Source organism: Pseudoduganella sp. R-31, from assembly GCF_049913235.1.
Classification (GTDB): Bacteria; Pseudomonadota; Gammaproteobacteria; order Burkholderiales; family Burkholderiaceae_D; genus Rugamonas.
On record NZ_CP183986.1, the window covers coordinates 4260881 to 4318551 of the forward strand.

Consider the following 57671-nt stretch of genomic DNA (forward strand, 5'->3'; position numbering starts at 1 on the left):
TCTGCGGCGTTTCAGCCCGGAAGTACGCTGCCGCTTCCACCAGGCGTTCGCGCACCCGGTTGGACAGTTCGCGGGTGGCCGCGCGGGTGAACGTCATGACCAGGATTTCGTTCGGCATCAGCGGCCGGCGATAGCCGTTCGCGCCGCCATGCCCCAGCACCAGGCGCACGTACAGGGCGGCGATGGTCCAGGTCTTGCCGGTGCCGGCGCTGGCTTCGATCAGGCGCGACCCATGCAGCGGGAAGTCGAGCGGATTCAGGGCGATGCTCATGCCTCGCCCTCCCCGTCGCCCTCGATCGGCTGCACCGCAACCGATTGCGCCAGCCAGTCCGCCAGCGGCTGGTATAGCGCTCGGCTGGTGTCCGCAAAGCCGGGGTCTCCCGCCAGGGCGGCAAAGTCCGGCCACAGGCGGGCCAGGCACGGGTCCTCGTTCTCGCCTGACAGCTCGAAGCCGCCGTCGTAGACGCTGCGCGGATCGCCCTCCATCACCAGCGCGAGCCCGGTCTTGCAGGCTGCGGGCAATGGCTGGTCCATTCCCTCCCGCCACAATTCGGCAATGCGCGCCAGGACCGCAAGCGCAGCCTGCGGCTCAAGCGGCGCCATGATCACGATCGCATCACGCGCAACCAGGAAGCCGGTCACCGGATGGCCCTGCGCGGCTGCGGCCAGCTGGCGCAGCCACATCGGGATCAGCTTTTCACCGCGCGGCGCGCCGGATTTATCGCACACGCGCGACGACATCTGCATCAGCCATACCGTGGCGCCCTCGGCCCGGTGCAACTGGTCGATCCAGTCTTCCAGCTCCAGGCCAGCGACTTTAAGGTGGACGGCCAGTTTGGGCGCATCTTCGCTGTATGTGCCGCGCAGCGACAGCCAGGCCGTCCGCACAGGCACCAGTTCTTCGACCAGCTCGTCCAGCACCCGGTCGCCGATCAAGCCGATCGGCAGCACGCCCTGGCGCCGCAGGCGCTGGCCGCGTTCGCGCAAGGTGGCGCGCACCTCTTCAATCGGCTCCATTTCGCCGCCGTCCGCCAGCATCGCATCTTCCAGGTTGTAGCGTTCAAGGCCGTCCAGCTGGAACGGTTCCTCATCCTCGCCAATCATCGCCGATTCGGCAAAGTAGACGCCCAGGCGCTGGCGGAAGAAATGCCGCACCGGCTGGCGCAGGAAGGCTGCCAGCGTGGAAAGCCGCAGCCGGAACCCCTCTTCCACCTCGTAGGGCGGCAACGCCACGGGCGCCGCAGGCGCATCGCCGGCGTCATGCGCCGCGCGCCATTCACCGGCAAAGGTCAGCAAGCCGCCGCGCTCGAAGTAGGCGCGGCTGAAAGGCTGCAGCGCATGCAAGGTGGTGCGCGCGGCGAGATCCAGGCCCCAGCCGGCATGCAGGTAATCGCGCAACTGCGCCACCAGCACCGAAGGCGGCTGTTCGCTGTTGTCGCGCACATTGCGTCCGACCCAGCTCACGTACAGCTTGTCGCGCGCGGCCAGCACGGCTTCCAGCATCAGGTAGCGGTCGTCGTCGCGGCGCGAACGGTCGCCGGGACGCGCCATGCCGGGCAAGGCCAGCAGGTCGAAGTCGGCGCGGCTGGCGCGGCGCGGGAAGTCGCCGTCGTTCATGCCCAGCAGGCAGACCACGCGAAACGGCACGGCGCGCATCGGCATCAGGGTGCAGAAGGTGACGCCGCCCGACACGAACTGGTGTTCCAGCGACGGTTCGTCAAGGCCGCCCATCCACGCTTCGCGCAGGGTTGCCAGCGGCACTTCCTCGTCGAAACCGGCGTCCTCGCAAGTCTCCAGCCACTTATCCAGCGCATCGTCCAGGCGCGCCAGCGTCAGGCGGTCGCTTTCGTCGCGGTCGCTGAAGAAGCCTGCCAGCAGCAGGCGCGCCTGCTCGGCCCAATCGGCAGGCCGGCGCGCCACGTCCAGCCGTTCGCGCCAGGCCAGCAAGGCCTCGATCAATTGCGCCAGCGAACCGGCCAGGGCGGCGTCCAGCCCGCCAACTTCCGAATACGGTTCGACGCCGGCATAGGCCGAGCCCTTGCCTGCCGCATAGCCCAGCAGCATGCGGCGCACGCCGAACATCCAGGCATTCTGCTCGCCTGCCGGCGCCAGGCCCAAGCCCGCACGATGGCCTGCATCCAGGCCCCAACGCACGCCGGCGCCTTCGATCCACTGGCCCAGGGTCGGCAAGTCGTCTTCGGACAGGCCGAAACGGCGCGCCAGGGCCGGCACATCCAGCAGGTCGCGCACCTCGCTCTGGCGGCAGCGCTGCTGCGGCAGCCGCAGCAGCCACTCCAGCGCCACCAGCAGCGGATTGACGCTGCGGTCGTTGACGTCGCCGATTTCGTGCGGGATATAGCGCGGGTCATGGCGGCGGTGCTGGCCGAACACGGCGCGGATCGAGGCGGTAAAGACATCGATATCCGGCACCATCACCACCACGTCGCGCGGCCGCAGCGAGGGATCGGCGGCAAACATGGCCAGCAACTGGTCATGCAGGATTTCGACTTCGCGCTGCACGCTGTGCGCCACGTGGAATTCGATGGAGCGGTCGCTGTCCTCGGGCGCAACGCGCGGATGCTCGGCCAGCGGCAGCATGTCGCGCACCGCCGCCTGTACCTGCGCCAGCAGCGTCCCGCCTGCTTCATCCCCGAACAGGTCCACGCGCAGCTTGTCGTCGCGCCCTTCCAGGTCGCTGGCGGTGTCGAATTCGTCCAGCATGCGGATATAGTCGCGCCCCTGCCGCCCCCAGCTCGCCAGCAGCGGATGGCTGTGCGCGTGCAGCGCTTCCAGCGGCACAGCCGACAAGTCGATGTCCTTGCGCGCAGCGTGGCGGTGGCGCGCGGCGCGCAGCAAGTCGCGGCCTTCGATGATGTCGCCCCAGTAGTAGCGGCAGGGATTGGGGACCGCGATCACCACCTGGGTGAAGCGCGCCAGCGAAGCCATGGCCTGCAAAGTCTGGTACGGCAACGCCGATACGCCGAACAGCACGATGCGGCGCGGCAGCCGGCCCAGCGGCGTATCGCCGCGCTGCACAGCATCGACGAAGGCTGCATGGACGCTGGCGCGTCCGAGGCCGCGCCCTTCTTCCGGCACGCTGGCTGCGACGGCACGCCATAACTCGGCCTGCCAGCGCTGGTCGGCCGCCAGCGGCACAGCCTCGCCGCGCGCGTTGCGCAGCTGGTCGCGGCCCGCAGCCCAGTCCTCCAGCCAGTCAGCCCGGTACACCTGGTACTGGTCGAACAGGTCGGCTAGGCGTTCGGCCAGCTGCAGGCGGCGCTCCGGGTCGCCGTCGCGCAGGAAATGGCGCAACGGCACAAAGGCATCCCGCACCAGCAACTGCGGCAGCAGGCGCATCAGGCGCCAGGTCAAGGGACCTTTATCGAAAGCGGAAATCGGCGGCACGCGCGCATGTCCCAGCATGCCCCGATAGATTTCCCACAGCAGCCGCGCCGGCAGCGCAACGCGGGTGGCGCCGCACAGGCCCGTTTCCTCAGCCAGGGCAATCTTCAGCCATTCGGCCACGCCGTTCGACTGCACCAGGAAAATCTCCTGCTCCAGCGGCGCCAGCGGATGGTCGCGCAACCACTGGAACACGGCGCTGCGCAGCTCTTCCAGCTGGTTGCCGTGCAAAATCAGGAGTCCGGGTTGGATGCTTTGGGCCATGTAAAAGCAGCGAAATAGCGTGGAACGCCATTATCGCCGCAAAGTCGGCTATCCGGGAATATTGGCGTTCATTTCCTGGGCAATATGCTCGCGCAGGCGATCCAGCAAAGGCTGCATCTGGCTGACGATGGCGCGGGCACGGTCGATGCCGTCGGCCGGCACCATTTTTTCCAGCGCCAGGCACAGGTCCGCAAAACTCATGGCGCCCACCGCCCGCGCGGAAGACTTGATGCGGTGGCCCAGCTCCGACAAGCGCACGATATCGCCCGCCTCCAGCGCAACCTGCACTTCGCGCAAGCCTTCCTGCGCCGAGTCGATGAACATATTGGCGTACTTGCGCATCTTTTCAGGCTTGTTGCCGAAAGTCTGGGCCAGGGCGCGCAGGTCGAACAGCTCCGATTCGCCGCCATTGCCAGGCTCCTGCTCGGCGGCAGGTTCAGGCACCGGCGCAGGCGCAGGCGCCGGCTGCGGCTGCGGCTGGCCAGGCGTCGTGGTGCTGCGCACCTGCGCCATGCGCCCTTCGGCTGCGCGCTGGCTCATCCACTTGGACAGCACCGAGAACAGCAGGGTCGGCGCAATCGGCTTGGTGACGAATTCGTCCATGCCGGCAGCCAGGCAGCGCGCCTGGTCCTCGCGGCCCGCGTTGGCCGTCATGGCGATGATCAGGGTGCCGGACAGCTTGGGATGGGCGCGGATGATGCGGGTGGCCTCGTAACCGTCCATCACCGGCATCTGCACGTCCATCAGCACGCAGTCGAAGTGCTCTTTCAACAGCAGGTCGATGGCTTCCTTGCCGTTGTTGGCCACCACCACCGTGGCGCCGGCGTCCTCCAGCAGCTCCTGCCCGACCTGCTGGCTGAAGATGTTGTCTTCGACCAGCAGGATCGAGGCGCCGTGGATGGGCGCCAGCATGTCCGGCTGCAGCGCGTTGGAGTCGGTGGCCTGCAGCAGGTGCGTCCCCTTCTGCAGCTTGGCCGTGAACCAGAAGGTCGAACCCTTGCCTGGCTCGCTTTCCACGCCCACCGTGCCGTCCATCAGCTCCGCCAGCTGCTTGCTGATCACCAGGCCCAGGCCGGTGCCGCCGTACTTGCGGGTAGTCGACGTGTCGCCCTGGTGGAAGGACTGGAACAGGCTCGAGACCTGGGCCGGCGTCATGCCGATGCCGTTGTCCTGCACTTCGAAGCGCACTACGGTGTAGTTGTCGCGGTCCTCGACCGGCCGCGCGCGGATGTAGATCTTGCTGTTTTCAGAGAACTTGATGGCATTGCTGGTGAAGTTCAACAGCACCTGCTCCAGGCGCAGCGGGTCGCCGCGCAACTGGTGCGACAGTCCCGGCCAGATCTCGAACACCAGCTCCAGGCCTTTGCGGCTGGCCGCCTCGCCCAGCTGGCCCGAGATATTGGTCAGCAGGGACTCCAGCGCAAAGTCCAGCACTTCCAGGTCCAGTTTGCCGGCTTCGATCTTGGAGAAGTCGAGGATGTCGTTGATGATGCCCAGCAGGTGCTGGCCGGAGTGGTAAATCTTTTGCAGGTAATCCTTCTGCTTCGGATTGGTGGCGCCCTTCAAGGCCAGGTGCGCCATGCCGATCACGGAATTCATCGGCGTGCGGATCTCGTGGCTCATATTGGACAGGAAATCGCTCTTGGCCTGGTTGGCCGCGCGCGCCTGTTCTTTCAGCATATGCAATTCGGTGACGTCGGTGGACAGCGCAATCACCACCGTCACATCCTTCTCCAGCCGCACCGGAGCCTTCACCGTCCACAGGTGGTGCACCACGCCGTGGCGGTCGGTGTAGCTCGCCTCGCCCGAGCGTTTCTGGCGATCGGTCAGGACCACGTGGTCCTCCTGCCAGGCGTCGTCGGCCTCGCGCTTGCGCATGACTTCGATATCCAGGCGGCCGATGATGTCCTCGACCGGCAAGCCGATCACCTCCGCCATCTTGGCGTTGACGTAGACATAGCGGCGGTCCTGGTCCTTCATGTAGACGTGCGCCTCGACGTTATCGAGCACGCTATCCAGCAGGCGGCGCTGCTCCAGCGCATTGCGGCGCTGCGAATACATGGTGAACAGGTAGCCGTAGACCAGCAGCGTTCCGGAAAAACCCGTGACCAGGGCCAGGTAGGGTATCCAGCGGTCGAAGCCGACGATCATCGCGTCCTTGCGCGCGTAGAACTGGGCTTTCCACAGGCTGCCGTTGAAATCGATCGGCAACACGGAAATGAAATAGTCGCCGGGATCGCCCGGCAATGCAGCAGGCTTGTCGATCGAACCGTTATCGTTGAACAGCAGCCGGTCATCAGGTTCGATGGTGAGGTTGCGTTTTTCGGGATCGGTGGACGCGTCCGAGTACAGGATCATGTGCACCTGGCGGTCCGCCATCTCGTCGATCGCCCCCTGGATCAGCTTGGAAACCGAAAAGCCGATGCCGACCGTGCCGATGAAATTGGCGCGGCGGCTGCTCACATCATCCACCGGCATGCCGCGCTTGTAGACGGGCAGGCGCATGCCCAGCCCGATATGGGGTACCGGCTGCTTGAGCAGCACCGGCTGGCCCGACGCGCTGATCTCGCCCGTGTCGCGCGACAGCTGCATGGCACGGTCGATGGCTGGATTGGCAATGATGTCGACGCCAAACTTTTCCATCATCAGGCCCATCGGCTCCAGGTAAGTCAGCGGCGCATACTGTTCCCGCTTGCCCGGCGGCTTGATGTCGAATTTCGGATAACCGCCGGGCGTCAGGCTGGTATCGGCCCGCACCGCAGCGACGAAGGCCTCGCGCTCCGCATGTGGCACGTTCGGCGCATAGTTGATGGCCTCGAGTGCCGGGTAGTGCTTGCCGATGTTCAGGGTCGTCACGTACTGCCGGAATTGCAGCCGGGTGACATGGTCGGTGGTCTGGAACAGCGCCACCAGGCCGCGCACCACGTCCGAATAGGCCTTCACGCGCGCCGAAATACTGTACTGGGTGGCGCGGTTCAGATTGTCAAAGCGCAGCTGCGCCTCATCCTCCACCGTATGGGAAGTGATGGCATACAAGGTCGCGCCAACGGCGGATGCCAGCGACAGGCCGAGCAACCATAGGAGGGCCCGCCCGCCGCCCAGGCCACGCCACCTCCGCCTCATCCATTGAGAAAAGTCTTGCATTTGAGCAGCATACTATTAAAGCAGCCCTGAACGGAACCAATTCAACTCCCCCTGGTCCAAAGCTCGACAGGAGGGCTCATCATGAAAAATGGATTCCACATCTTACCGGCATCCCGGGCTTGCCGGAATTTCCTAGCCTGCATGCATTTTGCCGGCCTTGGCCTTGGCGCCCCCGCCAGCGCCGCTCCGCCCCGTGCGCAGGCTCAGCCACCCGCGCCAGTATTGGAACACCGCGAATTCGATGCCATGCTGGAGGCCGCCTTCCGGCCCGCCGCACCGGGCGCGAGCCGGACTTTCATAGTGCACTTTACACTTCCCGGTGCAAATGCGGCGCGCAACGTGAACTGGACGTTGGCGCTGTACCGGCCCGGCGGCGGCCTGGTCCGGCAGTGGCGCGGACGCCACGTCTTGCGTGGAGATAGTGGCCGGGCCACGGTGAACTGGCGCGCGCCGGCCGCCCTCCCCGCCGGCATTTACACGCTGCGACTGCAGGCCGGCCCGATCCGCCAGCAGCGCCCGATCGCAATTGGCCGGCCGGCGCCGTTGCAGGCCGCCACGGCGGCGGCAATGGACAGCGCCGGGCCGCCGCATTTCGACGGCCTGGCCTTCGACATCGTCTATGGAAACCTGCACAGCCAGACCAACCATAGCGACGGCGGCGGCGATCCCGCCAGCTGCCGCGGCGCCCAGGCGCCCCGCACAGGCGCGTTCGGCCCCGAAGACGCCTACCACTTCGCCCGGCAGCACGGCCTGCAATTCCTGCTCACGTCGGAACACAATCATATGTACGATGGCAGCGAAGGCAGCGATCCCGATGCCGACCCGCTGGCCGCCCGCCAGCTGTACCGTATCGGCATCGCCAGCGCCGAACAGTACAGCGCCCGGCACCCGGGATTTGTCGCGATGTACGGCATGGAATGGGGCGTCATCAGCGGCGGCGGCCACCTCAATATCCTGAACAGTCCTGCACTGCTGGGCTGGGAGCGCAGCGCCAGCGGCCAACCCTTTGCCGACGTGGTCACGCCAAAGAACGATTACGCCGCCTTGTACACGCTGATGAAGCAGCAAGGCTGGCTCGGCCAGTTCAACCACCCGGGTGCCGGCCAGTTCCCGATCAAGGGCAAAGCGCTGGCCTTCAGCGAAGATGGCGGCGCCGTCATGGCCCTGTGCGAAGTCATGAACAGCAACGCTTTCTCGAAACGCCTCGACGAAGGAGAACCACGCCACAGCTTCTACGAAGAAGCCTGCGGCAAGTTGCTGGAAGCCGGCTACCGCCTTGCGTTCAGCAGCGACCAGGACAACCATTGCGCCAACTGGGGCGCCTCGTACAGCAATCGCACCGGCATCCTGCTTCCCGCCGGTACGATGCCGAGCGTCGACGCGCTGCTCGAGGCCATCCGCGCCCGCCGTGTGTTCGCGACGATGGACAAGCAGGCCGCCATCGCCCTGACTGCCAACGACAACATGATGGGCAGCCAGATGGACAACAGTGGCCCGCTCGCACTGCAAGTGCGTTACGCCAGCACGGCCGGACGCAGCGTCGCGGCGCTCGAGATCCTGGAGGGCGTGCCGGGCCGTCGTGGCGCGGTCCAGCCCCTGCCCGGCGTGAGCGCCATGCTGCACAACTTTACGCCGCTACCCGGCCCACACTTCTACTACGCCCGCATCACGCAGGACGACGGCAAGCAGCTGTGGTCAGCTCCGGTCTGGGTCAATCAACGCTGATACGGACCGGATTGATCTCGCGCGCCAGCATCTGCCGCACCATCTCCGCCTCCTTGCGGGCGGCGGCCGGCACCTGCTGGCGGCGCTCGCACTCAGCCAGCAGGTGCTGCGCCCCCTGCGAATCCAGTGCTGCCCCATCGGGCGACAGGCGCAGCAAACCATAGCGCACCGCTACCTTGCACAAGCCAGCGCCGTCCTGCACCGCCAGCAATTGCGCCGGCTCGATGGCGCGCGCAGCCCCCACATCCGCCGGCGCGCACGCTCCACCGAGACGGAAGTTCAATGCTTCCAGCATCGGCGCCGCCGGCAGCAAAGCCTGCGCCTCCTCGACCGAGTACGGCCCCGCCGCACCGCATGCAGACAGCACCCGCCCGATTGCACGCGGCTCGCCCAGTTTCGCCGCCGCCCGCGTCCAGCGGATTGCTTCAGCCGGCTGGCGCTTGTCGAAATATTCCACCAGGGCCGCCATCGCGGCCCGGTCGCCCTGATCGGCTGCCGCCTGCGACTGCGCCAGGCAATAGTGGCTGAATTGGGACGGCGGCTGCTGCGCACACGGCACGCTGCCGCGCTCCTTTAACCGCAGGTAGTACCAGCCGCCGCCCGCCACAGTTGCCAAGACCATCACAGCGGCCAGCGCCAGGGCCATCGTTTTGCGTTCAATCTTCATTCCCGGCATTCTACGTGCGCCTGCCCCGCGCACCAATGCGTTACACTTAGCGAAAATAAACAAGGAGTTAAAAAATGCGTTGGGAAGGTAACCGGGAAAGCGATAACGTCGAAGATCACCGTGGCGATGGCGGCGGAGGCGGCGGCTTCGGTTTCGGCGGCCGATCGATCGGTATCGGCACAATCGTCGTTGCGCTGATAGGCGGCTGGGTGTTGGGCGTCAACCCCATGACCATCCTTGGCCTGTTGAGCGGCGGCGGTGGCCCGGCCCAGGTAAGCCAGCAGCAGCAACATCGCCCGCGTACCGAAGCCAACGACCGCGAATACAAATTGATGAAGGTCGTGCTGGCCGACACGGAAGACGTCTGGACGGACCTGTTCCGCCGCAACGGCGGCACCTACCAGATGCCCAAGATGAAGGTCTTCACCGGCGCGATCCAGACCGCCTGCGGCACCGGACGCTCGGCCACCGGGCCCTTCTACTGCCCGGGCGACCAGGACATCTACATCGACCTCGACTTCTTCCGCCTGCTGGAGCAGCGCTTCCGCGCCCCTGGCGAATTCGCGCAGGCCTACGTCGTGGCACACGAAGTCGGCCACCACGTACAGAACCTGATGGGCCTGAGCGACAAGGTGCATAACGCCCAGCGCAATGCCTCCGAACGCCAGGCCAATGCCCTGTCGGTGCGGCTGGAACTGCAGGCCGACTGCTTCGCCGGCGTCTGGGCCTACCACGCCAACCGCGCGCGCAGCATCATCGAAAAAGGCGACGTGGAAGCAGCGCTGAACGCCGCCACCGCCATCGGCGACGACGCGCTGCAAAAGCAGGCAGGCGGCGAAGTGATGCCTGACTCCTTCACCCACGGCAGCTCGGCACAGCGCGTGCGCTGGTTCAACCGCGGCATCGAATCGGGCGAAATCGCCCAGTGCAATACCTTTGAAGCCCGCCAGCTCTGATTATTGCGCCAGGTTGCCGACCAGGGGCGTCCGGTAATCCAGGTCTTTTTCTTCGAACCGCAGGACGCCCCTCGGCAAGTCGGCATGGATGAAGACTTCGCTGTACTGGGCTTCCGAACCATCGCCCTGGAAGAAGAACTTCATCCTGGTCGGGGCAGTGTGCATCAGCGCCGGGTCGCTGCCCAGGCCCACCACTTCAGCCTCGACGCTCGCTTTTGCCTGCCGGCCGGCTGCATCCAGTCCATACAGCCGCGCCAGCGCAGCAACAAACCGGTCGGTATCGCCGCCCGTGCTTACAAAGCGACCGCTCCCCCAATACACCCACTGCTCCGAGCCATCGAGCTGCCTGGCCTCCCAGTTCGGGTGGAACTCGACGGCAAAGCCGAGCGGCTGCCCATCCAGGCTGCCCAGCACCACTACGCAACGCGTTCCATCCTTGAGCTGTTCAACTTTTTGTACCGGAAACTCAAAGTCGACAAACCCTTCCTCCTGCACGACCTTGACCTCTGGCGCGGCGGCGTGTGACGCAACCGCGGGCACTCCCTGGGCAGCAGTGACAATGGACTTCTTCAATTCGGTCTCCAGAAAAAAACGATTAGTGTAGAGTAATCGGATTCCAAGAAACAGGAGCAGCAATGCCTTCGTATCGAAAAATGGCGTCTGGAGTAGTACTGGGGCTGGCGGCTGCCGGCGGCGCGCACGCGCAGAAAGCAGATCCCTACCTTTGGCTGGAAGACGTCGGCGGCGACAAGGCGCTGGCCTGGGTCAAGGAGCAAAATGCCGTCGCCCTGAACGAACTGCAGGCGCAGCCCGATTATCCCGGCATCCACGAACGCCTGAAGACCATCCTCAATTCCAAAGAGCGCATCCCCTACGTCACCAGACACGGCGACTACTTCTACAACTTCTGGCGCGACGCACAGCACACGCGCGGCATCTGGCGCCGCACCACGCTGGAGCAATATCAGAAGGCCGAGCCGCAATGGGAGACCGTGCTCGACATCGACAAGCTGGCCGCCGATGAAAACGAAAACTGGGTATGGCACGGCGTCTCCTGCCTGTACCCGAAAGGCGAACAATGCCTGGTACAGCTATCGCGCGGCGGCGGCGATGCGCACGTGGTGCGCGAATTCGACGTTGCCACGCGCCGCTTCGTGAGTGAAGGTTTCAACCTGCCCGAAGCGAAAAGCGATATCGGCTGGATCGACGCCGACACCATCTTCGTCTCGACCGACTTCGGCGAAGGCAGCATGACCACTTCCGGCTACCCGCGCATCGTCAAGGAATGGAAGCGCGGCACCCCGCTGGAAGCCGCGCTCACGCTGTATGAAGCCAAGACCGAAGACCTTGGCGTTGGCGCCTACAAGGACTTCACCCCCGGCCATAGCTACCAGTTCATCAACCGCCAGATCGGCTTTTACGCCAGCGAGCTGTATGTGCGCGAGGGCGGCAAACTGGTCAAGATCGACAAGCCGGAAGACGCCAACGCCTACACTGTGCGCGACCAGTTGATCATCGACTTGCGCTCCGACTGGACTGTCAACGGCGCCACCTACAAGCAAGGCTCGCTGCTGGCGGCCGACTTCAAGCGCTTCATGGCCGGCGAACGGCGGTTCGAAGTCCTGTTCACGCCCACGCCAAGCAGCTCGCTCGACGGCGTTTCCGCCACCCGTTCGGCCATGCTGCTCAACGTGCTCGATAACGTAAAAAACCGCCTGATCGAAATGCGCCACGTGGACGGCAAATGGCAACGGCGCGAGGTCGACGCACCAGCTTTTGGCACGCTGGCGGTGCAGGCGCTCGACCCGATCGAATCGGACCAATACTTCCTGACGGTGACGGACTTCCTGACCCCGACCACGATGTACCTGGCCCACGCCGGCAACGACGAACGGACTTCGCTGAAGTCCCTGCCCGCCTACTTCGACGCCAAGCCCTACACAGTGCAGCAGCACATGGCCATATCGAAGGACGGCACCAAGGTGCCGTATTTCGTCCTGATGAACAAGAAGGCCAGGCTGAACGGAAAGAATCCCACGGTCATGTACGGCTACGGCGGCTTTGAAGTATCGATGAAGCCCTTCTACAGCGGCACCACCGGCGAAGCATGGCTCAAGCAAGGCGGTGCTTACGTGCTGGCCAACATCCGCGGCGGCGGTGAATTCGGCCCGCGCTGGCACCAGGCCGCGCTGAAGGAACACCGCCAGCGCGCCTTCGACGACTTCATCGCCGTCGCACAAGACGTCATCAAGCGCAAGATCAGCAGCCCGCGCCACCTCGGCATCATGGGCGGCAGCAATGGCGGCCTGCTGGTCGGCGCCGCGCTGACCCAGCGCCCCGACCTGTTCAACGCCGTCGTCTGCCAGGTGCCGCTGCTGGACATGCAGCGTTACAGCAAGCTGCTGGCCGGCGCCTCCTGGATGGGTGAATATGGCGACCCCGACGACCCGGCGCAGTGGGCCTATATCAGCCAATACTCCCCGTACCAGAACGTATTCAAGGACAAGCACTATCCGCGCGTCCTGTTCACCACCTCCACCCGCGACGACCGTGTCCATCCCGGCCACGCGCGCAAGATGGTGGCCAAGATGAAAGACCAGGGTCACGACGTGCTGTACTGGGAAAACACCGAAGGCGGCCACGCCGGCGCCGCCAACAACGACCAGCAAGCCCAGATGTGGGCATTGACCTATGCCTTCCTCCTCAAGCAGTTGAAATAAATTCGGGGTCAGGTCTGTCATTTGGACAGTCGCTACACACCTTTGATCAATATCAAAACACCCGCCTCGAAATGTCCGCTGGCGGGTGTTCTTCACTCTATTGCGCCATCGCAATTATGGGTAATGGAAAGCGGCATATGCTCTTTCCATGAACCGGCCACTCAGAATCGAACTCAGCGACGCGCTGTACCACGTCACGGCACGCGGAGACCGCAAAGACCGCATTTTTCGGTCTGATAGTGATCGGCTGACCTGGCTTACGCTATTAGGCGAGACCTGTGACCGCTTCAATTTTGGCGTGCTGGCTTACTGCCAAATGGGCAATCACTTTCATCTCCTGCTTGAGACCGTTGACGGGCATCTCTCGCGCGGCATGCGACACCTGAACGGAAGCTACTCGCAGTACTTCAACCGCGCTCACGGGCTTGTCGGGCACGTGTTTCAGGGACGCTTCAAGGCGATCCTCTGCCAACGCGAGCTGTACATGAAGGAAGTGGCGCGGTACATCGAACTCAACCCGGTGCGCGCGAACATGGTGCAATGCCCATCTTATTGGCTTTGGAGCAGCTATAACGCAACTATGGGTGTGGTTGACGGACCGGTTTGGCTGCGCTCCGAAGCTCTGCTCGCACATTTCAATAGCAATAAGCATGATGCGCGGCAAGCCTACAAGGAATTCGTTGCCGCTGGCATTGGGGGACCCAGTCCCCTTGCTACTGTCTCCAATCAGCTCATGCTTGGAGACGAAGAATTCTGCGCCCGCGTTGTGGGTAGTCGCGCGGAAGGCAACTTGATGGAGCTAAAGCGGACCCAACGGCGCGCACTTGCAGGGCCCTTGCAACAATACTTCGCTACATACCGGGATTCCAAGGAAGCGATGGCCCGCGCCTACCGCTCCCTCGCCTATTCAATGCCAGAGATTGCCCGGTATGCACGAGTTTCTGTCAAAACGGTCAGTCGCGCAATCAACGCGTTCGAACGGACGTATTGAGAAAAATCAAAGGTGCGTGCTGGCTGTCCAAATGACAGACCTGCCCCCGAATTTTGCCCCCGAATTTCGCCGCCCAATCGTGCGCGTTGGAAAATTGCACGTGGTTATGCTTAGTAAAATGTTTCCCGGCGCGTTGCATAGTTGACAAAGTGAAGCTTTTTGTCACGTTTGTACTTGACTGTCGCCCCCTGCCGGAGTGACATTAAGCCTTCCCCCCGCATTCCACCTTCATACCTGAGGTAGCGTCGAATGAACGACATGACCGAACTGCCGGAAGAGTTGGACCTCAAGCTCATCCTGTCCACCCTGATGGCCCTGAAAAAAGGCGATTTTTCCGCGCGCTTACCCTCCGATTGGACCGGCGTCTCGGGCAAGATCGCCGATACCCTCAACGACATCATCGAAACCAATGAACGAATGGTGAAGTCGGTGACCGAGGTTAGCCGCGTGGTGGGCCGCGAAGGCCGCCTGACGCAGCGGGCAACCGTCCATGTCTCGGGCGGCTGGGCGACCATCATCAGCGCGGTCAATACGCTGATTGATGACCTGGTCCGCCCGACCACTGAAATGGCGCGCGTGATCGGCGCTGTGGCGAAGGGCGACCTGTCGCAAACCATGGCGCTGGAGGTGGACGGCCATCCGCTGAAGGGCCAGTACCTGCGCGCGGCCATGACCGCGAATACCATGGTGGAGCAGTTGACGTCCTTCTCTTCCGAGGTGACCCGCGTGGCGCGGGAGGTCGGTACCGAGGGCAAACTGGGCGGCCAGGCGCAGGTGAAAGGCGTGGCCGGCACCTGGAAGGACTTGACCGACTCCGTGAACTCGATGGCGGGCAACCTGACCTCCCAGGTGCGCAATATCGCGGAGGTGACGACCGCCGTGGCGAACGGCGACCTGTCCAAGAAGATTACGGTGGACGTGCGCGGCGAGATCCTGCAGCTGAAGGACACCATCAACGTGATGGTGGACCAGCTGCGTTCCTTCGCGTCCGAAGTGACCCGCGTGGCGCGTGAGGTGGGTACCGAGGGCAAGCTGGGCGGCCAGGCTTACGTGCCGGGCGTGGGCGGCACCTGGAAGGATTTGACAGATAACGTGAACTTCATGGCGTCCAACCTGACGGGCCAGGTGCGCAACATCGCGGCGGTGACGACCGCGGTGGCGAACGGCGACCTGTCCAAGAAGATTACCGTGGACGTGAAGGGCGAGATCCTGGAACTGAAAAACACCATCAACGTGATGGTGGACCAGCTTTCCTCCTTCGCTTCCGAGGTGACCCGCGTGGCGCGCGAAGTGGGTACCGAGGGCAAGCTGGGCGGGCAGGCGCAGGTGAAAGGCGTGGCCGGCACCTGGAAAGACTTGACCGACTCGGTGAACTCGATGGCGGGCAACCTGACTTCCCAGGTGCGTAATATCGCGGAGGTGACGACCGCCGTGGCGAACGGCGACTTGTCCAAGAAGATTACCGTGGACGTGAAGGGCGAGATCCTGGAACTGAAGAACACCATCAACGTGATGGTGGACCAGTTGAACTCCTTTGCATCGGAAGTGACCCGCGTGGCGCGTGAGGTGGGTACCGAGGGCAAGCTGGGCGGCCAGGCTAACGTGTCCGGTGTCGGCGGCACCTGGAAGGACTTGACCGACAACGTGAACTTCATGGCGTCCAACCTGACGGGCCAGGTGCGTAACATCGCGGAGGTGACGACCGCGGTGGCGAACGGCGACCTGTCCAAGAAGATTACCGTGGACGTGAAGGGAGAGATCCTGGAACTGAAAAACACCATCAACGTGATGGTGGACCAGCTTTCCTCCTTCGCATCCGAAGTGACCCGCGTGGCGCGCGAAGTCGGCACCGAGGGCAAGCTGGGCGGCCAGGCTTATGTGCCGGGCGTGGGCGGCACCTGGAAGGACTTGACCGACAACGTGAACTTCATGGCGTCGAACCTGACGGGCCAGGTGCGTAATATCGCGGCGGTGACCACCGCCGTGGCGCGCGGCGACCTGTCGAAGAAAATTACCGTGGACGTGAAGGGCGAGATCCTTGAGCTGAAAGACACCATCAACGTGATGGTGGACCAGCTGTCTTCCTTCGCGTCGGAAGTGACCCGCGTGGCGCGCGAGGTGGGCACCGAGGGCAAGCTGGGCGGCCAGGCCAACGTGTCCGGCGTGGCCGGTACGTGGAAGGACTTGACCGAGAACGTGAACCAGCTTGCGGCCAACCTGACCAACCAGGTGCGCGCCATTGCGGAAGTGGCAACCGCCGTGACGCGCGGCGACTTGTCCCGTTCCATCCAGGTGGAAGCGCGCGGCGAGGTGTCCTACCTGAAGGACAACATCAACGAGATGATCCGCAACCTGAAGGAAACCACGCAGAAGAATGCGCAGCAGGACTGGCTGAAAACCAACCTGGCGCGCTTCACCCGCCTGCTGCAGGGCCAGCGCGACCTGCAGGCGGTGACAAAGCTGATCCTGTCCGAGCTGGCGCCGCTGGTGTCGGCCCACCACGGCGTGTTCTACATGATGGACTCGCAACTGGCCGACGCCCGCCTGCGCATGATCGCCAGCTACGGCTACCGCTCTTCGCGCAAGCTGCCGACTTCCTTCCTGCCGGGCGAAGGCCTGGTGGGCCAGTGCGCGCTGGAGAAAGTGCGCATCTGGCTGACCGATGTGCCGCGCGATTACATCGTGGTGAGCTCGGGCCTGGGCGCGGCGCCGCCGACCAATATCGTGGTGCTGCCTATCCTGTTCGAGCAGCAGGTGAAGGCGGTGATCGAGATCGCTTCGCTGGACCGCTTCACCGAAACCCACCTGTCCTTCCTCGACCAGCTGATGGAGTCGATCGGCGTGGTGCTGAATACCATCGAGGCAAACAGCCGGACCGAATCGCTGCTGACCCAGTCGCAGTCGCTGGCGCAGGAGCTGCAACAGACCAACCAGGAACTCGCGGAAAAGGCCCGCCTGCTGTCCGAACAGAACATCGAGGTGGAGCGCAAGAACCGCGAGGTGGAACAGGCGAAACTGGCGCTGGAAGAAAAGGCGACCCAGCTGGCCCTGTCGTCCAAGTACAAGTCCGAGTTTCTGGCGAATATGTCGCACGAGCTGCGCACGCCTTTGAATTCGCTGCTGATCCTGGCGCAGCAACTGGGCGACAACCCGGAGGGCAACCTGTCCGGCAAGCAGGTGGAGTTCGCAAAGACCATCCACGGCTCCGGCTCCGACTTGCTTACCTTGATTAACGACATCCTGGACCTGTCGAAGATCGAATCCGGTACCGTGACGCTGGATGTGTCGGAGTACCGCTTCGCCAACCTGCGCAGCTATGTGGAGCGCACCTTCCGCCACATGGCGGAGGCCAAGCACCTGGGCTTCACCGTGGAACTTGGCGGCAACCTCCCGGCCTCCCTGATGACCGATACCACGCGCCTGCAGCAAGTGCTGAAAAACCTGCTGTCCAACGCCTTCAAGTTCACCAACCACGGCCAGGTATCGCTGGGCATCGCGCTGGTGCAAAGCGGCTGGAGCGCCGACCATCCGAACCTGGGCAATGCCGACGCCGTGCTGGCCTTCTCGGTCAGCGACACCGGCGTCGGCATCGCAGCCGACAAGCTGCAATTGATCTTCGAGGCCTTCCAGCAGGCTGACGGTTCCACCGCCCGCAAATACGGCGGCACGGGCCTGGGCCTGTCGATTTCGCGCGAACTGGCGCGCCTGCTGGGTGGCGAGATCCGGGTGGAATCCACCGTGGGCGCGGGTTCGACTTTCACGCTGTTCCTGCCGTATAACCGCTCCGGTTTCGTGTACTACGAAACGGCACGCCAGCCGGCCATGCCGCGCCTGCCCGCGCCGGCAGCAACCTCCACGCCGATCGTGGCAACGCCGGCCGTTGTGTACGCGCAGCCGCAGCAACAGCAGGAAGTCGAGCCGGACGAGCAAATCTACGGTTCGACCATTGACGACCGGGGCCTGACCACTCCGGGCGATCCATCAGTGCTGATCGTCGAGGATGACGAGCGCTTTGCCAAGGTGGTGCTGGACTTCGCGCGCGAAAAGAACTTCAAGGGCATCGTGACCCACCAGGGCGACTGGGCCCTGAGCCTGGCGCGCGACTACCTGCCTTCCGCCATCCTGCTTGACCTGGACCTGCCGGACATCGATGGCTTCACCGTGCTGGAGCGCCTGAAACGCGACCCGAGCACCCGCCATATCCCGGTGCATGTGATGTCCAGCCTGCGCGAACGCGAGCGTGCGCTGCGCTCCGGCGCCATCTCCTACCTGAACAAGCCGGTCAGCAAGGAGGACCTGAACGAGGAGTTCATGCGTATCCAGCGCTTCCTGATCGGCGGCAAGCGCAACCTGCTGGTGGTGGATGACGAGGAAAACCAGCGCGATGCCATCGTCAAGCTGATCGGCGACACCGACGTCGACATCACGGCCGTCGGCACCGGCCAGGACGCCCTGGCTGCGCTGCATGCCTCGCACTTCGACTGCATGGTGCTGGACCTGACGCTGCCCGACATCAGCGGTTTCGAGCTGCTGGACCTGATCGGCAAGGACCAGCGCCTGCGCGACCTGCCGATCGTGATCAACACCGCCAAGGAATTGAACCGCAAGGAAGTGGCAAAGCTGAAGCGCTACGCCAAGACCATCGTCATCAAGGACGCCCGTTCGCCGGAGCGACTGCTCGACGAAACCGCCCTGTTCCTGCACCGTTCGCAGGCCAACCTGCCGGAAGCCCAGCGCCGCATGCTGGAGGAAGTGCATGCTGCCGATGCCGGCCTGGCGGGGCGCAAGGTGCTGATCGTCGACGACGACCTGCGCAACATCTTTGCCCTGTCGTCGCTGCTGGAGCGCCAGCAGATGCTGGTTTCCTTCGCCGAGAATGGGCGCGACGGCATCGAAGTGCTGGAACGCGATCCGAGCATCGAGATCGTCCTGATGGACATCATGATGCCGGAAATGGACGGCTACGACACGATGCGCGCCATCCGCCGCATCCCCAAATTCCGCTCGCTGCCGATCATCACACTGACGGCGAAGGCAATGAAGGGGGACCGCGACAAATGCATTGCCGCCGGCGCTTCGGACTACATCACCAAGCCGGTGGACGTGGCGCAGCTGCTGTCGCTGATGCGGGTCTGGCTGCACTGATGGGCGCCAACGGAGAACTGCGCCGCAACACGGCGCCGGAGCTGGAAGAACTCGAACTGGAGCTGCTGCTGGAAGCGCTGGTGCGCCGCTTCGGTTTCGACTTCCGCTTGCACGAGCGGGCGCCGTTGAAGCAGAAGGTGCTCGCCTTCATGCAGCAGTGCGGCCTGGCTACGTTGTCGCAGGTGCAGGACCAGGTCCTGCACGATCCGGCAACCTCCGGCGCCTTGCTGCGCGCCCTGCACGTGCCGCCCGCGGCGCTGTTCGACAATCCTGCCGAAGCGCTCATGCTGCGCGAGGCCGCCGAGCATTCCCTGCGCGGCGCCGCCCTGCCCCGCGTCTGGCTGGCCGACTGCGCCGGCGCGGGCCAGGCCTGGACGCTGGCCATCATACTGGCCGAAATGGGCCTGCTGTCCCACGCCGAAATTTACGCCACCGTCGCCAGCGACGAGATGCTGGACGAAGCGGCATCGGCCTGGCTGCCGGAAGGTGACCTCGAAGGGGCGCAGGAAAGCTACCAGCAGGCCGGCGGAAAGGGGCGGCTGGCCAATTACTTCAACGTGCAGGGCGGACGCGCGATCCTGGCGCCATCGCTGCGCAGCCACATCACCTGGGCCCAGTACAACCTTGTCACGGACGCCTCGTTCAACGAATTCAACCTGATCGCCTGCCAGCGTGCACTGCCCGACTTCGGCCCTTTGCTGCGCCAGCGCGTGCTGCAGCTGTTCCACGACAGCCTGGTTCCCTTCGGCACCCTTGGCCTCGACCGGGAGATTGCCCCGGACGAGCCGCTTGCTGGCGCCTACCAGGCCCTGGAACCGGGCCAGCCCTGGTATAAGCGCGTCATGTGGCAAGCGCCAATATCGCCAGCAGGCTGATTGCGGACAACAGGGTTTGCAGCGAGATGATGCCGGCCATGAGGTGGCCGTCTCCGCCCATTTGCCGCGTCAGTACATAGGAAGTTGGCGCCGTTGGCAAGGCAAAGAACAGCACCATGATTGCCGTCTCGGCGCCGGTCAGCTTGAGCAAGCGCGCGCTCAGCCAGGCCACCAGCGGAACAAGCAACAGCCGCGCCGCGCTGTTTGAAACCATTGCGGCGAGCTGGCCGCGCAGCTCGCTGGGCTTCAAAGCGGCTCCCACGCACAACAGGCCGAGGGGCAGGCTGGAACCGGACAGCAATGCCAGCAGGCGATCCGCGCCCCAATCCAGGTGCAATCCGGTGAGATTCAGACACACTCCGGCCAAGCAGGAAAGGATCAATGGATTCTTTGCAAGGGCAACGGCGAGCGACTTGAGGTTCACGCCACTGTCGGCCGACAGGGCCAGGACGGACAACACATTCACGGTAGGCACCAGCAAGGCAAGCAGGACACTCGCCAGCAGCATGCCTTGCTTGCCATACAAGCTGCCGACGGTTGCCAGGCCAAGGTAGGTGTTGAACCTCAGGATACCTTGCAACATGACGCCAAAACGCGCGGCGGGCCAGCCATTCAGCGCTCGGAAAAACAGCAATCCCGCGCCGCATGCCAACAAGGCCAGCATCGTCGCCGCGAGCAGCCGGGGCAAGGCCGGGTTGTCCAATGGCGCAGCCGCCAGGCTGCCAAACAGCAGGGCGGGAAACAGGATGAAATAGTTGAAGCGTTCTGCGCCCGGCCAGAAGCCCTCGCCGGGAAAACCTGCTTGCTTCAAATAGTAGCCAGCCACGATCAGTAAAAACAGCGGCCAAAGCGATATCAGAATAGTGCTCATTGCGAAAACAAGTGTTGTTGCGAACAATGGCTTATCGTATTCTTCATCAAATTCATCTACAATTGAATTTGATTTCAATACCGGCTAATGCCCTCTCCTACACTTCGTCAACTCGAATTGCTGCTGGCGCTCGTGTCCTCGGACGGCATCGCCGGCGCCGGCGCCAAGCTTGGCATGTCGCCCTCGGCCACCAGCCATGCACTGCGCGCGCTGGAAACTGCGCTCGGCACCGAGCTGGTCGACCGTAATGTGCCCGGCATGGCACTTACCTATACCGGCGAACAAGTCTTGCCCCACGTGCGCGACGTCTTCGCTTCACTCCAGCTGGCGCAGGCAACGGCGCTGGCCGGGGCGGAGCTCAGGACAGGGCTGCTGCGCCTGGGTTCCTTCGGGGCCAGCGCAACGATCAGGGTCCTGCCGCCGCTACTGGAGCGCTTCAAGGCGCGCTATCCCGGCGTGGAGGTCGTTGTCACGGAAAAGCCTGACGAGCAAACCTCGCAGGACCTGGTCGAACGTCGCCTGGAGCTGGCCGCGCTCACGCTTCCCAAACGGGACTTCGATACGCAAACCCTGGCCGTCGACGAACTGGTAGCAGTCCTGCCGTCCAGGCATCCTTTGGCGCGGCTGGAAACCGTGCCGCTCAAGGCGATGACGGGCGAGCCATTCATCCTGACGCGGGCAGGTTCGCAAGCCCTGGTCACCAGACTGTTTGAAAAGAACGGCTTGCGCCCGCAAACCAGTTACGAACTGGTTCAGCTCATGTCCATCCTTGAACTGGTCGCGGGAGGGAAAGGCATATCGATACTGGCAAGGCTGGCGCTCCCGCAACACTATGAAGGTGTGGTCCTGCGCCCCATCGTTCCTGGCGCATCCAGGCGCATTGGGCTGGCCTGCCTCGATGAAAGCCGGCTTTCGCCGGTCGCAAGGGCCTTCTGGCAAGAGGCTCGCCGTTACCAGGCGAGCCTCAAGCGCAGCCCCGCTTAGGACACGGCCTCCAGCACGAACGCAGCAGCCTGGAAATCGCCCTCAAGCGCTACCTTCAATCCATGTCCCATCCAGTAGGCGCCGCTTGCCTTGGCCACAGTTCCTGCCGCAGCGGAGCCGGAAATCGCGCGCAGCGAGTAGACGGCGCTGGCGTCCAGTCCGCGCAGTTGGATCGACTTTTGCGCAGAACGCATCATGCTGGAGTGCAGGAAGGCGAACAGCACGGCCTGTTTGCGGTCATGCGACACGGAGAGCGTGGCCGAGCGCGGCGAGCCGTTCCCCGGCGATACCAGGCGATAGAGGTTCCCAAGCTGGATCGTCGCGCGAACCTGCTTGTATGCTTCGACCAGGCGCCGGGCCTTGGCGAAATCCTCGTCCTGCCAGTGATTGAGGTTGGCGCCGATACCCAGCCCGCCCTGCATGGCCGACAGGAAGCGGTATTCAAGCGAAGTCACGCGCTTGTTCACGAAGTTCGGCGAATCCGTCACCCATGCCATCATCGCGGCAGGAGCATAGGCATGGCTGTATCCGTCCTGGATGACGAGGCGGTCGTACGGATCGGTATTGTCCGAGGTCCAGACCTGTTCGGTGAGCCTCATGATGCCCAGGTCGACGCGGCCACCGCCGCTGGCGCAGGATTCGATCTCAAGCTTCGGATGCCGGCGGCGCAGCTCGGCCAGCAGCTTGTAGAGGTTATCGACGTAGGCCACGTAAAGCCGCTGCTGGTCGTCCGGCGCCACTTCCGGCCAGCCGGGTTCCGACCAGGCGCGGTTATGGTCCCATTTCAGGTATTCGATATTGTGGCTGGAGAGCAGTGCATCCAGCACCTTCAGCAAGTGTTCGCAGACGTCCTTCCTCGCCAGGTTAAGCACCAGCTGGTTACGGGCCTCGGAGCGCTGCCGGCCGGGGAAATTGATGACCCAGTCGGGATGGGCGCGATACAGATCGCTGTCCGGATTCACCATTTCCGGCTCGACCCAGAGCCCGAACTGCATGCCCAGGCCATTCACGCGCTTGATCAGCGGCCCCAGGCCATTGGGAAACTTCTTCAGGTTGACCACCCAATCCCCAAGCCCGGCCTTGTCGCTGTCGCGCGCACCAAACCAGCCATCGTCTACCACAAAACGCTCGACGCCGATGCTGGCCGCTTTTTCGGCCAGCGCCACCTGCCCTGCTTCATTCACGTCAAAGAAGGTCGCTTCCCACGAGTTGTAAAGGACTGGCCGCAGGCGTGGCCTTGGCGCGTGCGGCAAGACCTTTTCTCGCTGGTAGCGATGGAATACGCGCGAAGCCCCGCCAAATCCCTCGTTGGAAAAGCCGGCATGGAAGACCGGCGACGCCAAGCTCTCCCCCTGCTTAAGGCGGTAGCTGAAGTCGAACGGGTTGTAGCCGGCAGTGGCATGCACCCCGCCCATGGCATCCATCTCGACGTTGATGCGCCAGTTGCCGCTCCAGCCCAGTGCTCCGAACCACACCGGGCCGGACTCTTCGCCGGTTGCGGCGCGGCTCACCGCAATCCATGGATTGATTTGGTGCGAGGTGACGCCCTTGCGGCTTTCCAGCACGAACGCGCCCGGCGTGATCGCGCGGGTCTGCAGCATGAATTCCCCGGCCCACCGGCCGGACAGGAAGTACAACCGGTAATCGTCGCTGTAAGGCAGGTTCAGGCAGGCAGCCGCCATTTGATCCACCTGGATCCAGTTGCCCGTCCGGTTTTCCACCACGGCGGAGCGCGCGAGGATCCCGGTCGCTTCGTCCATCGCGTAAGTCAAGGCGACGCGGACGGCCCGCTTCGCGTCCTGCAACTGCAGCACAAGGCTGTCTCCTTTGTCCTGATGGCCGGCATAGCGCAGGTCGAGGTCGCGCACGCCGTCGGGGAAGCGGACCTTCAATGCCGGCTCCGTTGTCAAGCCGCCACCAAATCCCGCAAACTCGTATGGCGTCAGGCCAGGCGCCATCTCGTTCGACGAATTGGCTTCGACCGGAACTGCCGCAGGAAGACTGTCGCTGGCAGCAAGCGCAGCGCCCCAATACAGCGATTGCACCTGCCCGCCGGCATTGATGCCAAACGCATAGGTGACGCCGCCGCCATCAAGGCGGAATACCCTGGTGGCCTGGTCGACCATCGCGCGGGCCCCGGCGCCACCGCCGAGTGCCATGCCCGCGGCACTGCCCAACAAGCCAAGGAACACCTTGCGCCGGGTTTCATTTGTTGCCGCCATCGTCCCTCCAGGATGCGTTTTTCGGCAGAGGATAGCAAGCAGCCAGGCCGCCGCGACGCAGCTATATCAGGACGGATTAGTTCTTTTTGAATTTGAAATATCACAACTGGCGATTCTGTGCAAAATTGCACAACGTGAGTGCAACCCTGTCAGTTTCGCACAGTTGGCAAAACATGCACACTCCTCGCATAACAAAACCTGAGGAGACTTTGATGCGCGTGTCGAAACACAATTTCATGCTGCGACGCTCGGCAGCAGCCGTGATGATGACGCTTCCCGCCATTTATTCCCACCCGGCCTTGGCGCAAAGCGCCGGCGGTGAGAAGGCCGAAGGCGGGATGGACCGGGTGATCGTTACCGCCCGCAAGCGCGAAGAGCTGATCCAGGACGTGCCGGGAGCCGTGACCGCGCTGTCCGGCGCCCAACTCGACAAGAAAGCGCTGCCCGACATCACCGCCCTGACCGACATCGTGCCCAATACCACGCTCAAGGCTTCGCGCGGCACAAACACCACCCTCACCGCCTTCATTCGCGGCATCGGCCAGCAAGATCCTGTTGCCGGTTACGAGCAAGGCGTCGGCATCTACCTGGACGACGTCTACCTGGCCCGCCCGCAAGGCGCCCTGACCGACATCTACGACCTGGAACGCATCGAAGTGCTGCGCGGCCCGCAAGGCACGCTGTACGGCCGCAACACCATCGGCGGCGCAGTCAAGTATGTGACCCGCAAGCTGTCCCCTAACCCGACTTTCGAAATCAAGGGGGCGCTTGGCAACTACGGCCAGCGCGACCTGGTCCTGAAAGGCAGCACCCCGGTCAGCGACATCCTGCGCATTGGCGGCACGGTTGGCACTTTCAATCGCGATGGCTTCGGCAAGAATGTGATCAACGGCCGCGAGAACTACAACAAGGACGTCAACGCCGCCCGCATCAGCGCGGAACTGGTGCCCAACACCGACCTGTTCATCCGCCTGGCCGGCGACTACACCAAGGACGATTCCGAACCGAAGCAAGGCTACCGCCTGCTGAATGGCCCGCCGCCGGGAAATGAGCCGCCACTGGAAGGTGCTTACGACACACGCGCCAACCTGTACAAGGTGAATGGCCACGAGCAGCAAGTGACCACCAAGGGGGTTTCCCTGACGATCGACTACAACATCAATGCCGAAACGATGTTCAAGTCGGTCACCGCGCACCGCTCGTCCAAGTCCTACGCGCCAATCGATTTCGACTCCCTCAACGCGCCGCTGTGGGAAGCCCCGGCCATCTATAGCGACAAGCAGGACAGCCAGGAATTCCAGCTCACCTATACCGGCTCAAAATGGCAGGGCGTGGCCGGCCTGTTCTACATGAAGACCAATGCCTTCAACGAGTTCGACGTGCTGTACAACGCTGCCGGCGGCCTGTCGCTGCTGACCCGCGACGATATCGATTCCCGGACCTGGGCCATCTACGCGGACGCCAGCTATAGCGTATCCGACGCTTTCAGCGTCAGCGTCGGCGGCCGCTGGACCGATGACGAGCGCGAAGCCGCCATCTACAAGCGCACCTACCTCGGCCTGGCCGGTTCGCCCAACCTGGGCAATCCCGCCGCCGTGGGGCTGGCGCCGAACACGGACCTCGGCAAGGGTGACTTGCACCGCAAGGACAGGAAGTTCACCCCGAAACTGGGCTTTGGCTGGAAGCTGTCGCCGGAACACAACGTGTACGGCAGCTACCAGAGCGGCTTCAAGGGCGGCATGTTCGATCCGCGGATGGACCTGACGGCAACCGGCGGCCCGAACACCCCGGCCTCGCTGGAGAAGCGCAAGGGCGTGAATCCGGAAGAAGTCGATACCGTTGAACTGGGCTTGAAATCGTCGCTGAACAGCGGCCGCCTGCAGACCAATGCGGCGGTGTTCTACACCGACTACAAGAACGTCCAGATCCCGGGCTCGATCCCGACTTTCAATGCACAAGGCCAGGTGAACGGTTTCGCCGGCACGCTGACCAACGCCGGCAAGGCCAAGATCAAGGGCCTGGAACTGGAAGCGATTGCCCGCGTGACCGATGGACTGTCGCTGAACGGCATGCTGAGCTACATCGATGCCGAGTACAAGGAATGGATGGTGGCCAGCGGCGCCACCCTGGTCAATGTGGCGCAAAGCGCGGAATTCCAGAACACGCCGAAAAAGTCGGCCAACCTGGGCGCGACCTATGAATGGCCGGTCAGCCTGTTCGGCCGTGGCGGCAACATGAGCTTCAACAACAGCCTGTCCTACAAGGACAAGGTGTACCAGGCCGAGATCGTGCGCCTGACCGGCATCGCCTCGATGGATGCACTGGTGCCGCAGAACCAGATGCTGGCCCAGGGCGGCTTCACGCTGTGGGATGCCGGCCTGGTATGGACCAGCGTCGACCGCCGCCTGCAAATCGGCCTGCACGGCCGCAACCTGACGGACAAGCGCTACAAGGTGGCCGGCTATGCCTTCGGCGGCTTCTTCAACACCGTCACCACCTACTACGGCGATCCGCGCACCTACAAGCTGACCGCTTCATACAAGTTCTGACGCACGTTACGATTGGTGAGAATCTCTTTGCGCTGACAGGAATATGATGGCAGTGAGGAGAGCCAGATGCTGCTCGAGCGCGAAAGGCAATTGCAGGATTTGCAGCGGCTTGCCAGCCGCGTTAGCTCAGGTGCGGGCGGGATGGCGCTGGTGCTGGGTGAAGCCGGCATCGGCAAGTCATCCCTGCTGCAAGCCTTTGCTGCCCCCTTGAAGGACGAGTTCTTCGTCTTGCAGGGCGCTTGCGAAGACCTGTCCACGCCGCGCGTGCTGGGCCCCTTGCGCGATTTTGCGCCCGCCCTGGGCCAGGACGTGGTGTCGGCCATCGACAACGCCGCCAGTCCCGACGTCCTGATGCCGATGCTGCTGGGCCACCTTGCCGCCCAACCGCGGCCGGTGCTGGTCATGTGCGAGGACCTGCACTGGGCCGACCAGGCCACGCTGGACCTGCTGAAATACCTGGCGCGCCGCATCGGCGGCCAGCACACCATGCTGCTGGCCAGCGCCCGCAACGACGAGCTGCCGCCCGACCATGCCTTCTGGCGCTGGGCTGGCGACTTGCCCCCCGCCAGCACCCAGCGCATCGACCTGCCGCCCCTGTCGCCGCAAGCGGTCGCCACTCTCGCGCACGATGCCGGCTGCGATCCCTCCGAGCTATACCGCGTCACTTGCGGCAATCCCTTCTTCCTTTCCGAACTGCTGAGCGACTGCAACCGTTCGCCCGGCCATTTGCCGGCCTCGGTGCGCGACGCGGTCTGGGCCCGCACATCGCGCCTGGACGCACAGGTGCGCACCGTGCTGGAACTGGTCAGCGTCAGCCCCGTCGCACTGGAAGAGTGGTTGCTCGAAGCCCTGCTCGGCGAGGACGGGCACGATGCGATCGACTGCAGCGTGGACAGCGGCCTGCTGCAGCGCGCCAGCCCCGGCCTGTTGTCGTTCCGCCACGAGCTGGCGCGCCAGGCCTTGTTGAGCGGACTGCGCCCCGGCGCCACCCGCGCCCTGCACAAACGCCTGTGCAAAGCCCTGACCGAGCAGGCGCCGCCCCATGCGCGGGTCGAACTGGCGCGGCTCGTGCATCACGCAACCGGAGCGCAGGATGCGCACATGGTGCTGCAACTGGCGCCGCGCGCGGCACGCCAGGCGGCGCGCCTGGGCGCCCACAGGCAGGCGGCGGCCCACCTGGCCAGCGCACTGCAGTTCGTCGACGCGGTCGGCTGGACCGGCGAAGCTGCCCAGCTTTACGAGGACTGGGCTTACGAGGCGGGCCTGCTGCGCATCGACGAGCGCCTGATCGAGGCGCGGCAAAAGGCTATCGCCCTGTGGCAAAGCGTGGAGCGGCCGGACAAGGTCGGCCTGAACCTGCGCTGGCTGGCACGCACCCATTGGTACCGCGGCGAGGCAAAGGAAGCGGAACGCTACGGGCTGGAAGCGATCCGCACGCTCGAGCAACTGCCGAACAGCAAAGAGCTGGCCATGGCCTACAGCATGCGTTCGCAGCACCAGCTATTGCAGAACCATCCGGCGTCCGCCATCGAATGGGGCCGCCTGGCGCTGGAACTGGCTACCGCGCTGCACGACCATGACACGCGCGTCCATGCGCTGACCAATATCGGCAGCGCAAAGCTGTTCCTGGGCGACGACGGCGGCCAGCAAGACCTGGCCGACGGCTTGCAATGCGCCCTGGAACAGCACCTGCACGAACACGCGGCGCGCATCTATAGCAACTGGGTGGAATACGCTGTCGTGTTCAAGCAGTTTGCCCTGGCCGAACGCCTGCTGGCCGAGGGCCTCGCCTACCATCGCGAACATGAACTGGACGCCTGGGTGCACTACCTGACCGGCTGGCAGGCGCAGCTCCATCTCGACAAGGGTGAGTTCGCCCAGGCCGCCGCGCTGGCGCGGCAGGTGCTCGCCCTGCCCGACCTGAGCCTGGTGATGCGGCTGCCTGCCTTGACGGTACTCGGGCGGACCCTGTCGCGCCAGGGCGAACAGGATGCCGCACGCTGCCTGCAGGAAGCGCTGCAATGGGCGCGTGCCACCGGCGAATCGCAGCGCTTGCTGCCGGTGCTGCTGGCCCTTGCGGAAGCGGCCTGGCAAGTGCAGGACCTGGACAGTTGCCGGCGCTGGCTGGACGAGATCGGCCAGTTCGACCTGTCCGGCGTCAACGCCTGGGACCTGGCGGCAGTCGGCGCCTGGCGGCGCCGGGCGGCAATCGCCGCGGAAGCGGCCGGCAATGGGCAGGCTGCCTGCGACGCCTGGCTGGCATTGGGCCTGCCATTCGAAGCAGCGCTGGCCTTGCTCGACCTGCCCGGCGACGCGGCTGCGCAAGCCATGCCCAAGGCAGTCGCCCTGCTGGAACAGATCGGCGCCGCACCGGCGGCTGCGCTGGCGCGGCAGCGCGCCCGCGCCTGCGGCGCCCAGGCCCAGCTGCCGAAGCCGCGGCGCGGTCCCTACGCAGCAGCGCGCCAGCACCCGAGCGGCCTGACCCGCCGTGAAGCCCAGGTGCTGGAACTGTTGCTCGATGGCCTCAGCAACCTTGAAATCGCCCAGCGCCTGTGCCGTTCCGAACGCACCATCGAACACCACGTTTCAACCCTGCTCGGCAAGCTGGGCGCCACCACGCGCCTCGACTTGCTGCGCCGGCCGCCCACCTCGCTGCACAAAAACTAGGTGCTGGCGATCCGGAATCTGGGTGCCAGTACCAATTCGCCGCGCCTGTCCTCAGCCTAAAGTGACTCCCATGGAAAGCACGGGGCGCGGTCCATAGCCTGGTCCGAAGGGCCCGCCCCTCTTCAATACCGGACCGCCTGGAGATCGTCATGGAAGAACTGCGCCACACCAATTCCAAGAAAAACCATATCAAGATCGTCGTCAGCGAAGGCAAGGTCACCCTGGAAGAATTGCACAAGGCGCTCGATATCGCCGTGTCCCAGATGGTGCCGAAAGGCGGCTGCAACTGCGGCCTGACCGGCTTCGACCTGACTTTCCTGCGCGGCGACCCGTCGATCGGCCGCGTGCTGCGCGAGGTGCCGCACATCGAAGGCGCGGTGCTGGAACATGAACTCCGCGGCTGAATTGCCTGCGCACGACCCGCGCCCTGCCCTGGGCGTGGGCGTCAGCTATGAGGGGCGCGATCCGGCGCTGCTGGAGATGATGCTGCCGCACGTGGACATCATCGAAGTCACGCCGGAAACCATGTCGGTGGCCGATGGCGAGCGGATCTCGCTGGACAAGGGCATCCTGGCCGAACTGAAAAACATCGACCGCGAAAAAACCATCGTGGTGCATGGAGTCAGCCTGTCCATCGGCTCGCACGATGGCTGGTCGCCGACCTACCTGCACCTGCTCGACGAACTGATGGACCAGGTGCGGGTGCGCTGGCACAGCGAGCACCTTGGCTTTACGCGGGTCGACGGCGAACATCTCGGCATCATGCTGGCCATGCCGCGCACTGAGCAGGCAGCGGAGCTGGTGGCGCAGCGGGCCTGGTGCCTGCAGCAGCGCTACGGCTTGCCCTTCCTGCTGGAGAACATCGTGCACGTGGTGCCGGACTGCCCGGCCGACTACAGCGACGCCGGTTTCCTGAACGCGGTGGCGCGCGACAGCGGCTGCGGCCTGGTGCTGGACGTGTACAACCTGGAATGCGATGAACATAACCATGCGCTCGACATACAGGCCTTCCTCGCCGAACTCGATGGCCGCCACGTGAAGGAAGTGCACGTGGCCTGCGGCGTCAAGCACAACGGCCTGATGCTGGACGTGCATTCGCGCCTGCCGCGCCCCTGCACCATGGACCTGGCGCAGCAAGTGCTGCAGCAGGTCGCGACCGAGGCGGAAGTGATCGTGTACGAATTCATGCCGGAGGCGGTGCCCGGCCTGGGCAACGCAGCCATCGCCAACACCCTGCAGCAAATGCGGCAACGAAAATGGAGGTAGACATGGACCTGGCCAGCCACCAGCGCATCCTGCTTGGCCTGATGCGCGCCACTTACCAGCCCGGGCCCGGCGACGCGCCCTATTTCCACCGGGTTGCCGATTCCCCCGACCTGCAGGAAGCGCGCGGCAATGTGCTGCTGTGGCGCATCTACGTGCTCGAACGCAGCTGCGTGCTGACCGTCGAATTGCTGCGCCAGGCCGGCTTGCTGGAGAAAGCGCTGCAAGCCTTCATCCGGCAGGAGAACATCTCGCCGTTCCGCGAGTACCAGCCGCTGGCCTTCCTTGGCTTCCTGGCCGGGCATGAAGACCCGCTGGTGGTCTCGGTGTCCCAGTTCGAACTGGCGCTGATGAAGGTGCGCGAAGGCGACCCTTGCCGCTACATGGTGGACTGGAGCTACGACCCGGCGCCCATCCTGCAGGCGCTGGCGCAACGGGCGCCGCTGCCGGACCGGGCCGATCCAGACTTGCACCGGATCGAGATTTCGGGTGAGCTGCCCTATCTGTTCGAGATGAAAAGGCTGGCGCGCGATTCGGCAAACGAGCGGAGCAAGTTCCAGACCGCCCTGACGCGCGGCAGCCGGTACAAGTCGACGGGCGCCACCAGCCAGTAGGCGCGCTCGACGAATACCTCGTCCTGCAGGACCGGCACCAGGCGGCCGTCCGTTGCCATGTAAGGCGGCGCCATCATCAGGCCCAGGCCGGCGGCGGCAGCTTCGGCCTGGGCCAGCATGCCCGTGCAGCACAGGCGGCGGCGCGGGTTGACGCCCAGTTCATCAAGGAAGTTCAGCTCGTTGCTGGCCAGGCGGTCCTGCACGTAGTCGACAAAGTCATGGCCGGCCAGGTCGCTGCGTTTCTGGATCGGCGGGTGGCGGGCCAGGTAGTCAGGCGAACCGTGCACGTACAGCCGGAAGGACGCCAGGCGCGTCACCATGTAGCGGCCGGTGTTGGGCGCGTCAAGAGTCACGCCCAGGTCGGCTTCGCGGCTGGCCAGGTTGGCAAAGCGCGGCTGGACCAGCAGATCGACCGACAGCTCGGGATAATCCTGCAGGAATTGCGCCAGCAGCGGCGTGATGAAGCGCACCCCGAGCGCTTCGGGCACCCCAAGGCGCACCACGCCGCGAATCGCGACTTCGGTGCCGGACAACTGGCCTTGCGCGGCCAGCACTGCGCTTTCCATCGCTTCCGCATGGGGCAGCACCGCGTGGCCCATTTCGGTCAGTTCATAGCCCTCGCGCGAGCGATCGAACAGGGTGGCGCCCAGTTGCTGCTCCAGGCGGTCGATGCGGCGCGAGACGGTGGTGTGCTCCACTTCCAGCCGGCGCGAGGCGCCGGACAAGGTGCCGGAGCGCGCCAGCTCAAGGAAGAAGCGCAGGTCAGTCCATTCGGGCAGGGTTTTCATGCGGCCCATTGTGCATCATTTTCCCTCGCTGTAGTGTTGCTGTGCAAAATTGCACACACAGTGGGCGCGGCCTCCGGTTCCCGCGCCGATGCATTTCTTGCACACTGCACGCTCCTGCAACGCTGCCCACGAGGACCATGTATTCCGAGATCAGCTACACCAGCGACGATGGCCTGCGCCTGTATGCGCGCGACTACCCTGCCGCCAGCGGCCCCGCGCGCCTGCCCGTGATCTGCATCCACGGCCTGACGCGCAATTCGGCCGACTTTGAAGACGTCGCGCCATGGATTGCGGCCCAGGGCCGGCGCGTGATCGCCGTCGATGTGCGCGGCCGCGGCAATTCCGAATACGACTCCCAGCCCGACCGTTACACGCCCATGGTGTACGCCAACGACGTCGTCAAGCTGGCGCACGACCTGGGCATCGAGCGCGCCGTCTTCATCGGCACATCGATGGGGGGGCTGATCACCATGACCCTGGCCTTGCGCAAGTCGGCGCTGATCGCGGCGGCGGTCCTGAACGACGTCGGCCCGACCCTGTCGGAACGCGGCCTGTCGCGCATCCGCGGCTATACCGGCAAGGGCGAACAGTTCACGAGCTGGCAGCAGGCGGCGGACTACATCGGCGGCATCAACGCGGTCGCCTTCCCCGGCAACACGGCGCAGGAGTGGGAGCGCTGGGCGCGCCGGGCCTTCCGTGAAGAAGGCAACGGCACCCTGGCCATGCGCTACGACCCGAACATCGCCGTGCCGATCCGCGCCAACAAGCTGCGCTCGACCTCGATGGCCGCGCACTTTGCCTTCCGCCGGCTGGCCCGGCGCCGTCCCACCATGCTGATACGCGGCGCCCTTTCCGACCTGATCGAGCCGGCCCAGGCCAACGCCATGCGTGCTGCAGCACCGCGCATGATGTATGCTGAGGTGCCCGACGTCGGCCACGCGCCGATGCTGTCCGAGCCCGCCGCGCAAGAGGCGCTGCGCAACTTCCTCGCCAGTGTGGACTGATCGATGACAAAGCTGATTGCCCTGTTGCTTGCATTGGCGCCGCTCCTGGCCGGCGCCCAGGAACTGAAGGTCGCCCTCATCGCCGGCAAAACCGGCATCCTGGAGCCCTACGCCAGGGAGACCGAGACCGGCTTCATGATGGGACTTGAATACCTGACCGGCGGCAGGATGGAAATCAACGGCCGCAAGCTGAAGGTCTTTGTCAAGGACGACCAGAGCAAGCCGGACCTGGGTCGCACCCTGCTGGCCGAGGCCTATGGCGACGACAAGGTCGACATCGCGGTAGGCACCAGTTCCTCCGGGTCCGCCATCGCCATGCTGCCCATCGCGGCGGAATACAAGAAGGTCCTGGTCGTGGAGCCGGCCGTGGCCGACGCGATCACCGGCGCCAAATGGAACAAGTACATCTTCCGCACTGCGCGCAATTCCATGCAGGACGGCCTGGCTGCCGCCACCACCTTCAAGCAAGGCAGCGTGGCTTTCCTGGCCCAGGACTATGCCTTCGGAAAGGACGCCGTGGCGGCCGCGCGCGAGGCCCTCAGGCTGACCGGCTCCAAAGCCCACATCGTGCACGAGGAATTCGCGGCGCAGAACGCGACCGACTTCACCGCCCCGGCCCAGCGCCTGTTCGACAAGCTGAAGGATGCGCCGCAGCCGCGGGTATTGCAGATCATCTGGGCCGGCCCGAATCCGATGAACAAGATCGCCGACATGAAGCCGGAACGCTACGGTATCACGCTGGCTCCCGGCGGCAACATCCTGCCGGTGCTGAAGACGTGGAAATCGTTCGCCGGCACCGAAGGCACGATCTATTACTACTACGCCTTCCCGAAGAACAGGATGAACGACTGGTTCGTGGCCGAGCACCGGAAGCGGCACGGGAAACCGCCGGACATGTTCACGGCGGGCGGCTTCACGGCAGCCAGCGCCGTCTACACCGCCCTGGCCAAAACGGGCGGCGGCGACACGCAAAAGATGATTGCCGCCATGGAAGGCATGGAGTTCGATACGCCGAAGGGAAAAATGAGTTTCCGCAAGGACGACCACCAAGCCATGCAAGCGATGTACCACTTCCGCATCAAGAAAGACCAGAAGGACGAATGGGATTTGCTGGAACTGGTGCGTGAGATTCCGGCTTCCGAATTGCCGGTCCCGATCAAGAACAAGCGGCGCTGAAACGATGACTCCACTGCTGTCAACACGCGGCCTGACGATCCGCTTCGGCGGCCACACGGCCGTCGACAACGTCAGTGCCGACTTCCATGCGGGCCAGCTGACCGTGATCGTCGGCCCGAATGGCGCCGGCAAGACCACCTATTTCAACCTCATGTCGGGCCAGTTGCCGGCAACCGGCGGCCAGGTGCTGCTACGGGGCGAAGACATCACGCGCAGCGGTCCGGCCGCACGCACCCGCAAGGGCATCGGCCGCGCCTTCCAGCTCACCAACCTGTTCCCTCACCTGCCGGTGCACGAGAACGTGAGGCTGGCGGTGCAGTCGCGCGCCAATGCCGGCATGAAGCTGTGGTCGATCTGGTCCAGCCACAAGGAACTGATCGATCGCGCCGACCATTACCTGGGTCGCGTGGCGCTGGCGGCGCGGCGCGATACGCCGGTAGCCGCGCTGTCGCACGGCGACAAGCGCAAGCTGGAAGTGGCCATCATGCTCGCGCTGGAGCCGGAAGTGATGATGTTCGACGAACCGACCGCCGGCATGAGCGTGGACGAAGTGCCGGTGGTGCTGGACCTGATCCACCAGGTCAAGGCGCAGCGCAACAAGGCCGTGCTGCTGGTGGAACACAAGATGGACGTGGTGCGAGCCCTGGCCGACCGCATCATCGTGTTGCACAACGGCGCCCTGGTGGCGGACGGCGAGCCCGCTGCCGTCATGTCGTCCGCCATCGTGCAGGAAGCTTACCTGGGGACCGCAAGCCATGAATGAGGCCTTGCTCAAACTGTCCGGCGTGCACACGCACATCGGCGAATACCACATCCTGCAAGGCGTCGACCTGGCCGTGCCGCGCGGCGGCCTGGCGGTCCTGCTGGGCCGCAACGGCGCCGGCAAGACCACCACGCTGCGCACCATCATGGGACTGTGGCAGGCCAGCGCCGGCCAGATCGAATTCAACGGCCGCGACATCGGCAAGCTGCGCACGCCCGATATCGCACAGGCGGGCATCGCCTATGTGCCGGAGTCGATGGCCGTGTTCAGCGACCTGACCGTGCGCGAAAACCTCTACCTTGCGGCGCGCAGCGGCTCGATGGATACGGCGCGGCTGCAGTGGATCTTCTCCTTCTTCCCGGCGCTGGAAAAATTCTGGCATTACCCGGCCGGCAAGCTGTCCGGCGGCCAGAAGCAGATGGTGGCCATTGCACGCGCCATCATCGAACCGCGCGAGCTGCTGCTGATCGACGAGCCGACCAAGGGCCTGGCGCCGGCCATCATCCAGAACCTGGCCGACGCGATCCGCCAGCTCAAGGGCCAGTCCACGGTGCTGCTGGTGGAGCAGAACTTCAACTTCGTGCGCCAGCTCGGCGACACCGTGGCCGTGATGGACGACGGCCGCATCGTGCACAGCGGCGCCATGGCCGAACTGGCCGCCGACCGCGCCTTGCAAGAGCGCCTGCTCGGCCTGGCCCTCGATTCACACCAATAAGGAGCCGCACGCCAATGCCATCCGTTCCGCGCGACTATATACCAATGCTGCTGGTGCCGGCCCTGATGCTGGCCATGCTGCCGCTGGTGGGCAGCATGCCGACCTGGCTCACGCTGACCGTGGCCGGTCTGGCAATGGGGATGATGCTCTTCATCATGTCCAGCGGCCTGACTCTGGTGTTCGGCCTGATGGACGTGCTCAATTTCGGCCACGGCGCCTTCGTCTCCGTCGGCGCCTTCGCCGCCACGCTGGTGCTGGTGCCGATGCAGGGCTGGATGGAGGCCGATTCGCTGGGCATGAACCTGGCCGCGCTCGGCCTGGCGATCGTCATGGCGATGGCCGTGACGGCAGCACTGGGCTGGGCTTTCGAACGCCTCATCATCATGCCTGTCTACGGCCAGCACCTGAAGCAGATCCTGATCACGATGGGCGGCATGATCGTGGTCGAGCAGTTGATCCACGTGCTCTGGGGCGCCGACCACAAGCCGATGCCGCTGCCAACCGCCCTGCGCGGCGCCCTCGTGCTGGGCGACGCCGCCATCGAAAAGTACCGCTTGCTGGCGGTGGCGGTGGGCATGCTGGTGTTCATCGCGCTCACCCTGGTGCTGAACCGTACAAAGCTCGGCTTGCTGATCCGTGCCGGCGTGGAAAATGGCGAGATGGTCGAAGCACTTGGCTACCGCATCCGGCGCCTTTTCGTGGCGGTATTCGCGGCCGGCTCCGCGCTGGCGGGCCTGGGCGGCGTGATGTGGGGCCTGTACAAGGAAACACTGACCGCTTCCATGGGCGGCGAGGTGATGGTCATGGTCTTCATCACGATCATCATCGGCGGCCTCGGCTCGGTGAGCGGCTGCTTCATCGGCGCGCTGCTGATGGCACTGACGGCCAATTACGCCGGCTTCCTGGCGCCGAAGCTGGCGCTCGTGTCCCATATCGTGCTGATGATCGCCATCCTGCTCTGGCGGCCAGCCGGCCTGTCGAGGAAATGACATGCTGAACACCCTTCTTTCCGGCGACCTGCCGCGCAGCCGCGCCCTGTCCGTCCTGCTGCTTGTGGTCGTGCTGGGACTCGCGCTGGCGCCCTTCATCACCAGCGGGGCCCGGCCGCTCAACACCGCCGCCACCATCTGCATCTACATCGTCCTGGTCGCCTCGTATGACCTGTTGATCGGCTACACGGGCATCGTGTCCTTCGCCCATACGATGTTCTTCGGCATCGGCGCCTACGGTGTCGGCCTCGGCTTCGACAGTCCAACACCCGCCTGGGGCGACATGACACTGGGCCTGGCGGCGGCGCTGGCGTTGACGCTGGTCCTGGCCTTCGTCATCGGGCTTTTTGCGCTGCGCGTGCGCGCCATCTTCTATGCCATGATTACGCTGGCGGTCGCGTCTTCGTTCGCGGTGCTGGCATCGCAAATGTCGGCCTGGACCGGCGGCGAGGACGGCAAGACTTTCGACGTGCCAGACCTGCTGTCTCCCGCCAACGAATTCGGCGAATTCATGGGCCGCATCGTGGACGGCAAGGTGCTCACCTACTACATCGTGTTTTCCTGCACGGTGCTGATCTTCCTGGCGCTGCTGCGCATTGTGAACTCGCCTTTCGGGCGCGTGCTGCAGGCGATCCGCGAAAACGAGTTCCGCGCCGAGGCCCTGGGCTACCGCACCGTGGTCTATCGCATCGCAGCCAATTGCATCGGCGCCGTTGCCGCCGCGCTGGCCGGCGCCCTGATGGCGTTGTGGGCGCGCTATGTCGGCCCCAAGACCACGCTGGGCTTTGAGGTCATGACCGACATCCTGCTGATTGTCGTCATCGGTGGCATGGGCACCATGTACGGTTCCGTGATCGGGGCCGTCCTGTTCATCCTGGCGAACAATTACCTGAAGTCCCTGATGGCGCAAGCGGCAGGCGCGATGGCCGGCGTGCCGGTGCTGGCGGCCGCCCTGCACCCGGACCGCTGGCTGCTCTGGCTCGGCATCCTGTTCATCCTCGCCATCTACTTCTTCCCCAGCGGGATCATAGGGAAATTCAGGCAGGCGGCAGTCCGGCCAGGTACCTAGCCAGCAGCCCATCAGCCTTGCCGCTGCTGCGCAATGCATGCACGGCGCGGCGCAGTTCCGTCGCCAGGTCCTCGTCGGCGTTATGGCGGCTCAGGTGCAGGTGGATCTCGCGCGACTGCACCGCCAGCACCCCGCCCAGGCGCGCGCGCGGCACGCCCAGCAAGCGCATGGCGTGGAATACCGCCAGGCGCGTGCCGACCGAGGCATCGAGCCGCCCCTCCTGCAGCATGCGTATGCCTTGCAACTGGTCGGTGATTTCATGCTTGCGGTATTCCCGGTCGTCCAGGAAGGCAGCACCATAATCCGAGCCGCGCAACATGCCCACCGTGCGGCCCCGCAGGTCTTGCAGGCCGTCGAGCTTGAGGCCCGCCCGCCCGATGGCGATGACTTCCGTCGTCCACAACATGCCCATGGGTTCGGCCGCTTCCGCGATTGCCGAGTTGGAGGTGGCGATCATCAGGTCCGCCTCGCCCGAGCGCAGCATGGCGATGGCGCGCGCGTAGGGGGCAAGGGTGATCTCGACCTGGCGCTGCGACTCGCGGGCGATCAGCTCAAGTGCTTCCACGAACAGGCCGCTCTTGCGGCCGCTTGCGTCGAGTACGGCGAAAGGTGGAATGGCCAGGGCCACCGCGCGCAGGGGCCGGGGCCTGGCAAGGGTGCGCAACGGCCAGGAAGCCGCCGCCATTGCAGCGATGGCGGCCGGCATGCAGCCCAGCCAGCGCCGGCGCTGCGCCATTTTCATCGTTCAGGCCCCTGCTGTGGCGCTTGGACGGTCGGCAATGCGGTCGCGCCATGCCTGCAAGTGCTGCAGCCCGTGGTCGGAGGGACGAAATTTCATCAGCCCGCGCGCAAACTCGATGGCGCAAAAGCCGGTAATGTCGGCAATGGTGAAGCGCGGCCCCGCCACGAAAGGCTGCGCGGCCAGCACGCCATCCAGCCATTTCGCGTTCTCGCGGAACTTCTCGCCTTGCGAAGCGCCGAAGTCGGCGAACTGCGGATTCTCGATCGGCGCAAAGCCGGGATGGGAGTGGCGGATGCTGTTGGCCGCAATGGCAAACAGGTGCAGCTCCATGCGGCGATCGGCCATTTCGATGAAGGCACGCTCCTCGGCGCCCTCGCCCATCAGGTTCGGCGCCGGGTGCAGGCCTTCCAGATAGGTGCAGATGGCGCGCGTTTCGCACAGGATGCGGCCATCGTCCAGTTCGAGCGCCGGCACGCGGCCGAACGGATTCACCGCCAGGTAAGCTTCGCTGCGATGTTCGCCCCTGCCCAGGTCGACCGCCTGCAATTCAAGCGCGATGCCCTTCTCGGCCATGAACATGGCGACGCGGCGCGGATTCGGGGCGCGCGGGGCGGTGTACAGCTTCATTGGGTCTCCTTGGTGTTGTGATCAGCGCGACTGGCCGGTTTCCAGCATTTTGCGCGCCTCGGCCGCAAATTGCTCTACTTTCTCCTGACTGTCGGCGCGATCCAACACATTGCTCGGCGGCCGCTCGATGCCGCGCAATACGGCAGGACGGGCGCGGACCTGGCGAATCCAGCGCTGCAGGTGCGGCAGGCCTTCGGTCTCCACCCCGGACCAGCGATGGGTGCGCACCCAGGCCCAGTTGGCGATATCGGCGATCGAATAGTCGCCGGCCAGGAATTCATGCTGCGCCAGTTGGCCGTCCAGCACACGGAACAGGCGCCGGCACTCGCCCTGGTAACGGTCGATGGCAGGCTGGATCTTGTCGGGGAAGTAGCGGTAGAAGACATTGGCCTGGCCCATCATCGGGCCGATGCCGCCCATCTGGAACATCAGCCATTGCAGCACCAGGGAGCGGCCCTTGGCGTCCTGCGGCATCAGGCGGCCGGTCTTCTCGGCCAGGTAGACCAGGATCGCGCCCGATTCGAACACCGCGAAGCCATCGTTGCCGCGGTCGACGATCGCGGGAATGCGCCCGTTCGGATTGATGGCCGTAAACCACGGCTCCTTCTGCTCGTTCTTGCCCAGGTCGAGCACATGCATTTCGTAAGGCAGCGCCAGCTCTTCCAGCGCAATGGAAATCTTGTGGCCATTCGGCGTGGCGGCGGTGTACAGGTCGATCATCGCGGCTCCTTTCACGGAATCGCTGCATCATAGCTGCTTTTCCGCCCCCACGCCGGGGCCAGCCGCGTCAGGCGCGGCGGCGGGTGAATGCCAGCAGGGGCAGGCCTGCCAGCAACAGCAGCCAGGCGGTGCCAGGTTCCGCAACCACCTGCACGTCAACCAGCGGACTGGCGCTGGCCAGGACGAACTGCGGGTTGCCGCCCAGGACAGGCTGCACCGAGACCGTACCGAGGTCGCCGTCGGCGCCCAGATAGCTGGTGTCGTTGAACAGCGCCCAGCCGAAGGTCGAACCGGCATCGCCCTGGCCCACCAGCAGGTTGACGTCGAAGGAGAACACGCCGCCCAGCGTCACCGCCTGCACCCAGTCGCTGCCGCCATCGGCATTGCTGAATGCAAGCGGGCCAGGCGCGGCGCCGGACACAGTCCCGCTCACGTCCGGCGTGCCAAGCAGCTCGCCTGCCAGGTTGGTGACAAGCGCGGTGGCCGGCGTCGCATCGGCCAGGCCGATGAAATACAGGCCGAGGAATGCCGGGCCGGTGCCCAGCGAGGCGGTGTCGACGCTTACCTTGTACAAGGGCCCGGCGGCAGCCTGGCCCGCACCACAGGCCAGCATGGCGGCCACCAGCAGCCGCGCCAGCATAGTTTGCAGTTTACTCATGATGGTGTCCTCAATACTTGACGCTGAAAAGTTGACGGGTATAGGCGATGGCAGCCTTGGCCGGATTGCTGAAGGTCGTCGTCACGGTCACGCTCTGGCCCGGCGCCAGGTCAAGGGTCGGCAGCGTGATGTAGGGCACGCCATCCTTGATGCCGGTCGCGTTATCCAGCGTCACGCCCGGCGTCAGCCCGTACAGCCGGAATTGCAGCGGCCCGCTGACGGTATGCTCCGTAGCGTTGACGATGGTCACGTTGCCGGTGTACTTCTGCGTGAAGCGGTTCATGTTCAGGCCCGATTGCTGGATCTTGACGATCGGCGTGACGTCCACTGGCGTCAGCAGGTCGTAGCGGTCGCCATGGAAGCGCAATTCGCTATAGGAGGAAATGCCCGGATAGGCAGGATCGGTCGGCGGGCCCGGATGGTCGACCCGCACCATGAAGTAGCGATAGCGTTGTTCCGACAGGCCTGGCAGCACAGGAATCGTCTCCAGCTCGAAGTTGCGGTTGCTGGTATCGGTGGTTTCGCGGCTGGTCAGCAAGGTCCAGTTCGAATTGTCGTTCGAGCCGTAGATATTGATGCCTTGTGAACGGTTGGCGAACATGAAGCGGGCCTGGATGCCGAAGGCGTCGACGGACACGCGATAGTCGGCGCCGAAGTCGATGGTCACGACATTGCGCAAGTCGCCCGACGTGCTGTTATAGTCGCCGTCCACCAGCAGGCCGACACGGTTTACGTCGAGCGTGGTGGTGGTCACCATGTGCTTGCTCCAATCGAGGCTGCCGTCCAGCGCAACGCGCGGGTTCAGCAGCTCGAGCTTGGCCACCACCGCCTGCACGGATTTCAGCAGGGCCGGAAAATCGGCATCGGACACCGTCATCATCTGCTCGCGCAGCGGGGCAATCTCCTGCTGGAAGGTCGCCAGCGACGGCGTGGTGTAAACGCTGGCAGGGTCATAGCCGCCCTGCGCCGCCGCAAAGGCACTGGCGCGGTCCGGCTGCACGCTCAGGCGCGCGGTCATGGTGCTGATGGAAATGCCGTCGGTGGCGCTGATCACGATGTCATGCAATCCGCTTTGCGCCGCAGCCGGCGTCCAGTTGAAGGCGCCGGTCGAGGTATCGAGCGTGGCGCCATCCGGGATGCTGATCGCCTTGTAGACCACCGTATCGCCGGCCTGGGCATCGGTGGCCGTGTAGGTCGCCTGGTAAGGCACGCCCTGCACCACCAGCTCCGTGGCCGGGAACACCGGCATGGCAAAGCGCGGCGGGGTCAGTTGGGTCGGCGCGGCCATGTTCACGAAGTCCACGTCCACCGTTGCCCCTTCGGCGCCGGTGAATTTGAAGTACATGATATTGTCGCCCTGGCGCTTGCCCGGCGTGGCCGCCCACGACGTGTCAGGCACGATATAGCGCCACTGGCCTTGCGTGTCGGGCACCGTCATTTCGCACCAAGGACTGGCGCTTTCGGTGGCGCTGGCGGCAAGCTTGGTGACCGCATTGGTGCGGATCATGATGCCGGCCGGCGCGTACTTGGCGCGGTCGGCGTACTGCACGTCGGTGAACACCACCGTAGCGCCGGCCGGCGTGACGTTGGCATGGCCGAAGGTGCGGTCGCCCTCGCTCACCTTGCTCCAGTCGCCCTTCAGGTAGATTGATTTGCGTTCGGTCTCCAGCATGCCTGTGTTAGGCGGCAGGGCCGCCCCGGTCAATGCCTTGGGCAGCGACAGGAAGGCTTCCGCACCCATGTCCTTGTTGGCCGGCGCGCCGGGGCCCCAGCGGGTCACGAACTCGTTCGAATGCGCGTTGGCGGCTGCCAGGAAAGGCGCTTCGACATCGACGTCCACGCCCTCTTCGTACTTGTACACGTTATACAGCTCGGGGATGCCGCCCACTTCGTACAGGCGGCCGCGATAGGCTTCCGATTGGGAAGAGGTGCCGCCCGAGGTATCGGCCCACGGCGCGGCATAGCCAAGCATGAACTGGGCGTAGGCATTGGCGCCCATCAGCACGCGGTTGCCGCCGAACTTGTAGACGCTCACCGCGTCGCCCGAGGTGGAAGGCTTGCCGGTGAACGGGTCCACTTTGGTGCCCTGGGCCGTGACCAGGCGCAGCAGGCCGGTCAGGTTGTCGACATTGTCCCCGCCGTGGGCCTGGTCGCGCTGCATTTCCTGGATCTGGTAGAAGGGATAGCCGTACTTGTTGTAAGGGTTGTCCGCCTCGATCAGGGGGATCAGGGGCAGGATGGCGCCATTGATGTCCTGCCGCGTCGAGGTGGAGTTGACCGTCATCCATTCCACGGTTTCGTCATAGCGCGCGCGGTTGTCGGTAAAGATCGCCCCCGACATGCGCCCCACGATCGAATACACATGCTGGTTCATGAAGCGCTCGTTGCTGGCGAAGAAGGTGCGCTCCATCGGGTCGACCAGGTTGTCCTTCAGCTTCTGGGTGTCGGTGTCGGTCCAGACCAGCGGGTAGGCAGTGTAGCTCGGATCGCCCGGCGTGTAGCGCATGATCTCGGCGGCAGCCAGCATGCGGAACAGCGGCACGCCGGTGTGGATATGCGCATCCGGATAGTAGGCATAGCCATCCTTGTTCATATTGCTCCAGGTGCGCAGAATGCGCATGGCATTGCGGCGGTACTCGTTGCGGCCAGTGATGTAATACAGGATGGCCTGCGTCAGCGCGCCCTGCGAATCGTTGATCAGCCGCACCTGGGCCGTATTGCCGTTGAAGTTGGGCGTGTTGGGCGTATCGATCTTGGTCGAATCGCGATTGGTCGGCAGCAGGTTGATGTTCGCGTAATTGCAGCAGACCGTAGCCAGGGTGTTGTAGTAAGTCTTGTACGGCTCGACGTCGGCGCGCACCTGGGCGCGTGCGTACTCGAGCTGCTCCAGCGTGATGCCGAGCGCCGGATGCTTGATCCCGGTAGCGCTAACAACGGGTTGCAAGACAGGTGTTGCTACATAGTCGACTGCGTAAGCGGGCTGAAATGAAGCGGCGATCGCTGCCGCCACGGCCAATACCCTGAACCCGGCCATGACCCCGCCCTTTAGTGAATGGTTATGCATGATTATCCTTATTAACCAATGTCGAAGGGACATACCGAAACCCGAGCGTCTCCTCTCGTGTTATCGATATCAGGCCAATATAGCACGCACCCCTGCAGCTTGCCTTAAAATTATGTTATCGATATCTAGGCAAGCGATACCGTTTACAGATGGGCAAAAAAAAACCGGCCATTTGGAGGGGGCCGGTGAAAAACGCTTTTTAGGGCGCGGGGATAGAAGAAACCGTGCCGGATTGAGGAATCCGGCAACCCGGCGTACAGGGATGCTGTACGCTATGGACGTACTTTGCCAGCTTTCCGCCGCCTAAGGCTTAGGAGTTCATTAAGGTAGCCAATAATCCCGGGCAAAAAAATACCCGCGTCATTTGCGCGGGTAAAGGGATTCAAATCGGGAGAGATTTGAAAGTGCAAGGGGATATTCTCGAAAACGAAAACATCACGACTTCGTTTAAGATAGTACACTTTTTATAATAGAAACTCTCCAATAGTCACAATGCGAAAAAAAATTTGCAAATGGACTTTTCGAAGCGCGCTTTTAGCGGCGCTTTTGGCCATTTCCGCCTGTGGCACCCAGCCTCCAGCGCCCCCTGCCGCCGCACCGGCAAGCGCGGCCCCGGCGCTCCAGGCCAGCCGCTCGGCGCACCGGATCATGGCGGGCGAATCGCTGATCGCCATGACGGTTCGCCGTGGCGGACCGCTGGCTCGCATGGGCCACGACCACGTCGTTGCCACGCGCCAGATTGAAGGTTTCGTGGACGTCGAACAGGGCCGCACTGAATTACGCTTCCGCCTGGACCAGTTGACGGTCGACGAGGCAGCGCTACGCAAGGAAGCCGGGCTCGAGACCCAGCCTTCGGCCGACGCAATTGACGGCACGCGGAGGAATATGTTCAGCAAGGTCTTGCAAGCAGAAGCCTATCCATGGGTGCTGGTGCGGGCCGCCTTCGAACCGGGAACGAAAGACAAGCTGCGCGCGGAAATCACGCTGCATGGCGTGACGCGCGCATACCAGGTGCCGCTGCAGTTGCGCGAGGATGGTGCAGTCCTGCAGGCCAGCGGCGCCTTCACCGTCAAGCAGACCGATTTCGGCATTACGCCATTTGCCGTTTTCGGCGGCGCACTATCGGTGAAAGACGAACTGGAACTGAGGTTCGCGATCAGCGCGCGACGATAAGGCGCAAGCCCAGGCCGACGAAGATCGCACCGGCCCCGCGGTCCAGCCACAGGCCGGCGCGCGGATTGCGGTTGATCCATTTGCCCACGGCGCCCGAGAAGTAGCCCAGCGCCCCAAACAGCAGGCAGGCTTGCAGCGTGAAGACCAGGCCCAGTTGCGCGGTCTGCCAGCTGGCATCGCCGCGCCCTGCCACCACGAACTGCGGCAGGAAGGACAGGAAGAACAGCACCACCTTCGGATTGATCGCATTTGCGAACAAGCCTTTGGCAAACAGCTTGCCCAAGGACTCCTCCGGCAGGGCCGCCTGGCCCACTTGCGCGCCGCCCTTGCTGCGCAGTGCGCCATATCCCATCCAGATCAGGTAGAGTCCCCCCGCAACCTTGAGCGCGGTGAATGCTGCAGGCGATGCGGCAATCAGCGCACCCACGCCCAGTGCGGCCAGCAGCGTATGACTGAGGCAGCCCAGGGCGCAACCGAGGCCGAATACCACGCCCTGCTTGCGTCCACGGGACATGCCCATACTTAATACCATCAGGTTGTCCGGACCTGGCGATACGGTAATGAGCATGGCGGCGGCCAGGAAGGCCAGCCCTTGTTCAGGAGAAATTAACATAGCCGGGATCATACACGAGTGCAGCGGGGCATAACAATTCAGTATCGCGCCATGATTATTTGTCCATTACAATAATTGCTATTGAGGAGATCATTAATATTTTGTTTTCTTCGTTTGCATCGTTTATTGAACTGCTTGCGCCCCTCTTATTAATCCTGGGGTTGGCGGCGTTTATCCTGCTGATATGGGAGAACCGCAGCCTAAAGAAGCAATTACAGGCGCGGGAGGCCGCGCTGAGGCAAACGCAGATTCAAAATGAAAAGCTGGGCCGCCACCGCATCGACTTCCTGGCGGCCATGAGCCACGACATCCGCACCCCGCTGGCCGGCGTGATCGGCATGCTGAAATTTGCCCTGCGCGACCGCACCATCGCCGACCGTACCGGGGAATACCTGCGCATCGGCCTGAAAAACAGCGAAGCCCTGCTGGCGATCCTGAACGACCTGCTCGATTTCTCCCGCATCGACGCCGGCCGCCTGTCGATCAACACCCAGGACCTGGACCTGATCGACATCATTGACGAAGCCATCACCATCCTGCGCCCGCAGGCCGACGCCAAGGCCCTGCTGCTGCGCTGCGAACTGGCGCCGGGCCTGCCGCGCCATGTGCAGGGCGACCCCAACCGCATCCGCCAGATCCTGCTCAACCTGCTGGGCAATGCCATCAAGTTCACCGAACGCGGCGAAGTGCGGCTGCGCGCTTCCGGCGAAACGGCTGACGGGCTGGCCCGTGTCAGCTTCAGCATCAGCGACACGGGCCCGGGCATTCCACTGGAAATGCTGCCGCGCCTGTTCCGCAAATTCGAGCCCGCCGACCTCTCTTCCACCCGCCAGGCCGACGGTCCCGGCCTTGGCCTGGCCATCTGCAAGGAGCTGGTCGGCCTGATGGGCGGCCAGATCGAAGCCGATACCCGCCTCGGCAAGGGCACCACGCTGCGCTTCTCGCTGCCGCTGGCACTGGGCGGGCCGCTGGAGCAGGACCCGGTCAAGATCCCGGCCAACCTGCGCCACGCCTACCGCTTGCGCGTGCTGTGCGCCGAAGACGTGCGCACCAACCAGATCATCATCAGCACCCTGCTGGAAGGCATGGGCCATGAAGCGACCGTCGTGGAAAACGGCCTGGAAGCGCTGCGCGCGCTGCACGAACGCGATTTCGACGTGGTGCTGATGGATGGCCGCATGCCGCAAATGGATGGCGAGCAGGCGGCCCGCCTGGTGCGCCGGGGCGGCAGCCAGGATTACCCGTCGCGCGATCCGCTGATACCGATCATCGCCCTTACCGCCAACGCCAACGAACTCGATCGTGCACGCTACCTGTCGGCCGGCATGGACGCTTTCCTCAGCAAGCCGGTGGATGAACGCCTGCTGTTCGACCAGCTTGAAAAGACCATCACGCAATTGCTCAATCGCGGCCGCAGCCTGCCGCGCACCGCGCCCACGCTGGCGGAACTGGACGACATGTTCGGCGTGGAGCCGGCCAGCCCGGCGATCCATATCCTGCCCCTCAGCGGCATGACAACACGCCACCAGCAGCGCATCGCCCAGGCCTTCCTTGAGGAAGCGCCACGCCGCATGGACGAAGGCCGCCTGGCCCTGCAGAACGGCGATGGCGAAGGCGCCACCAGCGCCTTCCACGCTCTGAAAGGCAGCTGCGGCTACCTGAGCGCCCCCGAACTGCATACCCTGTGCCATCAAATGGAAAAGGCCAGCGCCGCCGGCGACCTGCAGTCGGCCGCCGCACTGTTGCCCGAACTTGAAACACTTATCCTGCAAGCTTGCACCGACCTGCGTCGCGACGATACGATAGCGGCATGACGACTCAACGCGCCTGGGTGCGCATGCCATCCGGCCGCCGGCTGGACTTGCTGGACCCCACGCCCTTCGATTGGGATGACGCCGACCTCGCACTGGGCCTGGCACGCACCTATCGCTGGGGCGGCCACTCGGCCTGGCCCTTGCCCCTCTCCGTCGCCCAGCATTCGATCACGGTGCTGCAATTGCGCCGCCTGTGGTCGCCCGCCCCGCTCGACCCGCTGCGCTCGCTACGCGAGCTGCTGCACGACGCCGAAGAAGGCTTGCTGGGGTTCGATTGCATCTCCGTGCTCAAACCCTTCCTCGGCGACAGCTTCCGCGAATTGAGCCAGCGGCTGGAACAAGCGGTATTCCTGCGCTATGGCTTGCCGGCCTGGACGCCGAAGGAATACCAGGTCCACAAGCGCGCCGACCGGCTGGCCGCGGCCAGCGAAGCGGTGCACGTGGTGGGCTGGAGCAATGAAGAGGTGCGCCGCACTTTGAAGATCCACGCCGTGCCCCTGCATGACGATCCATTGCAGGCCTTGTATGGCGAACCGGCCTGGGAACCCTGGCCGCCCGGGCTGGCCTGCGAGCGATTTCTCGACGAATTGAACCGTCTCAAGGCAGCGGCTTCATAGTCCGGATGATAAAATTGCCGTAATGCGAAGTTTTTAAAGACGAAATTCCAGTTATCCACTTCTGCTGTGGATAAACGTGTGGAGAAGCGGGTCTTGACAGCCCGTTCCGCCTTTAACGGCGCGGCTTTCAACAAATTGCCCAATTCTTTGGCAATCGATTAGTCTGAATAGAATCAATGACTTAGCACGGTAGAGTGCGTGCCATTTTGCAACTCACTGAGCCTTCGGAAAATATTTTGACAAAAGTTCTGGCGCGGAATAGTGTGTCCACAACCGACAAAGGAAAATGCATGGACGTGAAAGTTCCTGACGACGATTCAAGCGAAGGATGGATGATCGACGACGAGGCGCAAGCCAGTTCCGCCGAGCAGGCTCCAGGCGCCAATCCCGCTCCATGGCGGGTACTGATCGTCGACGACGACGTCGACGTCCACGTCGTCACCAAGTTTTCACTCAGCAATGCATGCTTCATGGGACGCCGCCTCAGCTTCCTGCACGCCTATTCCGGCGAAGAAGCCCTGACCACCCTGCGCAACAACCCCGACGTGGCGCTGGTGCTGCTGGACGTGATCATGGAAACCAGCGATGCCGGCCTGCGCGTGGCCAACCAGATCCGCTCCGAGCTTAAGAATGAACTGGTGCGCATTGTGCTGCGCACCGGCCAGCCCGGCCAGGCGCTCGAACACAGCATCATCCTCGATTACGACATCAACGATTTCTGGTGCAAGACCGACCTCACGACGCGCAAGCTGTTCACCACCGTGATTTCCTCGCTGCGCAACTATGCGGACCTGCAAGTCCTGCAGTCGCAACTAGCAAAATACAACCAGCACCGCGAGCAATTTGCGGCGATCTTGCAGGGCCTGCAGAACGGCGAAGCATGGTCGGGGCACCTGGTCATCGGCCAGCCGGCCTCCACTGTGGATATCCAGGTCCAGCCGGGCGCCGAGCCGGGCAGTTTCAAGGCTTCGGGACGCATCCTGAAATAAGCACTGTATGCACGTACAGTAGTTATTTTAGCGCCATCTACCGTCGAATTCCCGGTAAAACGCGGTAAGTCGCGGATTGAAAAGGGCTTTTCCAATTATCCACATTGTTTGTGGATATCTTTGTTGATAAAGGGGTCTTGACAAGGCAAACAGCCCTCAACGACGCCATTTTCAACAAACTGCCTGTTCAATGTGCAGAAAAAAGCACCTTAAAAATCAAGGACTTAAAATCTCACCAATTCTCACATGCGTTCTTTAACTAATTAAAGTCGCGCGTTACTTTTCGTTAATTCTTGTGCATAACCCAGGCTGCCGAGCGCCGCTGGGCCGGTTGCAGCAAGACACGGCGGATGATGTGGGGAGCGATGTTATGGGATTTCATATACTCCACTGCGCACACGGTGCTGAAGCTCGCTTGCACCTCGATGCCACGGTCGACGATTTCACTGCGCGCCAGATCGACGCGTGGCAGGTATTGCAGCAGATCCATAGGAACACCTTCGGGCGGGGTGGGCGGTCAAGGAAGTATTGACCATGCCGCCAATAAGTCAATGGCCCACCCGCAACACCTACAGCTGAGCCCGTGTCACACCCTGGGGCCAGACCCCAGGGTGTGACACGGGCTGGTCAGTACTAGTGGTTCTGGTAGCCGCCGTAGTATTTGACTGGACTCCATTCGGGCTGCACGGGCGGCAACTCGGGGGCGTATTGGCCGAAGTCGGCGCCGGCGTGGACGATGCGGCCGTTCACCACGGTCAGCGCGCTTTCCAGCGTCTTGATCTCGGCTTCAGGGATGCTGAAATAGTCCTTCGGCAGGATCACCAGGTCGGCGTATTGGCCTTTGGCGATCTGACCCTTCAGCTTTTCTTCGCCGCTGAACCAGGCGCTGCCCTGGGTCATCAGCTTCAGTGCTTCGTAGCGGCTCAGGCGGTCCCTGGCCTGCCACATCGGCATGCCGCCCGCGGTCTTGCCGGTCACCGCCCAGTAAATCGACGGCCACGGGCCATAGCTCGATACGCGGGTACCGTCCGTGCCTAGGCCGACCGGAATCTTCATCTCCAGCATCTTGCGGATCGGCGGCATCTGGCGCTCCTGCGCGCCATAGCGCTTGGCGTAATGCTCGCCCTGGAAGTACATGCGGTCTTGCACAGCCACGCCGCCGCCAAGCTTCTTCACACGCGCCAGTTGATCATCGGTGATGGTCTCGGCGTGGTCGAAGAACCAGCGCAAACCGTTGAACGGCATTTCGCGGTTGACCTTTTCGATCACCGCCAGGTCGCGCTCGATCGATTCGCCGTATGTGGCGTGGATGCGGAACGGCCAGCGGTTTTTCACCAGTAGGCGCAGCACCGGTTCCAGTTCGCTTTCCATATGGCCCGGCATTTCCGGGCGCGGCTCGAGGAAGTTTTCGAAATCGGCTGCGCTCCACACCAGGTTCTCCCCTGCCCCTTCGGTGTTGTAGCCGTTGGCGTAGAACATATGGTCGTTGCGGTCAGGCTTGGTCATCGTGAGCCAGCGCTGGTAGTCTTCCAGTTCCTTGCCCGGCTTTTGCGCGAACAGATAGTAGGAAGTGCGCACGGCCAGCTTGCCGCCCTTGGCCAGTTCCAGGCTGACCGCGTAGTCGTCTGGATAAGCCTGCCCGCCGCCGCCAGCGTCGATCGCGCTGGTCACGCCGAGGCGGTTCATTTCGCGGTAGTACTGGATGGTGGAATTCAGCTGCTGATCGCGCGGCAGCGCGCCGGTCTTGCCCAGCGTGGAGTACAGCACCATCGCGTTCGGCTTGGCGACCAGCAGGCCCGTCGGCTTGCCGTCTGTGCCCAGCTCCACCACGCCGTCCTTGTATTTGGTGTCCTTGTCGTAGCCCAGGACTTCAATGCCCTTCTTGTTCACGAAGCCAAGGCCGTACAGGTAGAGGATGAATACCGGCTTGTCCGGCACCGCCTCATTCAGTTCTTCCAGCGTCGGCAGGCGCTTTTCTTCAAACTGGAACTCGTTGAAACCGCCCACCACCTTGATCCATGCTCCGTCCGGCGTGCGGGCGGCCTGCTCGCGCAGCATCTGCATGGCGCGCTTCAGCGAAGTCACGCCGTCCCAGCGCAGCTCGGCGTTGTAGTTCAGGCCTTGGCGGATGATGTGTAGGTGGGAGTCGTTCAAACCGGGAATGACCGTGCGGCCGCCGGCATCGATTACTTGCGTGCCAGGCTTCTTCAGCTTGAGCACCTGGGCATTGCTGCCCACCGCAGTAATCACGCCGCCCTTGATGGCTACTGCCTGCGCGAAGCTGCCTTCACGCGCCATCGTGGCGACTTTGCCGTTCGTGATGATCATGTCTGTCGCATAGGCCTGCGACAGACCGGCAGCCAGCAAGGCTGCGGCCAGCAACGGTCTGTTCATGGACTTATTCCTTGATCGATTCGATCGAGAAGCCGAGGGTCAGCTCGTCGCTGACGTGCGGGGCGTATTTGCCGGCGCCGAAATCGGAACGCTTGATCTTGGCGATCGCATTGGCGCCGCAAGCGTCTTTCTTCAGCATCGGGTGCGGCATGCACTGGAAGGAGGTCACTTCCAGGTTCACCGGCTTGGTCACGCCCTTGATGGTCAGGTTGCCTTCCACGCCCACCACCTTGTCGCCGTTGAACAGGAACTTGGTCGACTTGTAGGTGATGGCCGGGTACTTGGCGGAATCGAGGAAGTCGGGGCCTTGCAGGTGTCCGTTAAACAGGTCGGAGCCGGTATTGACCGACTTCGGGTCGATGGTCACTTCCACCGAGCCGGTCCTGGCGGCGCGGTCGATCTGGATCTTGCCGGTCGTGCTATTGAATTTGTTCACCTGGGTCGAATAGCCGAAGTGGCTGTACTCGAAGCGGGAGAAGGAATGCATTGGATCGATGCTGTAGGTTTCAGGTGCGGCGGATGCGGCGAAGGAGAAGCCGGCGGCGAGGGCGAAGGCGATCAGTTTTTTCATTGTAAGAACTCCAGGTTGGGAATGACGGCCCATTATGCGACGACAACCGATCAGTGTAAAACGCATAATGTGCGCGCTACTGATCGACTTTTTCGATAGTAGGCACCAGTCTGGAGCGAAAAACAATCACCCTTTCGAGGTATCCCCCTCACAATCGCTGCGCATCTGCGCCTGCGACACATTGCTGTTCGGCGGCACGCTCTGGGTCAGCCAGACATTGCCGCCCACAGTGGAGCCGGCACCGATGGTGATCCGTCCCAGCACGGTGGCGCCGGCATAGATCACCACATCATCTTCCACGATTGGATGGCGCGGCGTCCCTTTGATCAACTGCCCGGATTCGTCGGCCGGGAAGCGCTTGGCGCCCAGCGTGACGTGCTGGTACAAGCGCACGCGCTCGCCAATGATGGTGGTTTCGCCGATCACCACGCCCGTGCCGTGGTCGATGAAGAAGCTGGCGCCGATCCGTGCCGCCGGGTGGATATCGATTCCGGTGCGCGAATGGGCGATGTCGCTGACGATGCGCGCGATGAAAGGCGCGCCGAGCTTGTGCAGGCTATGCGCCAGCCGATAGTGCAGGATGGCCACCATGCCTGGATAGCACAGGAGGATTTCCGCAATCGAGGTCGCGGCCGGGTCCCCGGCATAGGCAGCCTGCACATCAGAGACGACCAGGGCGCGGATCTGCGGCAGCGAGGCGGCGAAGGCGCGCGTGATGCCGAGGGCTGCGCGCGCCTGGTCTTCCTCTGTCTCCGCCACTTCTGCGCCGAATTGAAGCCCGCGCCGCACCTGTTCGTGCAAGCGGTCCAGCGTCGTGTTCAGGGTATCGCCGACGAAGTAGTCGATGCTTTCGTCGGTCAGGTTCGGGCGTCCGTAATGTGTCGGGAACAAGGCCGCCGACAAGCCCTCGAGGATTTGTACCAGCTCCGCGCGCGAAGGCAGTTCGCGCACGCGACGCTGGTGGCGGATATTGTGGGTCGCTTCGCGCGATACGCGCAACTGGTGTACCACCTCGTCGAGGTCCCAACGCGCTGCGCCGCTTGAGGCGCCATAAGAGTCGATAGCCATAAGGCACAAGAATATCGAAATTACATTAAAAAGCGAAAGAAGCTGTTCGCACAAGCTTATGCTTTCCAGTCATAAGCACAGACTCCGGGATTCCCTTAAAATAGCGCGCTCACTCTCGGGCATCACATGAAGAATATCCTGCTTACCCTGCTGCTGGCCGGCCTGACCATGGTCGGCCCGCTGGCGATCGACACCTATTTACCCTCGTTCCCGGCCATCGCTGAGACCTTCAACGCCAGCCCGATGGCGATCCAGCAGACCCTGAGCCTGTTCCTGTTCACCTTCGCCTTCATGATGCTGTTCTACGGCACCCTGTCGGACAGCTTCGGCCGCCGCCCGGTCATCCTGTGGTCGCTGGTCCTGTACGTCCTGGCCTCGCTGGGCGGCGCCCTGGCCGGCTCCTTCGGCTTCCTGCTTGGCGCCCGCATCCTGCAAGGGCTGGCCTCGGGCGCCGGCTCCGTGATCGGCCGCGCCATCGTGCAAGACCGTTTCGAGGGCATGGAAGCTCAGAAAATCCTCGGCAACATCATGATGGTGTTCGGCCTGGCGCCAGCAATCGCTCCCGTGCTGGGCGGCTGGCTCCAGGTTTCCTTCGGCTGGCGTTCGATCTTCTGGTTCCTTGCCGCCTTCGGCGTCTTGATGTGGGTTGCCGTCTGGCGCTGGCTGCCGGAGAGCCTGCCGCAGGAAAAGCGCCACCCGCTGCACCTGGGCGCCATCGCACGCAATTACTGGATGGTGCTGAAGCACCGCCAGTTCCTCCTGCTGTCGGTGTCGCTCGGCGCGGCCTTTGGCGGTTTTGCCCTGTATATCGGCTCCGCCGCCTATTTCATCATGCATATCCTGAAGCTGCCGGAAACTGCATTTGCCTGGCTGTTCATCCCCCTGATCAGTGGCCATGTGCTGGGGGCAACGATGAGCGGCAAGCTGGCGCACCGCATGCCTCCGGCGAAGCTGATTCGCCTGAGCTTTGTGCTGATGGCCATTGCCGCTGCGCTCAACGTGGGCTACAACTGGTTCTTTGCCGCGACCGTGCCGTGGGCCGTACTACCGCTGTTCCTGTTCTCGTTCTCGCTCGCGCTGGCGATGCCGCCGCTGACGCTGGCCGGCATGAACCTGTTCCCGCAAAATAGCGGACTGGCGGCGTCGATGCAGTCCTTCCTGCAGATGATGCTGTTTGCACTGGTGTCCGGACTGGTGGCGCCGCTGCTGTTCGACAGCGCACTACACCTGGCGCTCGGCCTGGTGGCTTGCCTGGTGGTCAGCTACGCCACCTACCTCGGCGCCACGCATGGCCAGGCTCAGGGCCAGGGCGCCGGCGTCACTTCCTGATATTGCGGGCCGCCTTGCTCAGGCTCGGGCGCGGCCTGCGGTTTCTCGTGCCCCGGCCTGAGGTTGGGCGGCAAGCCAAGTCCGAGGATTTCCTTGCGGCCCTCGACAAAGTCGGAAGTGCTGAGCGGATGTTCGCTGTCGGGCCAATTGGCAATGGCCCAATTCTGCACCTCGACAAATCGCTTCCACACTTCCGAGACAAACTGCCGCCTGATCGCGTCATCCATGGGCGCCTCCGTTGGGTTTACCCCTACTCTACACCAGCGCTGGAAATGCTGTCACACTGGCTTGATGCGGTAGGCGCAACGGCGCTCCCCCGCCAGGATATGCTCCTCGCGCTGCACCTGGCATCCAGGACCCAGCACGCGCTGGAAAACGTCGAGTTCCGAACGGCAGAAATTCTGGCATTCGCGGGCTGCGGCGCAGATCGGGCAATGGTTTTCAACCAGCAGTAGCGATCCGTCGCCTTGCTGCTCGACTTCGGCCATATAGCCCTCCACGTCGCGCGCCAGCGCCAGGGCTTGCACGCGTTCAGGTAATGCCGTGCCGTCGCCGATCGCTTCGCGGTAGAAAGCCTCGCTGGCCTGTTCGCGGGCGGTGATCAGCTTATCCATGCCATCTTCCCCGAACAGGGCTCGCACTTGCGTGATCAGCTGCAGCGTCAAGTCGGCGTGACGGTCGGGAAAGCGCGCGTGGCCGGCGTCGGTCAACAGCCAGCGGCGCGACGGGCGGCCGACTTTTTCCGCCACATCTTCAAACGTCACGAAACCACGTTCCTCCGCCGCCTCCAGGTGGCGGCGCGTGCCCATCGAAGTCAGGTCGAGCAACTCGGCCAGTTGCTGCGCCGTGCGCGGGCCGCGCGTCTTCAGCAGGAAAAGGATCTGGTCGGCGGTATTCATGCGCCGGCTCCTTCAGTGCCAGCCAGCCCGCGCTGCACAGGCGCCGCCGCCAACTCTCCACGCCAACCGCGCAGGCGCCAGCCTGCCCACGCCGCCAACACGGCGCCGAGCAACAGGATCAGGCGGGTATCGACCAGCGTCAGCACGGAGCCGATCGCCGCCATCAAGATATTCGCGAAGCAGAACGTCATCGAAAGCAGGCCCATGACGGAGCCCTGTCCGTGTGCCGCGAAGCGGTCCGCCGCCCAGGATTGCACTGTCGCGTTATAGAAAGCGTTGGGCAGCCCGAACAGGCAGATCGCCACCATGCCGATCCACAGGTTGCCAAGCGCAACACCAGCCACTGAAGCAGCGAGGCCGAAAGCCAGCCAGCTCGCCCGGTGCAGCGGTGCCATGCTGCTCGGCCGGCCAGCGATGATAGCGGCCAGCGTCATGATCGCGCACATCGCCATATTGATGGTCGCAATGCCGCGTGCATCGTAGCCGCCTTGCTCCACCAGCCACAGTGGGTAGTATTCATAGAATCCGGTGATGCCGCAGGTCAGCGCCAACTGCACGATGAACAGCGTGCGCAGTTCAGGGACGCGCAACAGATGCATGGCGTGATGCGAGCGCGCCACCTGCCACCAGGAGACGCCATCGGAAGGCGCTTTGGCGGCGCGCGGCACCGTCATCGCCACGAGCGCCGCAGCCAGCATCAGCGCTGCCACGGCAACCCAGAACGGCACCGTAATGCCGAAACCCAGCGTGAAACCGGCCAGCACCGGGCCTACCAGCCAGCCCAGGTGCAGCGAACCATTCACCAGCGACAACGCGCGCATGCGCTGCGGGCCCTCCAGCTTTTCCGCCACCAGGGCGCGCGCCACCGCGCCGTTCCCTTCCAGCAGGCCGGTGCCGAAGCGCGCCAGGATGAACAGCGGGAAGGACTGCGTCACCAGCGCGAGACCGGTCAGCGCGTGGCCCGCCGCTGCGCCGAGGGCAGTGGCCAGCAGGATCGGGCGGCGCCCATAACGGTCGGACAAAGGCCCGAGCAGCGCCGAGCCGATCACCAGGCCGATCGGGTTCACCGTCAGCGCGATGCCGAACAGCAGCTTGGGCGGCAGGCCGAGGAAGTTGTTCAGGCTATTGTGGGCTTCTGCCGCGAACAGCGGCGGCAGGATGGGATATGGCAGTGATGCGCCCGTAGTGGACAGCAAGCCAAGCAGGCAGGTAGCCGCGATGAGGAGGAGATTGTTCATGCCCTCCAATATACGCAGCGCCCGACAATAAGTAAACGAAAATCTTTATTTATTATCAGGCGGCGGATTTGGTCAGTTGCGGCAGCGATGCCATCAAGTCCGAGAAGCGCTGCCCCTGGATCATCACGTGCCCGCGCAGCAGCTCGGCCGCCTTGTCGCCGTCACCCGCGAGGATGGCCTGCACCACGCCCTCATGCTCGGAATACGAATGGCCGATGCGGTTGCGCACGCGAAGCTGCAGGCGGCGGTATGGCCGCAGGCGCCGGTACAGGCTGCGCGTCTGCTCGAACAGGAAGCTGTTGTGGGCGCCGGCATAGATCGCCTCGTGGAAGGCCTCGTTGCGGTAGTAGTACTCGTCCGGCTCCTGCGCTTCCACCGCGGCCTTGCATGCCTCGTGGGCCGCGAGCAGGACCTGCTGCTCTTCCGGCGTCATGCGGCGCGCAGCCAGGCGGCCGCAGGTCGCTTCAAGCTCGGACATCACTTCGAACATTTCAACCAGTTGCTGCGGCCCCAGTTCGGCCACGATTGCACCGCGCCGTGGCCGGATCACCACAAGGCCCATCGATTCGAGTTGGATCAGCGTTTCGCGGATTGGCGTGCGCGACACGCCGAAGCGGGTCGCCAGTTCCGTTTCGTCCAGGTGCTGCCCTGGCTGCAGCTCGCCCATCGCAATCATTTCCTCGATGGTTTCCCGCAGGGTGGAAGAATGTTTCGTCATGGAACTAAAACTTCGGTATGTATATGTGACTCCATTATAAGACGCATATTTCACTTGACAATGTATTCGGCGAAGATATTCTTGTATACATAAAAAACAAAGCTGCATACTTAACCCCTTGGAGGATGACATGTCCCAGATGACCCGCAGGTCCGTTCTTGCCGCACTCGCCACCAGCCCGCTGTGGCTGCAAACCGCCTGGGCCCAGACAGGCTCGCTGAAGATTTCGCACCAGTTCCCCGGCGGCACCCTGGCCGAAGGCGACTTCCGCGACCGGCTGACCCGCATGTTCGCGGCGGAAGTCGAAAAGCGCACCAAGGGAGCCCTGAAGTTCGCGATCTATCCAGGATCTTCGCTGATGAAGACCAACGCCCAGTTCTCCGCCATGCGCAAGGGCGCGCTGGACCTGTCGCTGGTGCCATTGTCCTACGCAGGCGGCGAAGTCCCGGAAGTGAATATCGGCCTGATGCCCGGCCTGGTCACGTCGTATGAACAAGGCTACGGCTGGAAAAACCAGGAGATCGGCAAGGCGCTGACCCAGCTGCTGTGGGAAAAAGGCGTGGTGCTGGTGAGCTGGATCTGGCAGGCAGGCGGCGTTGCTTCGCGCGTCAAGCCGGTGGTCGATCCCGAAGATGCCAAGGGCATGAAGATCCGCGGCGGCTCGCGCGAGATGGACCTGATCCTGAAAGCCGCCGGCGCCGCCGTGGTGTCGCTGCCATCCAACGAAATCTACGCCGCCATGCAGACCGGCGCGATGGATGCGGCCTTGACCTCCTCCACTTCCCTGATTTCCTTCCGCCTCGAAGAAGTATCGAAAGCGCTGACCACCGGGCGCGGCACCGCTTACTGGTTCATGTTCGAGCCCTTGATGATG

46 protein-coding genes (2 of these 46 running past the window's edge) are annotated in these 57671 nt (G+C 63.7%); 24 read left to right on the forward strand and 22 right to left on the reverse strand.

Going from position 1 to position 57671, the window contains the following annotated elements:
- The 3 genes in view from recB to ACN9MY_RS19260 are tightly spaced (at most 48 nt apart) and all read right to left on the reverse strand, a layout consistent with a single transcriptional unit that may run on beyond the window.
- Positions 1-271: the start of an exodeoxyribonuclease V subunit beta gene (recB, locus tag ACN9MY_RS19250; RefSeq protein ID WP_426335975.1), read on the reverse strand. The gene continues 3362 nt to the left of window position 1, outside the view; only the first 271 of its 3633 coding nucleotides appear in the window; it begins with the start codon at positions 269-271; its stop codon lies off the left edge, out of view.
- Positions 268-3666, reverse strand: a complete 3399-nt coding sequence (gene recC, locus ACN9MY_RS19255; RefSeq protein WP_426335976.1) for an exodeoxyribonuclease V subunit gamma — start codon at positions 3664-3666, stop codon at positions 268-270. The genes recB and recC overlap by 4 nt, the downstream gene beginning before the upstream one ends.
- A gap of 48 nt (positions 3667-3714) precedes the next feature.
- Complete coding sequence (locus ACN9MY_RS19260; RefSeq protein ID WP_426335977.1) at positions 3715-6810, reverse strand: CHASE domain-containing protein; 3096 nt, start codon at positions 6808-6810, stop codon at positions 3715-3717.
- Between the two features lie 141 nt (positions 6811-6951).
- Between ACN9MY_RS19260 and ACN9MY_RS19265 the strand changes: the two genes are divergently transcribed.
- Positions 6952-8535, forward strand: a complete 1584-nt coding sequence (locus ACN9MY_RS19265) for a CehA/McbA family metallohydrolase (RefSeq protein ID WP_426335978.1) — start codon at positions 6952-6954, stop codon at positions 8533-8535.
- On the opposite strand, the gene ACN9MY_RS19270 is transcribed toward ACN9MY_RS19265, so the two are convergent.
- Positions 8522-9202: a hypothetical protein gene (locus tag ACN9MY_RS19270; RefSeq protein WP_426162111.1), complete on the reverse strand. Its 681-nt coding sequence runs from the start codon at positions 9200-9202 to the stop codon at positions 8522-8524. The two genes, ACN9MY_RS19265 and ACN9MY_RS19270, sit on opposite strands and share 14 nt — an antisense overlap.
- Positions 9203-9276: 74 nt before the next feature.
- Here ACN9MY_RS19270 and ypfJ point away from each other — a divergent pair, with 74 nt between their 5' ends.
- A complete protein-coding gene (ypfJ, locus tag ACN9MY_RS19275; RefSeq protein ID WP_426162112.1) occupies positions 9277-10158 on the forward strand; it encodes a KPN_02809 family neutral zinc metallopeptidase in 882 nt (293 codons plus the stop codon).
- Here the strand turns inward: ypfJ and ACN9MY_RS19280 are convergent, their stop codons facing one another.
- Entirely contained in the window at positions 10159-10731 is a 573-nt protein-coding gene (locus ACN9MY_RS19280; protein WP_426162113.1) for a hypothetical protein, read from the reverse strand.
- A 62-nt stretch (positions 10732-10793) separates the two neighbouring features.
- Between ACN9MY_RS19280 and ACN9MY_RS19285 the strand changes: the two genes are divergently transcribed.
- The 4 genes from ACN9MY_RS19285 to ACN9MY_RS19300 all read left to right on the forward strand — a co-directional run bounded on the left by ACN9MY_RS19285 (position 10794) and on the right by ACN9MY_RS19300 (position 19889).
- The gene (locus tag ACN9MY_RS19285) at positions 10794-12878 is read left to right on the forward strand and encodes a prolyl oligopeptidase family serine peptidase (RefSeq protein ID WP_426335979.1); all 2085 of its coding nucleotides are present in this window, start codon (positions 10794-10796) and stop codon (positions 12876-12878) included.
- A gap of 148 nt (positions 12879-13026) precedes the next feature.
- On the forward strand, positions 13027-13869 hold the full coding sequence (locus tag ACN9MY_RS19290) for a transposase (protein WP_426335980.1): 843 nt from the start codon (positions 13027-13029) through the stop codon (positions 13867-13869).
- Between the two features lie 249 nt (positions 13870-14118).
- A complete protein-coding gene (locus ACN9MY_RS19295; protein WP_426162117.1) occupies positions 14119-19014 on the forward strand; it encodes a HAMP domain-containing protein in 4896 nt (1631 codons plus the stop codon).
- Positions 19014-19889: a CheR family methyltransferase gene (locus ACN9MY_RS19300; protein WP_426335981.1), complete on the forward strand. Its 876-nt coding sequence runs from the start codon at positions 19014-19016 to the stop codon at positions 19887-19889. The genes ACN9MY_RS19295 and ACN9MY_RS19300 overlap by 1 nt, the downstream gene beginning before the upstream one ends.
- On the opposite strand, the gene ACN9MY_RS19305 is transcribed toward ACN9MY_RS19300, so the two are convergent.
- Positions 19855-20838: an AEC family transporter gene (locus ACN9MY_RS19305; RefSeq protein ID WP_426335982.1), complete on the reverse strand. Its 984-nt coding sequence runs from the start codon at positions 20836-20838 to the stop codon at positions 19855-19857. The two genes, ACN9MY_RS19300 and ACN9MY_RS19305, sit on opposite strands and share 35 nt — an antisense overlap.
- A 9-nt stretch (positions 20839-20847) precedes the next feature.
- On the opposite strand from ACN9MY_RS19305, the gene ACN9MY_RS19310 reads away from it, so the two are divergent.
- Positions 20848-21744, forward strand: a complete 897-nt coding sequence (locus ACN9MY_RS19310; RefSeq protein WP_426335983.1) for a LysR substrate-binding domain-containing protein — start codon at positions 20848-20850, stop codon at positions 21742-21744.
- Here ACN9MY_RS19310 and ACN9MY_RS19315 read toward each other — a convergent pair.
- Positions 21741-23966: an alpha-galactosidase gene (locus ACN9MY_RS19315; RefSeq protein WP_426335984.1), complete on the reverse strand. Its 2226-nt coding sequence runs from the start codon at positions 23964-23966 to the stop codon at positions 21741-21743. The genes ACN9MY_RS19310 and ACN9MY_RS19315 overlap by 4 nt on opposite strands.
- A 212-nt stretch (positions 23967-24178) precedes the next feature.
- On the opposite strand from ACN9MY_RS19315, the gene ACN9MY_RS19320 reads away from it, so the two are divergent.
- The 5 genes from ACN9MY_RS19320 (at position 24179) to ACN9MY_RS19340 (ending at position 31059) form a co-directional block, all read left to right on the forward strand.
- The gene (locus ACN9MY_RS19320) at positions 24179-26515 is read left to right on the forward strand and encodes a TonB-dependent receptor (protein ID WP_426335985.1); all 2337 of its coding nucleotides are present in this window, start codon (positions 24179-24181) and stop codon (positions 26513-26515) included.
- 66 nt (positions 26516-26581) lie between these two features.
- Positions 26582-29182: an ATP-binding protein gene (locus tag ACN9MY_RS19325; protein WP_426335986.1), complete on the forward strand. Its 2601-nt coding sequence runs from the start codon at positions 26582-26584 to the stop codon at positions 29180-29182.
- Between the two features lie 149 nt (positions 29183-29331).
- A complete protein-coding gene (locus ACN9MY_RS19330) occupies positions 29332-29586 on the forward strand; it encodes a hypothetical protein (protein WP_426162125.1) in 255 nt (84 codons plus the stop codon).
- Complete coding sequence (locus ACN9MY_RS19335; protein WP_426162126.1) at positions 29570-30448, forward strand: DUF692 domain-containing protein; 879 nt, start codon at positions 29570-29572, stop codon at positions 30446-30448. Before ACN9MY_RS19330 ends, ACN9MY_RS19335 begins: the two co-directional genes overlap by 17 nt.
- Positions 30439-31059 (forward strand): hypothetical protein, encoded by a 621-nt coding sequence (locus ACN9MY_RS19340; protein ID WP_426335987.1) that lies wholly within the window; start codon positions 30439-30441, stop codon positions 31057-31059. Before ACN9MY_RS19335 ends, ACN9MY_RS19340 begins: the two co-directional genes overlap by 10 nt.
- On the opposite strand, the gene ACN9MY_RS19345 is transcribed toward ACN9MY_RS19340, so the two are convergent.
- Positions 30945-31856, reverse strand: a complete 912-nt coding sequence (locus tag ACN9MY_RS19345; protein WP_426335988.1) for a LysR family transcriptional regulator — start codon at positions 31854-31856, stop codon at positions 30945-30947. The two genes, ACN9MY_RS19340 and ACN9MY_RS19345, sit on opposite strands and share 115 nt — an antisense overlap.
- 128 nt (positions 31857-31984) lie before the next feature.
- On the opposite strand from ACN9MY_RS19345, the gene ACN9MY_RS19350 reads away from it, so the two are divergent.
- The 6 genes from ACN9MY_RS19350 to ACN9MY_RS19375 are packed head-to-tail and all read left to right on the forward strand — an operon-like array spanning position 31985 to position 37563.
- Positions 31985-32851 carry an alpha/beta fold hydrolase gene (locus tag ACN9MY_RS19350; RefSeq protein WP_426162130.1) on the forward strand — a complete coding sequence of 289 codons (867 nt, stop codon included), beginning with the start codon at positions 31985-31987 and terminating at the stop codon, positions 32849-32851.
- A 3-nt stretch (positions 32852-32854) separates the two neighbouring features.
- Positions 32855-34027 (forward strand): substrate-binding domain-containing protein, encoded by a 1173-nt coding sequence (locus tag ACN9MY_RS19355; RefSeq protein ID WP_426162131.1) that lies wholly within the window; start codon positions 32855-32857, stop codon positions 34025-34027.
- A 13-nt stretch (positions 34028-34040) separates the two neighbouring features.
- Positions 34041-34790, forward strand: a complete 750-nt coding sequence (locus tag ACN9MY_RS19360; protein WP_426323797.1) for an ABC transporter ATP-binding protein — start codon at positions 34041-34043, stop codon at positions 34788-34790.
- Positions 34783-35505 (forward strand): ABC transporter ATP-binding protein, encoded by a 723-nt coding sequence (locus ACN9MY_RS19365; RefSeq protein WP_426318337.1) that lies wholly within the window; start codon positions 34783-34785, stop codon positions 35503-35505. The genes ACN9MY_RS19360 and ACN9MY_RS19365 overlap by 8 nt, the downstream gene beginning before the upstream one ends.
- Before the next feature lie 14 nt (positions 35506-35519).
- Positions 35520-36494 carry a branched-chain amino acid ABC transporter permease gene (locus tag ACN9MY_RS19370; RefSeq protein WP_426318338.1) on the forward strand — a complete coding sequence of 325 codons (975 nt, stop codon included), beginning with the start codon at positions 35520-35522 and terminating at the stop codon, positions 36492-36494.
- Between the two features lies 1 nt (position 36495).
- Complete coding sequence (locus tag ACN9MY_RS19375; RefSeq protein WP_426318339.1) at positions 36496-37563, forward strand: branched-chain amino acid ABC transporter permease; 1068 nt, start codon at positions 36496-36498, stop codon at positions 37561-37563.
- On the opposite strand, the gene ACN9MY_RS19380 is transcribed toward ACN9MY_RS19375, so the two are convergent.
- The 5 genes from ACN9MY_RS19380 to ACN9MY_RS19400 all read right to left on the reverse strand — a co-directional run bounded on the left by ACN9MY_RS19380 (position 37532) and on the right by ACN9MY_RS19400 (position 43374).
- Positions 37532-38305: a substrate-binding periplasmic protein gene (locus ACN9MY_RS19380; protein WP_426162137.1), complete on the reverse strand. Its 774-nt coding sequence runs from the start codon at positions 38303-38305 to the stop codon at positions 37532-37534. The two genes, ACN9MY_RS19375 and ACN9MY_RS19380, sit on opposite strands and share 32 nt — an antisense overlap.
- A gap of 3 nt (positions 38306-38308) precedes the next feature.
- The gene (locus ACN9MY_RS19385) at positions 38309-38932 is read right to left on the reverse strand and encodes a glutathione S-transferase family protein (protein WP_426162138.1); all 624 of its coding nucleotides are present in this window, start codon (positions 38930-38932) and stop codon (positions 38309-38311) included.
- 21 nt (positions 38933-38953) lie between these two features.
- Complete coding sequence (locus ACN9MY_RS19390) at positions 38954-39652, reverse strand: glutathione S-transferase family protein (RefSeq protein WP_426162139.1); 699 nt, start codon at positions 39650-39652, stop codon at positions 38954-38956.
- A 67-nt stretch (positions 39653-39719) separates the two neighbouring features.
- A complete protein-coding gene (locus ACN9MY_RS19395) occupies positions 39720-40310 on the reverse strand; it encodes an NF038129 family PEP-CTERM protein (protein WP_426318340.1) in 591 nt (196 codons plus the stop codon).
- A 10-nt stretch (positions 40311-40320) separates the two neighbouring features.
- On the reverse strand, positions 40321-43374 hold the full coding sequence (locus tag ACN9MY_RS19400; protein WP_426335989.1) for a putative Ig domain-containing protein: 3054 nt from the start codon (positions 43372-43374) through the stop codon (positions 40321-40323).
- Between the two features lie 546 nt (positions 43375-43920).
- Between ACN9MY_RS19400 and ACN9MY_RS19405 the strand changes: the two genes are divergently transcribed.
- Positions 43921-44547: a YceI family protein gene (locus tag ACN9MY_RS19405; protein WP_426318342.1), complete on the forward strand. Its 627-nt coding sequence runs from the start codon at positions 43921-43923 to the stop codon at positions 44545-44547.
- On the opposite strand, the gene ACN9MY_RS19410 is transcribed toward ACN9MY_RS19405, so the two are convergent.
- Complete coding sequence (locus tag ACN9MY_RS19410) at positions 44531-45160, reverse strand: LysE family translocator (protein ID WP_426162143.1); 630 nt, start codon at positions 45158-45160, stop codon at positions 44531-44533. The genes ACN9MY_RS19405 and ACN9MY_RS19410 overlap by 17 nt on opposite strands.
- Positions 45161-45261: 101 nt before the next feature.
- Here ACN9MY_RS19410 and ACN9MY_RS19415 point away from each other — a divergent pair, with 101 nt between their 5' ends.
- From ACN9MY_RS19415 to ACN9MY_RS19425, 3 genes are all read left to right on the forward strand, one after another.
- Positions 45262-46974, forward strand: a complete 1713-nt coding sequence (locus tag ACN9MY_RS19415) for an ATP-binding protein (RefSeq protein WP_426162144.1) — start codon at positions 45262-45264, stop codon at positions 46972-46974.
- Positions 46971-47591 carry a phosphohydrolase gene (locus ACN9MY_RS19420; protein ID WP_426162146.1) on the forward strand — a complete coding sequence of 207 codons (621 nt, stop codon included), beginning with the start codon at positions 46971-46973 and terminating at the stop codon, positions 47589-47591. The genes ACN9MY_RS19415 and ACN9MY_RS19420 overlap by 4 nt, the downstream gene beginning before the upstream one ends.
- Before the next feature lie 290 nt (positions 47592-47881).
- Positions 47882-48580: a hypothetical protein gene (locus ACN9MY_RS19425; RefSeq protein WP_426335990.1), complete on the forward strand. Its 699-nt coding sequence runs from the start codon at positions 47882-47884 to the stop codon at positions 48578-48580.
- Between the two features lie 286 nt (positions 48581-48866).
- Here the strand turns inward: ACN9MY_RS19425 and ACN9MY_RS19430 are convergent, their stop codons facing one another.
- The 4 genes from ACN9MY_RS19430 to epsC all read right to left on the reverse strand — a co-directional run bounded on the left by ACN9MY_RS19430 (position 48867) and on the right by epsC (position 52613).
- Positions 48867-49070: a hypothetical protein gene (locus ACN9MY_RS19430; protein WP_426162148.1), complete on the reverse strand. Its 204-nt coding sequence runs from the start codon at positions 49068-49070 to the stop codon at positions 48867-48869.
- 143 nt (positions 49071-49213) lie between these two features.
- Positions 49214-50974, reverse strand: a complete 1761-nt coding sequence (locus ACN9MY_RS19435) for an amidohydrolase (RefSeq protein ID WP_426335991.1) — start codon at positions 50972-50974, stop codon at positions 49214-49216.
- Between the two features lie 4 nt (positions 50975-50978).
- Positions 50979-51545 carry a YceI family protein gene (locus ACN9MY_RS19440; RefSeq protein ID WP_426335992.1) on the reverse strand — a complete coding sequence of 189 codons (567 nt, stop codon included), beginning with the start codon at positions 51543-51545 and terminating at the stop codon, positions 50979-50981.
- A gap of 126 nt (positions 51546-51671) precedes the next feature.
- Positions 51672-52613, reverse strand: coding sequence for a serine O-acetyltransferase EpsC (gene epsC / locus ACN9MY_RS19445; protein ID WP_426335993.1), 942 nt, complete (start codon positions 52611-52613; stop codon positions 51672-51674).
- Positions 52614-52739: 126 nt separating this feature from the next.
- Between epsC and ACN9MY_RS19450 the strand changes: the two genes are divergently transcribed.
- Positions 52740-53942 (forward strand): multidrug effflux MFS transporter, encoded by a 1203-nt coding sequence (locus ACN9MY_RS19450; protein ID WP_426162154.1) that lies wholly within the window; start codon positions 52740-52742, stop codon positions 53940-53942.
- Here ACN9MY_RS19450 and ACN9MY_RS19455 read toward each other — a convergent pair.
- From ACN9MY_RS19455 to ACN9MY_RS19470, 4 genes are read right to left on the reverse strand one after another with little or no spacing between them, the layout of a single operon-like run.
- Positions 53912-54169 (reverse strand): hypothetical protein, encoded by a 258-nt coding sequence (locus ACN9MY_RS19455; RefSeq protein ID WP_426162155.1) that lies wholly within the window; start codon positions 54167-54169, stop codon positions 53912-53914. The two genes, ACN9MY_RS19450 and ACN9MY_RS19455, sit on opposite strands and share 31 nt — an antisense overlap.
- 51 nt (positions 54170-54220) lie before the next feature.
- Complete coding sequence (locus ACN9MY_RS19460; protein ID WP_426335994.1) at positions 54221-54841, reverse strand: helix-turn-helix transcriptional regulator; 621 nt, start codon at positions 54839-54841, stop codon at positions 54221-54223.
- Positions 54838-56079, reverse strand: a complete 1242-nt coding sequence (locus ACN9MY_RS19465) for an MFS transporter (RefSeq protein ID WP_426318348.1) — start codon at positions 56077-56079, stop codon at positions 54838-54840. The genes ACN9MY_RS19460 and ACN9MY_RS19465 overlap by 4 nt, the downstream gene beginning before the upstream one ends.
- Positions 56080-56134: 55 nt before the next feature.
- Positions 56135-56797, reverse strand: a complete 663-nt coding sequence (locus ACN9MY_RS19470) for a GntR family transcriptional regulator (RefSeq protein WP_426162158.1) — start codon at positions 56795-56797, stop codon at positions 56135-56137.
- A gap of 130 nt (positions 56798-56927) precedes the next feature.
- Between ACN9MY_RS19470 and dctP the strand changes: the two genes are divergently transcribed.
- Positions 56928-57671, forward strand: the 5' portion of a protein-coding gene (gene dctP / locus ACN9MY_RS19475; RefSeq protein WP_426162159.1) for a TRAP transporter substrate-binding protein DctP. The gene runs 273 nt beyond the window's last position; only the first 744 of its 1017 coding nucleotides appear in the window; its start codon is at positions 56928-56930; its stop codon lies beyond the right edge, outside the window.

What these genes read in the sequence shown, in the direction of transcription:
- ACN9MY_RS19465 (WP_426318348.1), bottom strand. Translation starts at nt 56,079, where the DNA reads ATGAACAATCTCCTCCTCATCGCGGCTACCTGCCTGCTTGGCTTGCTG.
- ACN9MY_RS19365 (WP_426318337.1), top strand. Translation starts at nt 34,783, where the DNA reads ATGAATGAGGCCTTGCTCAAACTGTCCGGCGTGCACACGCACATCGGC.
- ACN9MY_RS19320 (WP_426335985.1), top strand. Translation starts at nt 24,179, where the DNA reads ATGCGCGTGTCGAAACACAATTTCATGCTGCGACGCTCGGCAGCAGCC.
- ACN9MY_RS19270 (WP_426162111.1), bottom strand. Translation starts at nt 9,202, where the DNA reads ATGAAGATTGAACGCAAAACGATGGCCCTGGCGCTGGCCGCTGTGATG.
- ACN9MY_RS19410 (WP_426162143.1), bottom strand. Translation starts at nt 45,160, where the DNA reads ATGTTAATTTCTCCTGAACAAGGGCTGGCCTTCCTGGCCGCCGCCATG.
- ACN9MY_RS19310 (WP_426335983.1), top strand. Translation starts at nt 20,848, where the DNA reads ATGCCCTCTCCTACACTTCGTCAACTCGAATTGCTGCTGGCGCTCGTG.
- ACN9MY_RS19430 (WP_426162148.1), bottom strand. Translation starts at nt 49,070, where the DNA reads ATGGATCTGCTGCAATACCTGCCACGCGTCGATCTGGCGCGCAGTGAA.
- ACN9MY_RS19295 (WP_426162117.1), top strand. Translation starts at nt 14,119, where the DNA reads ATGAACGACATGACCGAACTGCCGGAAGAGTTGGACCTCAAGCTCATC.
- ACN9MY_RS19335 (WP_426162126.1), top strand. Translation starts at nt 29,570, where the DNA reads ATGAACTCCGCGGCTGAATTGCCTGCGCACGACCCGCGCCCTGCCCTG.
- ACN9MY_RS19385 (WP_426162138.1), bottom strand. Translation starts at nt 38,932, where the DNA reads ATGAAGCTGTACACCGCCCCGCGCGCCCCGAATCCGCGCCGCGTCGCC.
- ACN9MY_RS19420 (WP_426162146.1), top strand. Translation starts at nt 46,971, where the DNA reads ATGACGACTCAACGCGCCTGGGTGCGCATGCCATCCGGCCGCCGGCTG.
- ACN9MY_RS19380 (WP_426162137.1), bottom strand. Translation starts at nt 38,305, where the DNA reads ATGAAAATGGCGCAGCGCCGGCGCTGGCTGGGCTGCATGCCGGCCGCC.
- ACN9MY_RS19325 (WP_426335986.1), top strand. Translation starts at nt 26,582, where the DNA reads ATGCTGCTCGAGCGCGAAAGGCAATTGCAGGATTTGCAGCGGCTTGCC.
- ACN9MY_RS19390 (WP_426162139.1), bottom strand. Translation starts at nt 39,652, where the DNA reads ATGATCGACCTGTACACCGCCGCCACGCCGAATGGCCACAAGATTTCC.
- ACN9MY_RS19425 (WP_426335990.1), top strand. Translation starts at nt 47,882, where the DNA reads ATGGACGTGAAAGTTCCTGACGACGATTCAAGCGAAGGATGGATGATC.
- ACN9MY_RS19345 (WP_426335988.1), bottom strand. Translation starts at nt 31,856, where the DNA reads ATGGGCCGCATGAAAACCCTGCCCGAATGGACTGACCTGCGCTTCTTC.
- epsC (WP_426335993.1), bottom strand. Translation starts at nt 52,613, where the DNA reads ATGGCTATCGACTCTTATGGCGCCTCAAGCGGCGCAGCGCGTTGGGAC.
- ACN9MY_RS19350 (WP_426162130.1), top strand. Translation starts at nt 31,985, where the DNA reads ATGTATTCCGAGATCAGCTACACCAGCGACGATGGCCTGCGCCTGTAT.
- ACN9MY_RS19470 (WP_426162158.1), bottom strand. Translation starts at nt 56,797, where the DNA reads ATGACGAAACATTCTTCCACCCTGCGGGAAACCATCGAGGAAATGATT.
- ACN9MY_RS19260 (WP_426335977.1), bottom strand. Translation starts at nt 6,810, where the DNA reads ATGCAAGACTTTTCTCAATGGATGAGGCGGAGGTGGCGTGGCCTGGGC.
- ACN9MY_RS19460 (WP_426335994.1), bottom strand. Translation starts at nt 54,841, where the DNA reads ATGAATACCGCCGACCAGATCCTTTTCCTGCTGAAGACGCGCGGCCCG.
- recC (WP_426335976.1), bottom strand. Translation starts at nt 3,666, where the DNA reads ATGGCCCAAAGCATCCAACCCGGACTCCTGATTTTGCACGGCAACCAG.
- ACN9MY_RS19435 (WP_426335991.1), bottom strand. Translation starts at nt 50,974, where the DNA reads ATGAACAGACCGTTGCTGGCCGCAGCCTTGCTGGCTGCCGGTCTGTCG.
- ACN9MY_RS19330 (WP_426162125.1), top strand. Translation starts at nt 29,332, where the DNA reads ATGGAAGAACTGCGCCACACCAATTCCAAGAAAAACCATATCAAGATC.
- ACN9MY_RS19400 (WP_426335989.1), bottom strand. Translation starts at nt 43,374, where the DNA reads ATGCATAACCATTCACTAAAGGGCGGGGTCATGGCCGGGTTCAGGGTA.
- ACN9MY_RS19315 (WP_426335984.1), bottom strand. Translation starts at nt 23,966, where the DNA reads ATGGCGGCAACAAATGAAACCCGGCGCAAGGTGTTCCTTGGCTTGTTG.
- ypfJ (WP_426162112.1), top strand. Translation starts at nt 9,277, where the DNA reads ATGCGTTGGGAAGGTAACCGGGAAAGCGATAACGTCGAAGATCACCGT.
- ACN9MY_RS19265 (WP_426335978.1), top strand. Translation starts at nt 6,952, where the DNA reads ATGCATTTTGCCGGCCTTGGCCTTGGCGCCCCCGCCAGCGCCGCTCCG.
- ACN9MY_RS19300 (WP_426335981.1), top strand. Translation starts at nt 19,014, where the DNA reads ATGGGCGCCAACGGAGAACTGCGCCGCAACACGGCGCCGGAGCTGGAA.
- ACN9MY_RS19340 (WP_426335987.1), top strand. Translation starts at nt 30,439, where the DNA reads ATGGAGGTAGACATGGACCTGGCCAGCCACCAGCGCATCCTGCTTGGC.
- ACN9MY_RS19285 (WP_426335979.1), top strand. Translation starts at nt 10,794, where the DNA reads ATGCCTTCGTATCGAAAAATGGCGTCTGGAGTAGTACTGGGGCTGGCG.
- ACN9MY_RS19455 (WP_426162155.1), bottom strand. Translation starts at nt 54,169, where the DNA reads ATGGATGACGCGATCAGGCGGCAGTTTGTCTCGGAAGTGTGGAAGCGA.
- ACN9MY_RS19290 (WP_426335980.1), top strand. Translation starts at nt 13,027, where the DNA reads ATGAACCGGCCACTCAGAATCGAACTCAGCGACGCGCTGTACCACGTC.
- ACN9MY_RS19440 (WP_426335992.1), bottom strand. Translation starts at nt 51,545, where the DNA reads ATGAAAAAACTGATCGCCTTCGCCCTCGCCGCCGGCTTCTCCTTCGCC.
- ACN9MY_RS19375 (WP_426318339.1), top strand. Translation starts at nt 36,496, where the DNA reads ATGCTGAACACCCTTCTTTCCGGCGACCTGCCGCGCAGCCGCGCCCTG.
- ACN9MY_RS19450 (WP_426162154.1), top strand. Translation starts at nt 52,740, where the DNA reads ATGAAGAATATCCTGCTTACCCTGCTGCTGGCCGGCCTGACCATGGTC.
- ACN9MY_RS19395 (WP_426318340.1), bottom strand. Translation starts at nt 40,310, where the DNA reads ATGAGTAAACTGCAAACTATGCTGGCGCGGCTGCTGGTGGCCGCCATG.
- ACN9MY_RS19370 (WP_426318338.1), top strand. Translation starts at nt 35,520, where the DNA reads ATGCCATCCGTTCCGCGCGACTATATACCAATGCTGCTGGTGCCGGCC.
- ACN9MY_RS19355 (WP_426162131.1), top strand. Translation starts at nt 32,855, where the DNA reads ATGACAAAGCTGATTGCCCTGTTGCTTGCATTGGCGCCGCTCCTGGCC.